The following is a 47,222-nucleotide window of genomic DNA, read 5'->3' on the forward strand; positions in this document are numbered from 1 at the left end:
GGCCGCCGGCGGCGGGCTCACCGTCCCGGTGGAGGTGACCGACGCCGTGCGCCCCGGAGTGGTCAGCCTGCCGCACGGCTGGGGCCACGACCGCCCCGGCACGCGCCTGGCCGTCGCCGCCGAGAATCCCGGGGCCAATGTGAACCAGCTCCTGGACGGCACCCTCCTCGACCCGCTCTCCGGGACGTCCGTACTGAACGGCTTCCCGGTGTCCCTCAAGCCACTCGTTCCGGCGGCGACTCCGGCAGCAACTCGTTGACCTGGAGTTTTGCGCTTATTGCTCACACGTCAACATCTTGTTAACGCTGGAGAACGGGTCCTAACGTCAACCGGACCGCCAGACCTGGTGGGAGTTCGATGGTGAACGTTAGGTAGCCCCCATGCTGACAATCCTCGGATTCGTCATGATCGCCACCTTCCTGGTGCTGATCATGATGAAGAAGATGTCGCCGATCGCGGCACTGGTGCTGATTCCCGCGCTCTTCTGCGTGTTCGTAGGAAAGGGAGCCCATCTCGGGGACTACGTCCTCGAAGGCGTCGGGAATCTGGCGCCCACGGCGGCCATGCTCATGTTCGCCATCGTGTACTTCGGCGTCATGATCGACGTCGGCCTCTTCGACCCGATCGTCCGGGGCATCCTGCGCTTCTGCAAGGCGGACCCGGTGCGCATCGTGGTGGGCACCGCCCTGCTCGCCGCGATCGTCTCGCTCGACGGCGACGGCTCGACGACCTTCATGATCACGGTCTCGGCGATGTATCCGCTCTACAAGCGCCTCAAGATGAGCCTCGTCGTCATGACGGGCGTCGCGGCCACCGCCAACGGCGTCATGAACACCCTGCCCTGGGGAGGCCCGACGGCCCGCGCCGCGACCGCGCTCAAGGTCGACGCGGCCGACATCTTCGTCCCCATGATCCCGGCGCTCGCCATGGGCCTCGTGGCGGTCTTCCTGCTCTCCTACGCACTGGGCCTTCGGGAGCGCAAGCGGCTCGGCATGCTCTCCCTGGACGAGGTCCTGGAGAAGGAGACGGCGAGCGAGACGGTTCTGGTGGGTGCCGCCGGCGGCGGCACCGGCGGGCGCATGTCGCTCACGAAGAAGACCACCGGGGGAGCCGGGTCGGGCACGGACGCCGCTGACAGCGTCGACGCTTCTGGTGAGGCCGCCGAAGAGGACGATGGCTTCCAGGGGCTCGACCCCAACCGCTCCACCCTGCGACCCAAGCTCTACTGGTTCAACGCCGGTCTGACCGTGGTCCTGCTCACCGCCATGATCATGGAGTGGCTGCCGATCCCGGTCCTCTTCCTGCTCGGCGCCGCGCTCGCCCTGACGGTCAACTTCCCGCACATGCCCGACCAGAAGGCGCGCATCGGCGCCCACGCGGAGAACGTCCTCAACGTCACCGGCATGGTCTTCGCCGCCGCCGTCTTCACCGGCGTCCTCCAGGGCACCGGCATGGTCGACAGCATGGCCAAATGGCTCGTCGACGCGATCCCGGAGGGCATGGGCCCGCAGATGGGCCTGGTGACCGGCCTCCTGTCGCTGCCGCTCACGTACTTCATGTCGAACGACGGCTTCTACTTCGGCGTCCTGCCGGTCCTCGCCGAGGCGGGCCAGGCGCACGGCGTCGGCACCCTGGAGATCGCCCGCGCCTCGATCGCGGGCCAGGCCCTGCACATGTCGAGCCCGCTGGTGCCCGCCGTGTACGTCCTCGTCGGCATGGCCAAGGTCGAGTTCGGCGACCACACCAAGTTCACCGTCAAATGGGCCGTGCTCACCTCGCTCGTGGTACTCGGCTCCGGAATCCTCTTCGGCATCATCTGATGCCATCGACACCGGGCCGAGCCTGGTTGCTGCGCCTCGTCATCGCCTTCAGCTTCGCGCAGGGGGCGGTGTCGATGGCGCGTCCGGCCGTCTCCTACCGGGCACTCTCGCTGGGCGCAGACGAGATGGCGATCGGCGTCATCGCCGGTGTGTACGCCCTGCTCCCGCTCTTCGCGGCCGTGCCGCTCGGCCGCAGAACGGACCACGGCCGGTGTGCGCCGCTGCTTCCGGTCGGCGTGGTCCTGATCTCCGGAGGGTGCGCGCTCAGCGGCACGGCCGGGTCGCTCGGGGCGCTCGCCGCCTGGAGCGGCGTGATGGGCCTTGGCCACCTCTGCTTCGTGATCGGCGCCCAGTCGATCGTCGCGCGGCAGTCAGCCCCCGCCGAACAGGACCGCAACTTCGGGCACTTCACGATCGGCGCCTCGCTGGGGCAGCTGATCGGGCCGATCGCCGCGGGTTCCCTCATCGGCGGGGACATGGGGCGCACGAGTGCGTTCGCCCTGCTTGTCTCGGGGGCGGTCGCCGCGGTCTCCTTCACCTCGCTGTGGCGCATCGAGCACGTCCGACCGGCCGCGGGACCGTCGAAGCGGGGCGACAAGATCCCGGTGCTCGGCATCCTGCGCACCCGGGGCGTCCCCGCGGGGATCTTCATCAGCCTCGCGGTGCTCTCCGCGACGGACATCCTCACGGCCTACCTGCCGGTGGTCGGCGAGCACCGCGGCATCGCGCCCGCGACGGTCGGCGTGCTGCTCTCGCTGCGGGCCGCGGCGACGATCGCCTGCCGGCTCGTGATGACGCCGCTGATCAATCTGCTCGGCCGTACGGTGCTGATCGTCGTCACGTGTCTGCTGGCCGCCGTGCTGTGCGCGGGGGTCGCGCTGCCCGTGCCGGTGTGGGGGCTCGGGGTGATGCTGGTGCTGCTGGGGTTCTGTCTGGGGGTCGGGCAGCCGTTGTCCATGACGACGGTGGTGCAGGCGGCTCCGGAGGGGGCGCGGTCAACCGCGCTCGCGCTGCGGCTGACGGGGAACCGGCTGGGGCAGGTTGCCGCGCCTGCCGGGGCGGGGCTGATCGCCGGGGTGGCGGGGGTTGCGGCGCCGTTCGTGATGCTCGGGGGGCTGCTGTTGGTGGCCGCCGGGTTGGGGTTGAGGCGGAGCCCTGCGGGGCTTTCCCCAACCCCACCCCTTCCCGGCTGTGACATCAGCGGCTCCGCCGCGGAGGGGGCTCCGCCCCAGACCCCGCTCCTCAAACGCCGGAGAGGCTGAGACAGTCCGGACCGGCGGAGTATCCAGCCCGTCCGGCGATTGAGGACGAACTCGGCGGAGCCGGTGATCGACGGTCACCGCGCGGCAGGGCCACTCACTTCACCCGCATCTCACAGCGCAGCCGCCGCTCATGGCCCACGATCCGCTCAGGCCCCGTCAGGGTCAGCCGCACCCGGTGGCGTACCGCCGTGCTGGACGCGGCCACGCGGAGTTCCAGCGCGCCTGGTTCCACGATCCGGTGACCCTCAGGGCCCGTGTACGACGCCAGGTCGGCGTGGAACGTGGCGTGGACCTCCGCGGACTCGCCGGGGGACAGCGGCACGCGGGCGTAGCCGACCAGGCGGGCCACGGGGAGCGCCACCCGGGCCACGGGGTCGTGGAGGTAGAGCTGGACGACCTCGGTTCCGTGGCGCTCACCCGTGTTGGTGACCGTGACGCGCACGGTCGTCTCGCCGTCCGTGGGCAGCTCGGCGGGGACGTCGGACACGTCCCACGCGAACGTCGTGTACGAGAGGCCGTGCCCGAAGGGAAAGAGCGGCGTCGGATCGAGGTTGCTCGCCTCGCCGCGGTGGCCGAGCGGGGGAGCCAGATAGGTCCAGGGCTGGCCCGTCGGCTCGCGGGGCACGCTGACGGGCAGCCGCCCCGACGGATTGACCCGGCCCGAAAGGACGCCCGCGACCGCACCGCCGCCCTCCTCGCCCGGGAAGAACGCCTGCACCACCCCGGCAAGGCGGTCGGCCCAGCGCCCGAGCGCGTAAGGGCGGCCGGTGAGCAGGACCAGGATCGTGGGGGTTCCGGAGGCGATGGCCCGGTCGATCAACTCGCCTTGCCCGTCCGGTAGTTCGAGGTCCGCGGCGTCGCATCCCTCGCCCGACGTGCCCCGCCCGAAGAGCCCGGACCGGTCCCCGGCCACGACCACGCAGACATCAGCGTCCCCCGGGTCCGCCGGGTCCGCCGGGTCCGCCACGAACATCGCCTCCGGGAACTCCGCACGCAACGCCTGGAGCAGCGTCGGAACGGCTACCCCCATCGGCAACCGCGGGTGCTCGACGCCCACATGGCGCGGAAAGGTGTAGCAGCCGAGCATCGCCGCCGGGTCGTCGGCGAGCGGGCCCACCACGGCGATCCGTGTGCCGGGCGCCAGGGGGAGGGCCCCGGCCGCGTTGGCGAGCAGGACCACCGACTCCTCGGCCAACTCGCGGGCCAGCAGCCGCATATGCGGCGGATCGAGGTCGACGTCCGCAGGTGGTGTGGGCGGGGCCGCCGTCCAGTCCGGGTCCAGAAGGCCCAGCTCGCACTTCTGGGTCAGTACGCGCAGGGCGGCACGGTCCACCGCGTCCTGCGGCGGGGTTCCCGCCCCGAAGCACCGCACCGCCGGGAACTCGATGTCCACGCCCGCCGCAAGGGCCAGCGCGGCGGCCCCCGCCCTGGAGTCCGTGACCCCGTGGGCCGACTCCAGGAAGGACACCCCGAAGTAGTCCGATACGACGGTCCCGGTGAACCCCCAGTCCTCGCGCAGGAGTTGGGTGAGCAGCGCGTGGTGGGCGTGGGCCGGGAGGCCGTCCAGGTCGTTGTACGCGGGCATCACCGAGCGGGCGCCCCCGTCCCGTACCGCCATCTCGAAGGGCGGCAGGATCACGTCCGCAAGCTCGCGCGGGCCGATGGACACGGGGGCGTGATTGCGGGCCCCGCGCGAGGCCGAGTAGCCCGCGAAGTGCTTGAGCGTGGCGACGATTCCCGCCGACTGCAGGCCCTGGACGTAGGCCGTTCCGATGGTCGCCACCAGGTACGGGTCCTCGCCGATCGACTCCTCCGTGCGGCCCCAGCGCGGGTCGCGTACGACGTCCAGGACCGGGGCGAGCCCCTGGTGGACGCCGACCGATCGCATCGACGCGCCGATGGCTTCGGCCGTCCTGCCCACCAGTTCGGGGTCGAAGGAGGCGCCCCAGGCGAGCGGCGTGGGGAAGACTGCCGCCTGCCAGGCGGTGAACCCGGTGAGGCACTCCTCGTGCGCGACGGCGGGCAGGTCGAAGCGGTTCGCGGCGCGGATGCGTTCCTGGAGGGCGGCGAGCCGGGCCGCGCCATCGGCCGGTTCCACCGGGGCCGTGCCGAACGGGCGTGTCACCTGGCCGAGTCCATGGGGGAGCAGCTCATCCAGGTCGACGCGTTCCGCCACCTCGTGCTGGAGCGGCGCCACTTCGCCGCTCTCCTGGGCGTCCGAGCCGGGCCAGACGCTGCAGAGCTGGGCGAGCTTCTCCTGTGCGGTCATCCGGTCGAGCAGGTCGGCGGCCCGCTCGGGCGCGGGCAGCGTGGTGTCCTGCCAGGGGTGGACCATGGAACTCCTCAAGTCAGCGGCCGCCCGCGCCCATCAGACCGTCGACCAGCTGACGGCGGGCGAAGAGGTACACGGCGAAGATGGGCACGATGGACAGGACCACGGCGGCGAGCAGCGCCGGCACGTCGACGCGGAACTCGCCGACGTAGTCGTAGAGGCCGAGGGTGAGCACCCGGGACTCGGGGGACTGGGTGAGGATCAGCGGGAAGAGGAAGCCGTTCCAGGCCTGCAGGGCGGTGTACACGGCGGCCGTGGAGATTCCTGAGCGCGACATCGGCACGACCAGGCGCAGCAGGATGCGGGTCGGTCCCGCGCCGTCGAGGGCCATGGACTCGTACAGCTCCTCGTCGATGTCCCGCATCGAACCGGCCAGGATCAGCACGCTCACGGGCAGCGCGAACGCGGCCGTCGGCAGGATCACGGCGAGCAGCGAGTCGTACAGCTGCAACTTCGTGATCAGCAGGAAGACCGGGATGATCACCGCCTGCGCGGGGATCGCGAGGCCGAGCAGGAACATCTGGAAGATGCGCTGGGCGCCCCGGCCCCGCGCACGCACCACCGCGTAGCCGACGCACACCCCGAGCACCAGGACGATCGCGACACAGGCGACCGTCACCACCGCGGTGTTCAGGAGATAGGTGAAGAAGCTGCTGTCCAGGACGCGGCGGTAGTTGTCGAGGGTCGGATCGGTGGGGACGGAGAGCGGGCCGCGGTCGAAGTAGGCGTCGCGCGACTGGAGGGTCGTGGCGAGCAGGACGTACAGCGGCAGCGCGATGATCACCAGCCAGAGGAGCGAGGCGGCTCCGGCGGGGAGGTTGGGGCGGGTGCGTCGTCGGCGGAGCGTCTTGTGCGGCGGTCGCGCGGGACTGCGGGTGCCCGGCCGCTGCTCCGGGGTGCCGGTCACAGGCCCTCCCGGGTCGAGCGCATCGCCGCGAAGCCGGTGAGCCTCACGAGCAGCAGCGAGATGCCCGTCGCGACCACGACGAGCGCCGTGGCGATCGCGCTCGCGTAGCCCATGTCGCGGGAGACGAACCCGGTCTCGTACATCCAGTAGGGGACGATCGTGGTGTCCGTGCCCGGACCGCCCTCGGTGAGGATCAGGACGGTGTCGAAGAACGTCAGCGCACCGACCACCATCAGGACGGACGAGGTGATGACGGTGTTGCGCAGCTGCGGCAGCGTGATGTGGAAGAACTGCCGCACCGTGCCCGCCCCGTCGATCGACGCCGCGTCGTAGAGGGAGCGCGGGATCTGCCGGGCGCCGCCCTGGTAGAGCAGCGTGTGGAACGGGATGAACTGCCAGGCCGCCACGAAGAGCACCGCCCCGAACGCGCCGCGCGAGGAGCCGAGCACATCGCCGTCCTCGAAGCCGATCCACGGCCCGATGTCGGCGATCAGACCGAAGTTGGGGTCGAGCAGGGTCTTCCAGAGCAGTGCGAGCGCCACGGACGAGGCGAGCAGCGGCAGGAAGAAGACGGCGCTCAGCACGGCGCGGTTCTTCTGCCGACCGGCCGCCCAGACGCCGAGAAGCAGCGCGATCGGGGTCTGCACGAGCCAGGTCAGCGCGGTGAGCAGCAGGCTCAGGACCACCGCGCCCCGCATCGTGGAGTCCTCCCACAGGCGGCGCCAGTTGCCGGTGCCGCTGAAGGAGGGGAGGCCGCCGAGGCCGTCCCACTCGGTGAAGGAGAGATAGCCGACGAGCAGGAGCGGGCCGAGCGCGAAGCAGAGGAAGAACAGGGCGCCGGGCGCGGCCCACAGGAGGCCGGGGCGCCCGGGGCCCCTGCGCGCGGGGGACGGACTCACTTCACGTCCCGCATCGCATCGGCGAAGCCCTTCGGGCTCAGGTCGCCGTTGAAGAGCTTCTGCAGGTTGTTGGTGAGCGGGGCGGTGAACCTGGCGGGCAGCGCCTGGTCCCAGGAGAGCGTGAAGGACGGGGCCTGGCTCACCATGTCGTACTGGTACGTGGCGTACTCGGGGTTCTCGTGCGCGGTGAGCTGTTCCTTCGCGTCCGAGGTCGCCGGCACGTCCCCGTTGGCGACCAGGTCCTTGGCGTAGCTCTGCTGCGAGGCGAACTTCAGGAACTCCACTGCCGCGTCCCGGCGTTCGCCCTTCTTCACCCGGGTGGCGTTGACGGACCAGTAGTTGGTGGGGTTGCCGACGACGTCCTTGGGGTCGCCCTTGCCGCCGGGCACCGCGGGGAACGAGGTCCAGCCGAGGCCCGACTTGGCGAACTCCTTCTGGTTGGCCTTCTGGTTGGCGTACTCCCAGCTGCCCATCAGGTGCATGGCGGCCTTGCCGCGGGCGAAGAGGGTGGAGGCGCCGTCCGCCGTGTAGTTGACGGACTTGTAGTTCTTGCCGAACGCCCCGCGGTCGACCAGATCGCGGATCGTCTCGCCCGCCTTGATCATGGCGGGGTCGTTCCACGCGGACTTGTCGCCGTCCACGATCTTCTGGAAGACCCCGGGACCGCCGAACCTGTCGAGGAGGTACTCCAGCCACATCAGCTCGGTCCACGGATCGGCGCCCGCGAGCGCGAACGGCGTGACGCCCTTCTCCTTGAAGGTGTCGATCAGGTCGAGCATGTCGTCCCAGGAGGCGGGGGGTTCGGCGCCCGCCTCACGGAAGACCTTCTTGTTGTAGAAGAGGATCACCGGCTGCATGCCGCGCATCGGAACGCCGTAGTACGTCCCGTCGATGCGGCCCGCGTCGAGGATCGAGGGGATGAACGCCTTCTTCAGGGCGGGGTCCTTCTTCATGTACGGGCCGAGGTCGACCAGCATGTCCTTGGCCGCGAAGTCGCTGATGGAGCCGCCGCCCCAGTTGAAGAAGATGTCGGGGGCGTTGGCGGTGCCCATGGAGGTGCGCATCTTGTCCTGGTAGCCCTCGCCGGGGATCTCGACGAGTTTCACCTTGACGTCCGAGGTCTTGTTGAAGCGGTCGACGACCTTGCGCTGCACGGCGGCCGACGGGTCGCCGTAGACCCAGGCCTCGAGCGCGGCGCCACCACCGCCCGCGCTGTCCTGCGGTCCGCCGCTGCCACAGGCGGAAAGGCCGGTGGCGGCGAGCGTCAGGGCCGCGGTGGCCAGGGCCGTACGTATGCGTCGGCGCAGGGGAGGGGTAGGCATCGCAGCGCACCTTCCGGAAGAGTTCCGAAAATTATCGGTCGATGCGCACGGAAGTTACGGGCGGCGCCCGGACGTGTCAACGCTCCTGACAGGAAAGGGAGTTCGGGGGGCGATGAGGGGAGGGGCGTGGAGCGGCGTGGAGGAGACCTCAGACCCGCGGCGCGGTACTCGCCCGCACCACGAGCTCCGTGGCCAGCTCGATCCGGGGCGACGCGGGCTCCTCGCCGAGCGCGAGCCGCAGTACCGTACGGGCCGCCAGTTTCCCCATGTCGGATAGGGGCTGGCGCACGGTCGTCAGCGGCGGCGCGGACCAGCTGACCTCCGGCAGATCGTCGAAGCCCACCACGCTGAGGTCCTCGGGGACGCGAAGACCGCGTCGCCGCAGGGCCTCGATCGCGCCGAGGGCCATCTGGTCACTGGCCGCGAAGAGCGCGGTCGGCGGCTCGGCGAGGCCGAGCAGTTCGCCCGCTCCGGCGAACCCGGACGCGTGGTAGAAGTCGCCCGGCACGATCAGCGCGTCGTCGACGGGCACACCCGCGCTCTCCAGCGCCGCCCGGTAGCCGTCGAGCCTGGCCCGGGAGCACAGCAGCCTCGGCGGACCCGCGATGAAGCCGATCCTGCGGTGGCCCAGGGAGAGCAGATGCTCCGTCGCGGCCATCCCGCCCGCCCAGTTGGTGGCGCCCACGGTCGGTGCGTCCAGGGCGGGTGATCCGGCCGGGTCGATCACGACGAGCGGCACGCCGAGCCGCCGCAGCTCGTCGTGGAGCATCGGCTCCAGGACGGAGGTCACCAGGATCACGCCGTCCGACGCGCGGGCCCGCAGGTTCTTCATCCACTGCCGGGCCGAGCCGGACGCGCCGTGGATCGCGGAGACGACCGTGCCCGCACCTGCCGCGTGCGCCACTTCCTCGACGCCACGGATGATCTCCACGGCCCAGGGGCTGTCGAGGTCGTTGAAGACCAGGTCGACGAGGGCGGCGCGGCTGCCGGGCGCGGTCGCCCGCCGCTCGTAGCCGTGCTCGCGCAGCAGGTCCTCGATGCGCGCGCGGGTCTCCTCCGAGACGTCGGACCGGCCGTTGACCACCCGCGACACCGTCGGCACCGAGACGCCCGCCTGCCGGGCTATCTCCGTGATGGTCACCTTGCTCCTGGACCGGCTCACTTCCCCACCTCCATCGAAACCTTGCAGAAGTCTTCCGGAACACCGGAGTTGAGGGGAAGCCTAAAGGAGAGGGTGGTCGGACGAGCGGACACACGGATGTTCCCCGGAGGCGCCGGCTGCCTCCGGGGAACGGGGTGCTGCGTGGAAACTACCCGGGGACTACCCGGGGACTACGGGACGATCTTCAGCAGCCTGTTCGGCGAACCGGTGCCCGGGCTCGTGACCTTGCCCGAGGTGGCTCCGTTCACCAGCGCCGATGAGACCTGCGCGGGCGTCGCCGATGAGTGGCCCGCGAGGTAGACCGCCGCGGCGCCCGCGACATGCGGAGTGGCCATCGACGTACCGGAGATGGTGTTGGTGGCCGTGTCGCCGGTGTGCCAGCCCGCCTTGATCGAGACGCCCGGCGCGAAGATGTCCAGGACCGAGCCGTAGTTGGACCAGCTGGCCTTGGCGTCCGTGTTGCTTGTGGCGCCCACCGTGATGGCCGCGGGGACCCGGGCCGGGGACGACGAGGAGGCGTTGACGCCCTCGTTGCCCGCGGCGACCGCGTAGCTGACGCCGTCGGCGATGGAGTTCTTCACCGCGTTGTCCAGCGAGGTGGAGGCGCCGCCGCCGAGCGACATGTTGGCCACGGCGGGGGCGCCCGCCGCGTGGTTGCTCGTCACCCAGTCGATGCCCGCGATGACACCGGCGGTCGTGCCGGAGCCGTTGTTGTCGAGCACGCGGACGGCCACGATCTTGGCCTTCTTGGCGACGCCGTACGTCTTGCCCGCGATGGTGGTGGCCACGTGCGTGCCGTGGCCGTTGCCGTCCTGGGCGGTGTTGTCGCGGTCCACGGCGTCGTAGCCGTTGACCGCGCGCCCGCTGATCTCGGAGTGCGAGATGCGTACGCCGGTGTCGATCACGTACGCCGTGACGCCCGAACCCGCGGTGTCCGGGTAGGTGTAGGTGCCGGACAGCGGCAGGCTCGTCTGGTCGATGCGGTCGAGGCCCCAGGGGGCGTTGGTCTGGGTCGCGTCCGCACGGACCGTCCGGTTCTGCTCGACGGAGGCGACCGCGGGGTCGGCGGCGAGACGTCTCGCCTCCGCCGCGCTGAGGTCGACGGTGTATCCGTCGAGCGCGGACTTGAAGGTCTTCTTCACCGACCCGCCGTACTCGGATATCAGGCCCTTGCCTTGGGTCGAGGCGGCCTTGAAGCCCGAGTTCTTCTTCAGCGTGACGATGTAGCTGCCCTTGACGGCGTCGGCGGATCCTGCCCCGATCACGGTGCCCTCGGTGGGGGCGGCCTGGGCCGGAAGGGCGGTGACCGCACCGAACAGAGTGGCGGCGGTTGCGGTCGAGATCGCCGCGGCGATCACAGTCTTCTTGCTGCGCAGCATTGCCATTACGAGGGAGTCCTCCTCATAGGCGGCGCGCGCCCTGGGTCGGGCGGCGCAACTGTGGGGGCGTGTGCGTGATCGCACACACAGCCGGGAGCGGTGCGTTCCGCTCCCGGCGCGCTCAGCAGAATGTCGGCTCTACGGGCGTAGATCAAGGGAGTTGGCGCCTTGACATGTGTCTGTCACATGCACGAAATCGAATTTCGGAGGAACGCGTGGGGGTAGGTGACGAGCCGGGGTGAATGTCCCCGGTCCCGACGCCCCTGGTGCCGAAAAACTATCAGCGCTAGTTTGGGGTGCGGACGACTACCTGAGGAGTGCGATGAAGGCCCACGACGGCATGTACATCGGCGGCGCCTGGCGGCCCGCCGTCGGTACGGACACGATCACGGTCCTGAACCCGGCCGACGAGCAGCCGATCGGTCAGGTCCCCGCCGGCACGGCACAGGACATCGACGCGGCGGTGCGCGCCGCCCGCGAGGCTTTCCCCGGCTGGGCGGCGACCCCGCCCGCGGAGCGTGGCGCGCTCATCGGGGCGCTCCGTGACCAGCTGGTCGCCCGCAAGGACGAGATCGCCGAGACGGTGACGGCGGAGCTCGGCTCCCCGCTCCCGTTCTCGCAGATGGTGCACGCGGGCGTGCCGATCCTGGTCTCCGGTTCGTATGCCGAGCTCGCGGCGACGTACGCCTTCGAGGAGAAGATCGGAAACTCCACCGTCTACATGGAGCCGGTCGGTGTGGTCGGCGCGATCACGCCCTGGAACTACCCCCTCCACCAGATCGTCAACAAGGTGGCCCCGGCGCTCGCCGCTGGCTGCACGGTGGTCCTGAAGCCCGCCGAGGACACCCCGCTCACCGCCCAGCTCTTCGCCGAGGCCGCGCACGAGGCGGGCATCCCCGCCGGTGTCTTCAACCTGGTCACCGGCCTGGGCCCGGTCGCGGGCCAGGCGCTCGCCGAGCACGACGACGTCGACCTGGTCTCCTTCACCGGCTCGACGGCGGTCGGCAAGCAGATCGGCGCGACCGCGGGCGCGGCAGTCAAGCGGGTCGCCCTGGAGCTCGGCGGCAAGTCCGCCAACGTCATCCTGCCAAGCGCCGACCTGGCCAAGGCGGTCAACGTCGGCGTCGCCAACGTCATGTCCAACTCGGGCCAGACGTGCAGCGCGTGGACCCGCATGCTGGTGGACTCCGCGCGGTACGACGAGGCGGTCTCGCTCGCGGCGGACGCGGCGGCCAAGTACGGCTCCCGCATCGGCCCCGTCGTCAACGCCAAGCAGCAGGCGCGCGTGCGGGGTTACATCGACAAGGGCGTCGAGGAGGGCGCCCGCGTGGTGGCCGGCGGCTCCGAAGTGCCGCGCGAGCAGGGCTACTTCGTCCAGCCGACGGTCTTCGCCGACGTCACCCCCGAGATGACGATCGCCCAGGAGGAGATCTTCGGCCCGGTCGTCTCGATCATCAGGTACGAGGACGAGGACGAGGCCCTGCGGATCGCGAACGGCACCGTGTACGGCCTCGCGGGCGCGGTCTGGGCGGCCGACGACGCGGAGGCCATCGCCTTCGCCCGCCGCATGGACACCGGGCAGGTCGACATCAACGGCGGCAGCTTCAACCCCCTTGCCCCGTTCGGCGGTTACAAGCAGTCGGGGGTGGGCCGGGAACTGGGCCCGCACGGGCTCGCGGAGTACCTCCAGACGAAGTCGCTCCAGTTCTGAACCCCTGTTCCGCACCTTCACAAGGAGTACGTCACCGTGGTCCGCGCCGCTGTTCTGCCCGCCGTCGGCTCTCCTCTGGAGATCACCGAGATCGACCTGCCCGAGCCGGGCCCCGGCCAGGTGCGGGTGCGCCTCGCCGCCGCCGGGGTCTGCCACTCCGACCTGTCCCTGACCAACGGCACGATGCGGGTGCCCGTGCCCGCCGTGCTCGGGCACGAGGGCGCGGGGACGGTCGTTTCCGTGGGCGAGGGGGTCACGCATGTCGCGCCGGGCGACGGTGTGGTCCTCAACTGGGCGCCTTCTTGCGGCAGTTGCCACGCCTGCACGCTCGGGGAGGTGTGGCTGTGCGTGAACGCGCTTGCCGGTGCGGCCGACGTGTACGCCCGCCGGGCATCGGACGGCGCCGACCTCCACCCCGGCCTGAACGTCGCCGCGTTCGCCGAGGAGACGGTGGTCGCGGGCAACTGCGTGCTCCCGGCCCCGGACGGCGTCCCGCTGACGGACGCGGCACTCCTCGGCTGCGCCGTGCTCACCGGATACGGCGCGGTGAACCACTCCGCGAAGGTCCGCGAGGGCGAGACGGTGGCGGTCTTCGGTGTCGGGGGAGTGGGCCTCGCGACGCTCCAGGCGGCACGGATCGCGGGTGCCTCGCAGATCATCGCGGTCGATGTCTCCCCGGAGAAGGAGGAGTTGGCGCGGTCGGCAGGGGCGACGGAGTACGTGGTCGCCTCCGAGAAGACGGCGAAGGACATCCGCGGGCTGACCGGCGGCCAGGGCGTGGACGTGGCGGTGGAGTGCGTGGGGCGTGCGGTGACGATCCGTACGGCCTGGGAGTCCACGCGGCGCGGCGGGCGTACGACGGTGGTCGGCATCGGCGGCAAGGATCAGCAGGTCACCTTCAACGCCCTGGAGATCTTCCACTGGGGGCGGACGCTTTCGGGGTGCGTGTACGGGAACTCGGACCCGGCGGTGGACTTGCCGGTCCTCGCTGACCACATCCGTGCGGGGCGTTTTGACCTGGGGGTCCTGGTGACGGATCGGATCGGGCTGGAAGGGATTCCCGCGGCCTTCGAGAACATGGTTGCGGGCAAGGGTGGGCGGGCGCTGGTGGTGTTCTAGGCCCAGGTCAGAGCGTTTTTCTTTCCCCAATCCCGCCCCTTCCCGAAACCATGGGGCTCCGCCCCCTGGACCCCCGACAAGATGGCCTCAAACGCCGGCCGGGCTGAATTTCGGCCCGTCCGGCGTTTGAGGACGAACTCGGCGGAGCCGGTGATGACGGCAGTCAAAGCCCCCGAAAGGCCCCTGCGCCGAGCGGGTTTTTGGGAAGGGGCGGGGTTGGGGAAAAACCTCCCTGCGTGAACCGTTGACCACATACCCACTGGTCGGTACGGTCCCTGCAATCACACGCCCACCCCCCGTCCCGTCCCCGGACCCACCGGAGTGTGCACCGCATGGACCCCGCACCGTCCGCTCCCTCAGCGGCCCCCCACCCCGACTCCGCTCAGTCGCAGAACCAGAACCCGGCGGATCCCCACCGCCGCAAGGTGGCCACGGCGGCCGCTCTCGCCTCGGCCGTCGAGTGGTACGACTACTTCGTCTTCGGCATCGCCGCCGCCCTCGTCCTCGGCGACCTCTACTTCCCCTCCGGCAGCTCATCCGCCGGAGTGCTCGCCGCGTTCGCCACCTTCGCCGTCGGCTTCCTGGCCCGCCCCATCGGCGGCATCATCGCGGGCCACCTCGGCGACAAGCGCGGCCGCAAGCCCATGCTCGTCCTCGCGCTGACCCTGATGGGTCTGTCCACCACGGGCATCGGCCTGCTCCCCACGTACGAGACGGTCGGCATCGCCGCGCCGATCCTCCTCGTCACCCTCCGCGTGTTCCAGGGCATCGCGGTCGGCGCGCAGTGGGGCGGCGCGATGCTGATGGCCACGGAGTACGCCCCCGAGGGCAAGCGCGGCCTCTACGGCAGCCTGGTCCAACTGGGCGTCCCCATCGGTGTGGTGACCGCCAATACGGTCTTCCTGGTCGCCGGGGCCGTCACCAGTGAGAGCACCTTCGAGGCGTGGGGATGGAGGGTGCCCTTCATGGTCGGGATCCTCGTGCTCGTACTCGCCTGGTACATCCACACGCGCGTCGAGGAGACCCCCGAGTTCCGCGAGGCGGAGCGGGCGCTCGCCGAGAAGGAGAAGAACCAGAAGGGCGCGGGCGGCGAAGGCGGCAACTCGCCCCTGCGCACCATCCTCCGCCACCACCTCGGCACCGTCTTCCTCGCGGGCGGCTCCTTCGCGGTGAACACGGCGACCTTCTACATCATCATCACCGGTGTCCTCGACTACACCACCCGTGAACTCGACATGAAGCGCAGCGCGGTCCTCACCGTCTCGCTCTGCGTCAGCCTCACCCAACTCGCCCTGATACCGGCATCCGCCGCGCTCTCCGACCGCATCGGACGGCTGAGGATCTACGCCCTGGGCGCCGCGGGCCTCGCGGTCTGGGCCGTGCCGATGTTCCTGCTCATCGACACCGGCTCACTGCTGTGGCTGGCCGTCGGCACCTTCGTCACCAGCTGCTTCCTCAGCATCATGTACGGGCCGCAGGCCGCGCTGTTCGCGGAGTTGTTCACGGCCGAGATGCGCTACACGGGAGCCTCGCTCGGTTACCAGATCGCGGCCGTGTTCGGCGGCGGGCTCGCGCCGTTCGTGATGGTGCTGCTCCTGGAGGCGACGGGCACCTCGATGGCCGTCTCCGCGTACATCATCGGCCTCGCGGTGATCGCCCTGATCTCCATCAAGGTGCTTGCGGGGCGGGCGAGTTCCCGCTGACGACGCCGCCGGTCGACGGCACATCCGGCTCCGGCTCCGGCACCGTCACGTCCGACGGCGCCGGAGCCGTCGTACGCAGCCGTGAGAAGGACCTGGCCGCCGCCAGGAACGCGAGCGTCGTCAGGACGAACGGCCAGGTGAACGTGTGCCCGCCGGACGGTGCGAGGAGCGCCGACATCGCCGAGCTGACGGCCGTCGCGGTGGCGGCGCCCACGAGTGCGTACGCGAGCGTGGCGCCCCGCGCCGGAAGGAAGACGCCGCACAGCGCGAGCGCGACGAGCACCGAGTTGTATCCCATCGTGCCGTCCGCGATCTGCGCGGCAGGTGCCCCGAGCGCCCACGCCGAACCGATCCCGACCGCGCTGCCGAGGCATGCCACGGCCCCCGCGCGACGGCTCGCGACAAAGAGGCCCACGAGCAGCACCGCACCGACGTACCACTGCGGCATGAAGAAGATCTGCGCGAAGTCGGCGAAGAACGCCCGTGCCAGATCGGGGAGGTGGAGCGAGGTCGGGCCCGTCGCCGCGCGCGTCAGTGCGGCCAGGGCGTCCCCGTGGTGCCAGACCCGCTCGAAGCCGGGGGCGGCGATAGTCATCGCGCTCGCGAGCAGGCAGTACGGCAGCGTGAGCGAGGGCAGGTCCCAGACGGCGAGGAGGTTGACGGCCGCAGCCGTCACGACCGTGACCACCACGCAGCCCGCGAGGGCGAGCACCGCCGTGGACAGATGCCCGGCGCCGAGGAACACCGCGAAACACAGGGCGGTGAGGCACGCGTTGAAGCCGTCGAGGCCGGTCGACACGCGGTCGTGCGCCGCCCCGAGGAGCCGCGCCGTGGCCGTGCCGACGGCCGTTCCCGCCAGGCCGTAGAGGCCGTACTCCCAGCCCGCGGCGAAGAGCGCGACGCAGAAGACGCCGCCCGCCGCCGCGCTGGGCAGGAAGGTGACCTGCGCCTGGCCGCGCAGGACGTGAGTGGCGAAGGGCAGGATCCCAAGTGGCGGACGCCTGGCATCCGTTGAGTGCCGCACGGTTCACTCCCGTGTTACGTCCATGTTTCACCCGACAAGACAGATGCACCTTACATCTACCTATCGGGGCGCGACGATGCCGAGGTGCGCATCCAGGGCCAGCGCCCCCGCCGGAGTCACCTTGACCGCCCGCTCCGTACCGATCCGCACGCACCACCCGGCGTCCAGCGCATGGCGGCACAGCGCCGCGCCCGCGACACCCGCCAGGTGCGGCCTGCGTTCCGTCCAGTCGAGGCAGGCGCGGGCCAGCGGGCGCCTGCCGGTGCGTTCCAGGCCGATGCCCAACTCCCCGAACCAGCCGATCCCTTCGTCGGTCAGGGCGAATCCCGCGTCCTGCCGCAGCAGCCCGCGCTCCGTCATCGCGCGGGTGATCGTGATCCCCAAGTGGCCCGCCAGATGGTCGTAACAGGTGCGCCCCCGCGCCATGGCCCCGCTCGCACTGGACTCCCGCAGCGTGCGCGGCGCCCTGACCGCGGCCCCGCCGGGCCGCACGTACGCGGTCAGGTCCTCGACCAGCTGCGCCACCCGCGCGTCGGCGAGACGGACGTAGCGGTGTCGCCCCTGCCGCTCCTCGGTAAGCAGCCCGCCCGCGACCAGCTTCCCCAGGTGCTCGCTCAGCGTGGACGCGGCGACCCCGGCGTGCCGCGCCAGCTCACCCGCGGTCCAGGCGCGGCCGTCGAGCAGCGCGAGCAGACAGGCGGCGCGCGTCTCGTCGGCGATGAGCCCGGTGAGCGCGGCGAGGCGGGGGGTGGCGGGATCCGTCATGGTTCAAGAATGCGCCGGGAACCGTTCGGCGCGCGCCGAACGATCGTCCGCCCGATGCCGAACCGTCACCCGGTGGGCGCCGCCACCTGCGCGTACTGGAGCGCGAGGCCGTCGAGCAGCGCCCGCAGGCCCGTCTCGAAGGCCCGCTCGTCGATCTCCTGCTGGCGCTCGGCCAGGAGGTGTGCCTGGCCCAGGTGCGGATAGTCGGCCGGGTCGTACGCGGTCTCGTCGTCCACGAAGCCGCCGGCGAAGGAGCCGAGCGCCGAGCCCATGATGAAGTACCGCATCAGCGCGCCGATCGACGTGGCCTGCGCGGCGGGCCAGCCCGCGTCGACCATCGCCCCGAACACCGCGTCCGCGAGCCGCAGTCCGGCCGGGCGGCGTCCGGGCCCCGAGGCGAGCACCGGGACGATGTTGGGGTGCAGGGTGAGCGCCGCGCGATAGGAGACGGCCCAGTCGTGCAGCGCCGTGCGCCAATCGCGCTCGTCGGCGGCCTCAAACATCGACAGGTCGACCTTCGCGCTCACCGAGTCCGCGACCGCCTCCAGGATCTCGTCCTTCGTGCGGAAGTGGTTGTAGAGCGAAGGCCCGCTGACCCCGAGCTCGGCGGCGAGGCGGCGCGTCGAGACGGCGGCGAGGCCCTCGGCGTCCACGAGAGCGCGCGCCGTCGCGACGATGCGTTCTCTGCTGAGGAGGGGCTTGCGCGGTCGGGCCATGCGGCACATAGTAGGGCTGCCGTAAGAAACTAGCAGTGCTAATTTAAATCTGGTCCAAAGATCCAAGAGTCGACCCGAAGAGGTGCCCGCGATGAATCTGGAGCTCAGCGAGGAGCAGACCGCCGTCCGGCAGCTGGCCAAGGACTTCGTGGCCCGCGAGATCGCCCCGCACGTCATCGAGTGGGACCGCGCCGAGAGCGTGGACCGGTCGATCGTGAAGAAGCTCGGCGAGGTCGGCTTCCTCGGGCTCACCATCGATGAGGAGTACGGCGGCTCGGGCGGCGACCACCTCGCCTACTGCCTGGTGACCGAGGAGCTGGGGCGCGGCGACTCGTCCGTGCGCGGCATCGTGTCGGTCTCGCTTGGCCTTGTCGCCAAGACCATCGCGTACTGGGGGAGCGAGGAGCAGAAGCGGCAGTGGCTGCCGGGGCTCACCTCGGGGGAGCTTGTCGGCTGCTTCGGGCTCACCGAGCCGGGCACCGGATCCGACGCGGGGAACCTCTCGACGAAGGCCGTGCGCGAGGGTGATTCCTACGTCGTCAACGGCTCCAAGATGTTCATCACGAACGGCACCTGGGCCGATGTCGTGCTGCTCTTCGCGCGGACGAACGACGCCCCCGGACACAAGGGCGTCTCCGCCTTCCTCGTGCCCACCGACACCCCCGGCCTGAGCCGCCGCACCATTCACGGCAAGCTCGGCCTGCGCGGCCAGGCCACCGCCGAGCTGGTCCTCGAGGACGTCCGTGTCCCGGCGTCGGCCATGATGGCGCCCGAGGGCAAGGGCTTCTCGGTCGCCATGTCGGCGCTCGCCAAGGGGCGGATGTCGGTCGCCGCCGGGTGTGTGGGCATCGCCCAGGCCGCCCTCGACGCGGCGGTGACGTACGCGACCGAGCGCGAGCAGTTCGGCAAGGCCATCGCGGGGCACCAGCTGGTGCAGGAGCTGATCAGCGACATCGCGGTGGACGTGGACGCCGCGCGCCTGCTGACCTGGCGGGTCGCCGACCTCATCGACCGAGGGCAGCCCTTCACCACGGAGTCCTCCAAGGCCAAGCTGTTCGCATCGGAGGCCGCGGTGCGCGCCGCCAACAACGCGCTGCAGGTCTTCGGCGGCTACGGCTACATCGACGAGTACCCGGCGGGCAAACTGCTGCGCGACGCACGCGTGATGACGCTCTACGAAGGCACGAGCCAGATCCAGAAGCTGGTCATCGGGCGGGCGCTGACCGGGGTCTCGGCGTTCTGAGCGCGTGGTCCCCGAGTGCGGGCTGAGTACGTGAGCTGAGTACGGGAGCGGATGTGGCGCCGCCCCTCGCGGGCGAAGCTCTGACCATGAGTGAGACACCGGCACCGGTCAAGCAGCAGAGCACCACCGCCTACTACGGTCAGGCCATCGCGTCGTTCGCCGTGGCGATCGCCGCCGTGGCGATCGGCGTCTACAGCCTCGACGTCAGCGGCTGGATCCGCGCCTTCCTCGCCATCTCCGTCCTGTACCTGACGACCTCGGCGTTCACCCTCGCCAAGGTGATCAGGGACCGGCAGGAGGCGGACCAGCTCGTCAGCCGCGTGGACCAGGCCCGTCTGGAGAAGATTCTCGCCGAACACGACCCGTTCAAGCCGGTGGCCTGACCGGCGTCCTAAGCGCTTGCTCACCGTCAGGGGTATGGTGTCCCTCCCGACCGGCGGAAGGAGTGGGCGATGAGCACGGCGGAGCAGACCGAGGGCGATGACCTGCCATGGGGCGAGGTCACGCCTGATGCGGCACGGCGGCTGCTTGTCGCCGCCGTCGAGGCCTTCGCCGAGCGTGGGTACCACGCGACGACGACCCGGGACATCGCAGGCCGCGCCGGCATGAGCCCGGCGGCGCTCTACATCCACTACAAGACCAAGGAAGAGCTGCTCCACCGCATCAGCAGGATCGGCCACGACAAGGCCCTGCGGGTCCTGCGCACCGCGGCCGACGGTCCGGGCAGCGCGGCGGAGCGCCTCGCCGACGCCGTACGCTCCTTCGTCCGCTGGCACGCCGATCACCACACCACCGCACGCGTGGTCCAGTACGAGCTTGACGCGCTCGGCGATGAGCACCGCACGGAGATCGTCGCGCTGCGCCGCCAGTCGGACGCCGCCGTGCGGGACATGATCAACGACGGGGTGCGGAACGGGGAGTTCGACGTCCCCGACGTGCCGGGCACCACGCTCGCCGTGCTCTCGCTCTGCATCGACGTGGCCCGCTGGTTCAACGTCGCGGGCACCCGGACGCCCGACGAGGTCGGCGCGCTCTACGCCGACCTCGTGCTGCGGATGGTGGGGGCCCGGCCGCAGGCTTCCTGAGGCCCGCGCCCCAGGAGTGCCCGCGCCTCAGAAGTGCCCGCGCCTCAGAAGTAGTAGCGGGACACCGACTCCGCGACGCACGCGGGCTTCTCGCCGCCCTCGCGCTCGACGGTGACCACGGCGGTCACCTGGACGCCGCCGTCCTTGGTCTGCTCGACCTCCTTGAGTACGGCGGTCGCCCGTACCCGGGACCCCGAGGGGACCGGCGAGGGGAAGCGGACCTTGTTGGTGCCGTAGTTGACGCCCATCTTCATGCCCTCGACCCGCATGACCTGCGGCACCAGGCTCGGCAGCAGCGACAGGGTCAGATAGCCGTGCGCGATGGTCGTCTTGAAGGGGCCCTGCGCCGCCTTCTCCGCGTCCACGTGGATCCACTGGTGGTCGCCCGTGGCGTCGGCGAACAGGTCGATCCGCTTCTGGTCGACCTCCAGCCATTCGCTGTGCCCGAGTTGCTCGCCGACTCCGGCACGCAGGTCGTCGGCCGACGCGAAGATCCTCGGCTCTGCCATGTCCCTGGCCTCCTCAAAGTAATCGAACTAAGCGCTTGCTCAGCATGCGGTGTGCGTCGACGTGTGTCAACGGACCAGTCATCAGGGTTGACGGGCCAGCCATTAGAGTGTGAGGGGTGCCCCAGATCCCAGAGAAGATCCATGAGCTCACGGTCGGCCAGCTCTCGGCGCGCAGCGGCGCGGCCGTGTCCGCCCTGCACTTCTACGAGTCCAAGGGCCTGATCACCAGCCGCCGTACGTCGGGCAACCAGCGCCGCTACCACCGTGACGCGCTGCGCCGCGTCGCCTTCGTCCGCGCCGCCCAGCGCGTCGGCATCCCGCTCGCCACGATCCGCGAAGCGCTCGACTCGCTCCCCGAGGAGCGCACCCCCACCCGCGAGGACTGGGCTCGCCTTTCGGAGGCCTGGCGCTCGGAACTGGACGAGCGCATCAATCAGTTGGGCCGTCTGCGCGATCACCTCACGGACTGCATCGGCTGCGGCTGTCTGTCCCTGGAGACGTGTGTGCTCTCCAACCCGGACGACGTCTTCGGCGAACGCCTCACCGGCTCCCGTCTGTTGGTGGAGCGCCGGCCTCGGGCGTCGTGACGTCGCGCGTCGTGACCTCGGGTGCCGTGACCTCGGACGCCGTGGCCTCGGGCCGTTCGCGCGGGCCCAGGTGGCGGAAGGCCACGCTCAGGATCACCGCGGCGAGCGCCCCCGCTGCCACTCCGCTGCCGAGGATCGTGTGCGCCCAGGGCGGCAGCGGCGCGTACAGGCCGGGGGTCATCACCGGCAGCAGCCCCGCGACCAGGGCGAGGGCGACCACCACGCTGTCGGTGCCGTGCGTGAGGTCGACCCGGGAGAGCATGCTGAAGCCGAGGACGGCGATCACCGCGTAGATCACCAGGCCTGCGGCGCCGACCACCGGCTCGGGGATGGCGGCGAGCAGCCGGGTCAGCGGCGTCAGCAGGCCGCAGACGACGAGCAGCACGCCCGCGCCCGCCGTGACGAACCGGCTGCGTACGCGCGTGAGTTGGACGATGCCGATGTTCTCCGCGCTGGTCACCATCAGCGACGTACCGAAGACGCCGGCGCCCAGCGAGACGAGGGCGTCGGCGCGGGCGATGCGCGGCACGTCACGGCCCGCGTCCGGGGTGCGGCCGACCGCCTCGCTGTTGAGCACCGTCTGGCCGGTGGCCTCGGCGAGCGAGGCGAGCGCGAAGACGAGCAGGGGGATCGCGGCGAGCAGGTCGAAGTGCGGGGCGCCGTAGGGGAAGGGGTCCGGCAGGGCGAGCGCGGCCCCGGACGCGAGATGGATGTCCGTGCCGAGCAGGAGCGCGATGGCGGTGCCGCCCGCGAGACCGAAGAGCACGGCCATCTGCCGCCATACGCCCCGCAGGACGAGGAAGAGGACCGCGATGACCCCGAGCGTCGCGAAGCCGGGGCTGGGACCCGACGCCACCATCGGCGCGGTCACCTTGATCATGTTGATGCCGATCAGGACGACCGTCGTTCCCATCACCAGGGGTGGGAAAAGCCGCACGACCCGTCCGTAGAAAGGCAGTACGCAGATGAGGAACGCGGCGGCGATGAGCACGGAGCCGGACGCCGTCGCGGCCCCGTACTCCTTCCCGATCTGCAGGAAGATCGCCACCGCGGCCCCGCCCGGCAACATCAGGAACGGCAGCCGGGCGCCGACGCGCAGCGCCCGCACCCCGAGTGACTGGAACAGCGCCCCGATGCCGCACAGCACCAGTGTGGCGCTGAGCAGCGAGGCCGTCTGACCGGCGGTCAGGCGCAGCGTCGTGCCGATCAGGATCACCGAGGAGACCGGTGCCGCGATCCCGGCGAGCAGATGCTGGAGGGCGAGCGGCGCGAGGCGCGGCAGGGGCAGGCGCTCGTCGACGGCGGCCACCACGGGCTCAGCCCTTCGCTGGTACGGAAGCCGGGGTGAGCCAGGGCAGTTCGGACGCGGCGTAGCGGTAGGCGCGGAAGACGGCGTTGGGTTCGGAGGGGAAGAGCTTGCGGACTTCCTCCTCCTCGTAGCCGCCGAAGAACGGGACGACGTACTCCCAGCACAGATAGCCGTCCGCGGTGACCTCGAAGAGTCGGCCCGCGGGGGAGTCGGTGACCAGGGTGTTGCCGTTCGGAAGGCGCTGGGCGCTGCCCATGAAGGGCGCGAAGAACGACTCGCGGGCCGGGTCGTGGTACTCCCAGACGACCTTGCCGCTCGCCCGCTCGATCTCGACGACCCGGCTGAACGGCACGTCCCAGTGCGGCCGGAAGACGCCGTTGTCGAAGACGAGGAAGTTGCCGTTCGGCAGCTCGGTGGGGCAGTGCTGCTGGGAGACGACGCCGGGCTCGGAGCGCCAGATGATGTCGCCCGTCTCGCGGGATATGACGACGACGGCGGAGACCGAGCGGAAGCTGGCGAGGATGTTGCCGTCGCTCGTCGGCAAGACGCTGTTGATCAGCGGGTAGTGCTCGCGGGCGTAGTCCGGGTGGAGCGGGAAGTCCGCGCGGCCGAGGTGTTCGGAGACCTTCCACTCCCAGGTGGTGTTCCCCCTGGCGTCCACCTCGACGATGGTGTCCGCCCAGATGGTGCCGCCGTCGGCCTCGGATCCGGGTACGCCGCCGCGGACGGCCGCGGCCTTCGCGCCGGTCAGGGGTTCGAGCGCGGTGTAGAGAAGCCGTCCGTCGCCGTAGTGGTGCGCGTCGTGGTGCTGGAAGCGGTCGCGGTGCTCGCGCAGGACCGTGCCGTCCGGGGCGATCTCCTGCATGATTCCGCCGCGGTACTTGTGCCACATGGGGAAGAGCGCGGGCTCGTCGGGCAGTACGCCGTTGTAGGCGAGGTTCCCGTTCGGGAGGATCCGCGCGTGGCGTCCCGGGCGGTGCGGGAGGTTCCACTGGTGGGCGATCTCGCCGTGGGCGTCGATGAGGTAGACCTCGCCGGTGCCGGTGAGCGGTGCGAAGAGGGTGTAGCCGCCGTAACTGGCGTCCTCGTCCAGGGCCATCAGGCCGGTGCCGCGGCGGCGGCGCTGATTCTGGTCTACGGGGGGCAGGGGTGTCATGGGGGCGTCCTCTCGTCGTCTGCTTAAGTTTCTTAAGCGGTGCGGAAGACGTTAACCCAGGGGATAGCATTCGCGATATGGGTACGAGTGAGTCGAGTGATGCGGGCACCCCGCAGATCGGTCCCGGGATCCGCAGGCTTCGCCGCGCCCTCGATCTGACGCTGGCCGATGTGGCGGCGCGGGCGGGGGTCTCTGCGCCCTTCCTCAGCCAGGTGGAGAACGGCCGCTCCCGGCCCAGCATGGGGTCCCTGCAGCGCATCGCCGACGCCCTGGACACGACGGCCGTCCAGCTCCTGGCCTCGGCGGAACCGCCGCGGCCGGTGGATGTGGTGCGGGGCGGGTCGGGCGGCGAGGGTGGGCAGGAGGCCCGGATGCGTCCGCTGGTCCGCGGGCATCAGCGGCTGCACGCCCTGGAGTTCACGGGTGACCACGACTGGGGCCGCGAGTACCGCCACCGCAACGACGAGCTCCTGTACGTGGTCGACGGCTCGGCCGAGGTGGAGGCGGACGGTTCCGTGTACCGCCTGGATCGAGGGGACACGCTGTACTGCGCGGCAGAACTGCCGCACCGGTGGCGGCCGTTGGAGGAGGGGACGCGGGTGCTGGTGGTGGGGATCGCTGATGGGGTGCGGGTGGTTGACGACAGGGGGTGCTGAGGCTGGGCGGTGGTGGTCCGTCTGTGGGTGCGGTGCCGCGCCGGTATGTCCGTCCTCGCTATCGTCCGGTGGCCGCGGGGCTGCTTCGGCCCCGGAGCGCCAGGAACCGTGCTCCGGGCAGACATACCGCCACGTCCCCTCACGAGCACTGCCGACTGCAGGCGCGTGCGTGCGGCGGCGCGGTCCGCCTGTGGGTACGGTGCCGCGCCGGTATGTCCGTCCTCGCTATCGTCCGGTGGCCGCGGGGCTACTTCGGCCCCGGAGCGCCGCGAACCGTGCTCCGGGCGGACATACCGCCACGTCCCCTCGCGTCTCGATGCCGACTGCGGATGAGTCGTAGACCTGCTTCTGTGGCTGGCGGAACATCGCAACCGGCCGACGTGCACCGCCCCACCCACCCCACACCACCTACGCGCTGCCCACCCACCCCACACCACCTACGCGCTGCCCACCCACCCCACACCACCTACGCGCTGCCCACCCACCCCACACCACCTACGCACTCCCCACCCACCCCAGACCTGAACGCCCCTCCCCCCCCACCCCACGACGCAGATGACCCACCCACCCCTATTCCCTTACGCGCCCCCTGGCACCGCGGGGCAATCGGGCGGGTGGGCGGGAAAGGCTCGTTCGTCCAGGGTCGGATGCGGGGTAAACGGGCGGGTGGGCGGGAGAGCCTGTTCGGTAGGGCCGCTGCCGGGGTGTGATGAGCGAGGCGCCCCCCCGGCAGCGGGGTACACCGGTTAGAGGGGCAGCGTGCTCAGGACGGACAGGGCCACCGAGACCAACTGGGCGTTGGACATGGCCCGCTCACCGTCCGGCAGGACCAACGTGTCCTCGTAGCCGATGCGCGTCGCCAGACCCAGGCGCCCCGCGAGGCGCAGTACCGGCCAGGTGCCGCCCTCCTCGCCGTGCAGCAGGACGGGGCGGCCGTGTGCCTGCCCGACCACGGTGAGCAGAGCGCGGGCCGAGTCGCGTGCCGTGGCGGGGTCGGGGTCCGTCACCTCCGCGAGGACCCGCAGGACGCGCGGGCCGAGCGCGGACGCCGTGAAGCGTTCCGCGCCGTCCGTGCCTGACCAGATCCCCGCCTCCACGCCGACGCCCCGGTCCAGGAGCGCCTCGGCCACCGCTTCCGCGCCCGGCTCGTGCCAGTTGACCGACGCGTGGTCGGGCAGCACCGTCCACGCGCGGATGTGCGCCACCCGCTGCGCCGGGTCCGGCTCGGCCCAGGCGCCCGTGGTGACCCCAACGGGAACGGTGGTCACGGAGCGGACCGATTCCATTGTGGCCGCAACCGCACGGGGCGCCAAAGTGTCTTGCCCACAAGGTGACTTGGGGTGTACATGGACATCCCGAGCACCGGCCGCGACGGCTTCCATCACAGACTCGGCCATCGCCCCGGGCGACAACGGGATCAACGCACCATCGCCCGCGCCGCGGGCGCCGTTCACACATACCTGCATCACCGCAGGACCCTACCGACGACAACACACAGGGGGAAAGGCCGATGGGAATCGCCATCTGCTCGTTGCTGTGGAGCGCCGCGCACTCGGGGCCGCAGAAGATCAGGTACGACAGCGACGGCTACCACCTCGTGCGGTTTCCGTACGCGGGCACCGAGGAGTCGTACGACCCGTGGCACATGCACGACCCGGGCAAGGGGAGCACCAGCCCGTCGCAGTTCCCTGACGCCAGGTCCGGGCTCATCTGGCCGAGCCACGACGGCTGGGGCACCCTGTCGGCGATGATCTTCTGGGAGCCGGACGACCGGCCCACCGAGTACCGCGCGCGCTATGTGCGCGATCCGCTCGGCGGCTCCACCGGGTACGACTCGACGGCCACCACCGACTGGGCGCCCACCAGGGGCGGGCAGTACCGGACGCACATGTGGGAGATGTTCGTCCACCCGCGGACACCGGTCGGACTGAAGATATCGGCGCGCGGCCCGGGCGACGTGAAGATCGCCGCGCCGCTCATGTTCGCCGAGTTCAAGCTGGCCATCCAGACAGACGTGGCGACGCCCTAGCCGCCGTACGCCCGGAGCTGACGGCATGACCGGACATCATGCCGAGACCAGCGGCCGTATCCGCCGTGCCCGCGCCCGCGCCATCGCGGCGGGCGTGAGCACCGGGTCCGGCACCACGATTCCGCAGCCCGCGCAGACGGCACCCGCAGAGGGCTCGTGCGCCAGGCCGTTCGTCCAGACGAGATCGGACCGAGCGCACACCGGGCAGTACGCGCCCGGCTCCCGCTCCAGCGCCGCGATCAGCCGGCGCAGCACCTCGGCGAGCGGTTCACAGGGGTGGACCCCGGGGTCGTCGCACCAGGCGACCCCGCACCCTCCCCAGGTGCACCGGTGCCAGTCGTCCACGCTGCCCGGACTGCGGAGCCCGTCGTGCTTCTCCTTGCGGCGGCGCTCCGCGAAGCCCTCCTCGTAGGCGAGCCAGACCGCCCGCGCCGCTTCCAGCTCATCGAGCGCGGCCACGAGCCGCGCCGGGTCGGGCGACCGGTCCTCGGGCCCGAAGCCCGCCCGGGAGCACAGATGGTCCCAGGTCGCCCGGTGGCCGTAGGGGGCGAACCTCTCCAGGCACTTGCGCAGTGAGTACCGTCGCAGTGCCAAATCGCTCAGCGGATCACGCACCTGTCTCGCGAGACTCCGGAATCCGGCCATCGCCCTGCACCTCCGTCGCACGTTCTCGGACGTTGCCGAGTAGACGTATCGACACGCGATTCGGCTCCCTCGACGTCCATCCGATTTTCGATGGATGACATAAGGGGGCGGTGAGCTGGAGCTATGTGGCGGTTCTGAAAAGGCGAAGCATGCTCATCTTCCGGGTTCGGCAACCCGCCAGTAACCTCCGCTCCAACTCCCTCCCACAGGAGCACAAGCGGAGCCCAGAGGAGCACACATGCGACCACGCATCGTCCGGCTCAGAACCCTCACCGCCACCGCGGCGCTCGCGCTCGCCGCGGGCCTCCTCGCGCCGCAGCCGGGGAGCGCCGCCGCCGACGAGCCACCGCAGGACACCGACTACTGCGGGGCGCAGTGCGCGGACGTGCTGCCGCCCGGCGCGAACGGCAACGCGACACTCGCCGAGATACTCAGCCACCGGGTATTCGGCACCCAACCAGCACACGCGAACGACCAGTTGGGGCCGTACGACGCACTCTCCTCGGGCTATCCGTCCCTCACCGACGACAAGCTGACGGAGTTCTTCAACGACGCCTCCTTCGGCGTCCGCGACGGGCAGGTCGCCTCCGTCACCAGGCCGCGCGACGACGTGACGATCACCCGGGACAAGAAGTACGGCATCCCGCACATCAAGGGCAGCACGCGCTACGGCACCGAGTTCGGCGCGGGCTTCGCGGCCGGGCAGGACCGGCTCTGGCTCATCGACCTGTTCCGGCACATCGGCCGCGGCGAGCTGACCTCGTTCGCGGGCGGCGCGCCCGCCAACCAGGGCCTTGAGCAGCAGTTCTGGCCACAGGCCCCGTATACGGAGAAGGACCTGGAGAAGCAGGTCGAGTACATCAAGTCCACGCAGGGCGAACGTGGCAAGCAGGCGATGGAGGACGCCCAGGCCTATGTCGACGGCCTCAACTCCTACCGCGTGAAGTCGAAGAACGGCCGCTACTTCCCCGGGGAGTACGTCCTGACCGGCAAGATCGACGCGATCACCAACATCGGCGAGATCGAGCCCTTCAAGGTCACCGACATGATCGCGCTCGCGTCCGTCGTCGGCGGTCTCTTCGGCAACGGCGGCGGCGGAGAGGTCGAATCGGCCCTCTCCCTCCTCAAGTCCCAGGAGAAGTACGGCGTCGAGAAGGGCACGAAGGTCTGGGAGTCCTTCCGCGCCCGCAACGACCCCGAGGCCGTCCAGACCATCCACGACGGCACGAGCTTCCCGTACGCGGGCAAGCCCGAGGACGCGCGCGGCACCGCGATGCCGGACGAGGGATCGGTCGAGCGTGAACAGCTCGTCTTCGACCGGGAAGGCGGCGCCAAGGCGGCGGTCAAGGACCCGGTGAAGGCGCCCAAGAAGCTCAAGCCGCTCCAGGGGATGTACGACGACGGGGTGCTACCCGCCGACCTGTTCAAGGAGGACGGCCACAAGAAGGGCATGTCGAACGCCCTCCTCGTCTCCGGGAAGCACACGGCGAGCGGAAACCCGGTCGCCGTCTTCGGCCCGCAGACCGGCTACTTCGCCCCTCAGCTCCTCATGCAGCAGGAGCTGCAGGGCCCCGGCATCAGCGCGCGCGGCGTCTCCTTCGCGGGCGTCGGCATGTACGTCCAGCTGGGGCGCGGCCAGGACTATGCCTGGTCGGCCACGTCCGCCGGGCAGGACATCACGGACACGTACGCCGTCGAGCTCTGCGAACCGGGTGGCGGCGCCCCCACGAAGCAGTCCACCCACTACCTCCACCACGGCACCTGCACCCCCATGGAGAAGCTGGAGCGCAAGAACGCCTGGAAGCCGACCCTCGCCGACTCCACGGCCGCGGGCTCCTACCGCATGCAGGTGTTCCGCACGAAGTACGGCGTAGTGACGCACCGCGCGAGCGTCGAGGGCAAGCCCGTCGCGTACGTCTCGCTGCGCTCCACCTACCGCCACGAGGCCGACTCGATCATCGGCTTCCAGATGCTCAACGACCCGTCGTACGTCAAGGACGCCTCGTCCTTCATGAAGGCCGCCCAGAACATCAGCTACGCCTTCAACTGGTTCTACGCCGACTCGCGCGACACCGCGTACTACAACAGCGGCGCCAACCCGCAGCGCGCCAAGGACATCGACCCCGCCCTGCCGGTCAAGGCCCAACAGGACTACGAATGGCGGGACTTCGACCCGGAGAGCAACACCTCGGCACAGACGCCGCCGAACGAACACCCGCAGTCCGTCAACCAGGACTACTACATCTCCTGGAACAACAAGCAGGCCAAGGACTTCAGCACGGCGGGCTTCGGCGTCAGCGCCGTGCACCGCGGTGACCTGCTCGACGGGCGGGTGAAGAAGCTCACCGAGGAGGGCGGCGTCACGCGGGCCTCGCTGACCCGGGCCATGTCCGAGGCGGCGGTGACCGACCTGCGCGGCGAACAGGTGCTTCCCGAACTGCTCAAGGTGGTGCGGAGCGAGCCGATCACCGATCCCCAACAGGCCAAGGCCGTACAGCAGTTGGATGCCTGGCGCAAGGCCGGGGCGCAGCGCAACCAGACGGCGGCGGGCTCCAAGACGTACGCCCACCCCGACGCCGTACGCGTCATGGACGCCTGGTGGCCCCTGCTGATCGAGGCCGAGTTCAAGCCGGGCATGGGCAAGGAGCTGTACGACGCGCTCACGGCGCAGCTCGGCACCGACGAGTCACCGTCCGCCGGGCACGGCCCGACCGGGGCGCACGCCGGATCGGCCTTCCAGTACGGCTGGTGGGGCTATGCGGACAAGGATCTGCGGGCGGTGCTCGGGCAGCCGGTGAAGGGCGAGCTGGGCGAGGCGTACTGCGGAGAGGGGAAGCTGGACGCCTGCCGTGACGTGCTCCTGGCCACTCTGACGCAGGCCGTCGCCAAGCCCGCGACCGAGGTCTATCCCGGCGACGACAGCTGCAAGCCCGGCGAGCAGTGGTGCGCGGACTCGATCATCCACCGGGCGCTCGGCGGCATCACGCACGGGCCGATCCAGTGGCAGAACCGGCCCACGTACCAGCAGGTCGTCGAGTTCCCGAAGCACCGCTAGAAACACGTGAGCACCGCTAGAAGCACGTAAGAAGCAAAGGAGTCACGCCAGAGCGATCCGCCCTGCGGCGAACACGACACGCGCCAGCTCCTCGTGGCAGATGTCGCTGTGTGCGCCGGAGGGCGGACCGCCGCGCCGCACCACCGCCGACGCGTCCACACTCACGCACCCGTCGGCGGGGATCGCACGGCCCAGCTTGACGCGCTTGGCGCCGTCCACCGCCCGGATGCCGTCGTACCCGATGGCGCCCCAGCGCTCCCAGATGCCGAGGAAGGTCGAGGAGTCCCCGGCGATCTTCGACGCCAGGGGGTAGATCTTGCCGAGGGCGTCGTCGTGGCGGGAGTGGCAGGACACCAGGGGGCCGTCGATCCGCCGCTGCATCCCGTGCAGCGCGCCGCCGCGCAGGCGGTCGTGCGGCAGGCGCCTGGAGAACGCGTAGTGCGAGAAGGCCCCTTGGAGCAGCGTCGTGGACTTCACGGTGCGCACCGGCGCGGGCATCCCGCGCAGCGCGTACGACACGAGCCGCGCGCCGAAGCTGTGCCCGATCAGATGCACCCGCACGTCCGGCGCCTCGCGGGCCAGCAGCCCGATCGCGGGGCCGAGGCCCAACTGGCCCACGGAGCCCGCCCGGCGTTTCATGGCGTAGTAGCTGGCCTGGCGCAGGAGTTCGTGCGCGCCGTTCCAGAGCCGCTTGCGCAGGCTGCCGAAGAGTTCCTGCTGCCCGGTGCCCTCCATCGCCGCGGCGAACACCTGGCACACCTCGACCGCGTCGTCGGTCAGCATGGCGGGCTCGCCCGTCCAGATGTCGTTGGCGAAGCGCTGGGCGGCGCTGGTCTGATGCACGGCCACGAGGTTGCGTACGAGGCGTCCGTACTCGTAGAGGCGCGACGGCACCTCTGAGCCTTCCGCCAACAGGGCGCCGATCCGCCGGAGTTCGGCGTCGTGGTCGGGGAACGTGCGCGCCAGGAGGAGCCGGGTCGGTTCGTCGAGCAGGGGCCCCGCGCCCGGTGCCGGGCCTGCCCCCGTGACCGTGACCGAGGGCTCGAAGTCCGGGATCGGCTCGTCGGGGAAGCGGATGGCGGGCCAGAGCAAGCCCACGTATCCCAGGCGTACCCGCGGGCCCGCGAGGTCCTGGCACGGTGCGAAGAACCGGCGGTAGAGGTCGGTGGCCATGTCTTGGTCGTTGTTCCAGCCGTGCGCGAGGACGAGGAGATCGGTGACGCGCTCGCCGGCCACCTCCGCGAGGAGGCGGTCGCGCTGCGTGGTGTCGACATCCCCGTCGGCGTCGAAGGTCAGTTCCCAGTAGGGCTCCACGCGGTCATCGTCCTGCGGCCCCGGTGTACTGACCAGATGTCCCGCAGTACGCGTTGGGGCGGGCAGAAGTACGCGTTGGGGCAGACGCCCACCCCCGGCGGCACCTGCCCCAACGCGGTCGAGTCGCCGTCGGTCAGCCGACGGCCTTCCGTTCCCGCGCGAAGCGGTTCACGGGCGGCAGCCAGCACAGCACGATCGCGGCGATGGCGGTGAAGAGCGAGACGAAGCTCAGGATGAAGACCGAGTCGGGTTCGTAGTCCCCGAGGATCAGGAAGTGCGGGAACAGGGCGACGACGGCCGAGACGGTGATGAGCACCCGGGCCCAGACCGCGGCGCCCCTGCGGGCGGCGAGGGCGAATATCAGCAGGCAGAGCGCGGTGAACGCCGCGAACCCGGCCCGAGCGGCGAGCGTGCCCGCCCGGTCGCTGATCAACTCGTCCCAGATGGGCCCGGACAGCGCCTTGATGTCCGCCGCCGAGGTCCCCGAGGGGAGGCCGACGACGTCCGGGTGGTCCTGGATGACGTCGTTGATGTTGTCCTCGGCCATGTCGTCGCCGCCGGCGAAGACGAGGACCGCGCCGACGAGTGCGGCGACCGCGGAGAGGACCGATGTCCACACCAGGGCGGTGAGGGCGCCGGGTCGCCTGGCCGCGCGGCGGGTGGGGCCCGTGGGATGAGGGCCCGCGTGCGCGGGTGCGGCCTGGTAATGGCTCACGAGCGTAAGTCTCCTTGCAGAGATGGTGCGTCGACGCGGAGATGGCGGGTCGACGCGGAGATGGTCGGTCGATCGGGATTGGCTCGACCATTCCACGGGTACCGGGAACGCATCCAGGTTTTTCTGGAAGAAATCGCCAGATAATTTGCGCTGTTCTCCGGATCAGTTTCTGCGGCAGTTTCCGCGGCGGCTATGCTCCATTGCCGTAAAAGCAAAGGGAGTCGGAGAGCGAGTAGCCGAACATGGCCTTATCCGGTCCGCAGCAGTACCCCACGGAGCTGCTGGACACCACGATGGATCAATTGCGTACGCTGCTCTCGGTGCACGAGACGGGCACGGCGCTCGCCGCTGCCCGCCAACTGGGGCGTGAGCAGTCCAGCGTGCAGAAGCAACTGGACACGATGAACCGCACCTTCGGCGCACTGTGCGGAGAAGCCCTCGTCCTCAAGCGGGGGCGCGGCAAGGACGTCCTGTTCACCCCCACCGGCGAGGCCCTAGTCGACCTGGCGCGGCGCACGCTCGGCCAGTGGAAGGACGGTCTGCACGACGCGCGTCGCCGCCTCGGCCGCACCCTGTCCGTCGGCTCGACCCGCTACACGCTGGGGTTTCTCCTGGACGCGGTGGAGCGCGTGAGCGATGCCTACGAACGCCGTGGCGTCGACCTGAAGGTCACCCATGTCCGCACCGGAGACCTCTTCGCCAAGCTGCGGTCCAAGGAACTCGACCTGGTCTGCGGCAGTGTCGTGGTCACCGAGGGCGAGGAGGCGGAACTCGATCCGTACGAGGTCATCGAGTGGCGCCGCAGCGGGCTCTCGCTGCTCACGAACCTGACCGGCGACCGGCTCCCCGGACCGTCCGTGGGTGCGAGCGCACTGCCCGAACTGCCCCTCGTGGTGTCGGCGGGCGGCCTCATCGGCCGCTTCCTGACCTCCTGGTACGGCCCCGACTACCGCCAACAGCTGTCCATCGCCGCGGAGATAGAGGCCGCGCACTACGGCTTCGAGCTGCTTCGCTCGGGCGTGGTGAGCGGGGCGATGCTCGTCACCAGGGGTATCGCCGAGGCCGCCGAGAGCGGCAGCCTCCCGGAGGCCGGAGGGCTGCGGCGGCTCGATGTCGTCGGCGATGTCGGCCCGCGGACCGAGGTGCTCGTGGGGGTCTTCACACGGCGGGGCGACCGCGATTCCTGTGATTCCGGACACCCGTTGAACCTGCTCTGGGACGCATTGGCGAAGGACAATGAGCGATGGTGGCTCAGTAGGTGAATTGGCCATTCCGGATATGGTCGGAGTATGTGGTCTAGACGTGTGAAGAATTCACTCCGAACGCACACCGTATTACCTTTATTGAGTTCACGTCAGTTCCCGCTCGCGGGTTTCCGGCAGCGCGAGAACACACACCAGGGACACGATCGCCATCGCGCTCACGTACCAGCCCACGGACGAGGATCCGAACGCGGACTGCAGCCGCGTAGCCACCAGAGGGGAGACCGCGCCACCGAGCACGCCGCCCAGGTTGTAGGCGAGCGAGGCGCCCGAATAGCGCACGTTCGTCCCGAACAGCTCCGGCAGATACGCGCCCATCGGCCCGTACACCACACCCATGCAGAACAGCGCGCCGCCGAGCGCCAGCGCCATGAGTACCGGCTGCTCGGTGTCCAGGAGCGGGAAGAGCACCAGGCCCCACACCACCGCGAGCCCGGCGCCCGCGAGGATCAGCTTGCGGCGTCCCGCGGCGTCCGAGCGGGTCGCGGCGAGCCACGTACCGGCCGCGAGGAAGAGACAGGCGACCAGCGAGAGGCCCAGCATGGTGTCGCGGGAGACGCCCAGGGTGCCGGTGGCGTAGGCGAGGCAGTACGTCGTCGCCGTGTAGAAGAGTCCGTACGCGACGATCATCCCACCCGCGCCGAGCAGCAGTTCGCGCGGATAGCGTCGCAGCACGTCGAGCGTGGGGACCTTGCTGGCCTCCTGCGCGTCCATGACCTTCGCGAAGACGGGCGTCTCGCTGATGCGCAGGCGTACGAAGAGTCCGACGCCGACAAGCAGGAAGGAGAGCAGGAACGGCACCCGCCAGCCCCAGGACCTGAACGCGTCGTCGGAGAGGACGGCGGACAGCAGCCAGAAGACGCCGGTCGCCGCGAAGAACCCGACGGACGGGCCGAGTTGGGGGAAGGCGGCATAGAGCCCGCGCTTCTTCTTCGGAGCGTGCTCCACCGCGAGCAGCGCGGCCCCGCCCCACTCACCGCCGAGCCCGATGCCCTGCAGGAAGCGGAGCAGGATCAGCAGGACCGGCGCCCAGATGCCCAACGTGCCGTATCCGGGGAGGAGTCCGACGAGCGCCGTCGAGAGCCCCATGAGCAGCAGCGAGGCCACGAGCACCGACTTGCGCCCGACCCGGTCGCCGAAGTGCCCGAAGACCACGGAGCCGATGGGCCGCGCCGCGAACGCCACCGCGTAGGTGGAGAAGGAGGCCAGGGTGGCGTTGACCGGGTCCAGGGTCGGGAAGAACGCCTCGTTCAGGACGAGCGCGGCCGCCGTGCCGTAGATGTAGAAGTCGTAGAACTCGATGGCCGTCCCGATGAACGACGCCACGGCTACCCGGCGCATGCTCTCGGGGCTCGCGTCCGGCTGGGGCCCGACGTCTGGCTGAGGTTCGGCTTCGGGCTGGGGTCCGGCGTCCGGCTGGGTCTTCTCTGGTGAGATTTCGCTGTGCACGAGCGGCACTCTCACGTTGGATGTATGGGCCAGTCAATAGCCGGGGCGGCTCGTCTCGGTCATTGAGACTGCCGATGAGCTGCGGTGACGCGGTTCAGATGGATGAGGATGTCGTGCGAGGGGGCGAGCCGGATCTTGTGCGGGCCGTCCGGGAACGCCGTCCCGATGCTCTGGGTCAACCGGCCCTTGCCGAGCCACTTCCGGGCGGCGGCCGGAGCGGTCCTCATGTCGAGGAAGTAGTCGTCGTGGCGCACCTTGTCGAGCGTGTACTCGTTCATGCCGCGCGTGGCCGCCCCCACTGAACGCGGCTTCCACGCCTCGGATTCCGCGCTCTGCGCCATGAACGACCCCTGGTCGAAGGTGAACCCGATGCTGACGTACCGCTCGCCGAGCCGGTCCCGCAGGAAGGCGCCCTGCATCTTCGGGTAGCGCGGGTCGTAACTCTCGTACCCGACATGGGCGTTGTGGGCCGACAGGAGCACCTTCTCGCCGGTGTGCCGCTGCCACCAGGCGGTGTTCTCCGCCATGAGGCGGTCGCGGTACAGCATGCCGTCCTTGACCCCCTCGGGAGTGTCAAAAGGGAAGGCGTAGATCGTGGCGGTCTGCGAGATGGACCGGGCGTGGTGCAGCGCAATGGTGAACTCCCGACTGCCCGACGCGGGTTGGAGCCCGTTCAGCAGATCGCGTGCCTCCCGCGCTTTCCCTGCCAGTTTCTTCCGCTCCTCCAGGGGCCTGCCCATGTACGTATCCCCGTCCGCGAGGCGGCGGATCGGCGCGTACAGCTCGGTGATCCTGGGCAGCAGGTCGGGCTCGTGCGCACGGACGTAGTCCTCCACGCCGTCGAACAACTCACCACCGATCTCGGGGTAGTTGAGGTCGTTGCCCATGAAGCGCACCTGGCGGTCCGGATGCTTGTCGTTGTACGCGCGCATCCACGTCAGGAGCTCGACGTACTCCTGGGTGTCCCAGGGCGTCTTGGCCAGCTCCTTGTGGACGAGCTCGCGCACGTCTCCCTCGCCCCCGCGCACGTACGCGTCGAAACGCAGCCCCGTCGTCCAGCTGACCTCCTGGGAGAAGGTGGTGAATCCCTTCTCCTCCACGAGATAGCGGAAAACGCGGTCCTTCATCGTGAAGAACTCGTGCGAGCCGTGTGTGGCCTCGCCCAGGCCCACCACCGAAGCGTCACCCACCATCCGGCCAAGCGGCCGCAGGTCCTTCGTGGAGCCGCCAGGACCGGTCGAGCGCAAAGGGTGGGCCGCGCGTTCGATCGCGGGCAGCGGATCGGCGGTGCCCGGCTGGGCCTGGGCGGTTTGGGGAGCGATGAGTACTCCCAGGCCGAGCGTCCCGGCCAGTGCGAGCGGAACCGTGCGGAGTGCTGTGGGGTGTGCTGTGCGGTGTGCTGTGCGGTGTGCTGTGCGGTGTGCTGTGCGAACCATGCGGATCTCCTCAACTCGGGTGTACAGAGCTGAAGATCACGATCCCGGTTCGCCAGGGGTGCCTGCCATCCGACAGGCACCCCTTTCGCCGGTGGGGAGTTCCCTACCTACCGGTAGTGCAGGTACTGCCTCCGCACCGCACGGAAGCGCGCCAGATCCTCCTGCCAGCCGCCCACCACCTCGTCCGTGTCCGCGCCCGCGTGGATCATGGTGCGGACCCGCGTGGAGCCCGTCAGCTTGTCGATCCAGTTGTCGGAGCGCCAGGCGAAGCCGCTCCACACCTTCTTGGCGGTCACCAGGAGTGCGATACCGGTGCGCACCGGGTCGTACGCATCGCGGTCGTGCACATGGAGCTGGACGCCGCCGATCGTCTTGCCCTGGAACTTGGAGAACGTCGGCGCGAAGTAGGCCTCCCGGAAGTCCACGCCCCGCAGGCCGACGTCGTTGGCGGCGGCCGCCCACTTCCGGTCGATGCCCTCCGCGCCGAGCAGCTCGAAGGGGCGGGTCGTGCCGCGTCCCTCGGAGAGGTTCGTGCCTTCGAAGAGGCAGGTTCCGCTGTAGACCAGGGCGGTGTCGGGCGTGGGCATGTTCGGGCTCGGCGGCACCCAGGGCAGCCTGGAGGCGTCGTAGAAATCCGAGCGCTTCCACCCCGTCATGCGGACGGTCTCAAGATCGGCCGGGCGCTCCAGGAACTCGCCGTTGAACAGCAGCGCCAGCTCCGTCACCGTCATCCCGTGCGCCTGCGAGACCGGCTGCCGCCCGACGAACGTCGCGAACTCCTTGTGCAGGACGGGCCCGTACGCGCCGCGCCCCGTCACCGGATTCGGCCGGTCAAGGACGACGAAACGTTTACCCGCGAGCTCGGCCGACTCCATGCAGTCGAAGAGCGTCCAGATGTACGTGTAGAAGCGCGCCCCCACGTCCTGGATGTCGAAGACGATCGTGTCGACGCGGGCGGCCGTGAAGATGTCGGCCAGCGCCTTGCCGCTCTTCTGGTACGTGTCGTAGACGGGAAGCCCGGTGGCCGGATCGTCGTAGCGACCCTCGGAGCCGCCCGCCTGGGCCGTCCCCCGGAAGCCGTGCTCGGGGCCGAAGACCGCGACCAGGTCCACGCGCTCGTCGGCGTGCATGACGTCGACGATGTGGCGAACGTCCCGGGTGACGCCGGTGGGGTTGGTGACGATGCCGACCCGTTCCCCGTCCAGGAGCGCGTAGCCGTCGGCGGCCAGGCGCTCGAAGCCGGTGCGCAGTCGCCGTCCGCCGCCCGATCCGCCCCCGCCCCCCGCGGCGGCGGCAGGAGCCGCCGATGTGAGGGTCGCGGCGGTGGTGGCGGCCAGCAGGCCGCGTCTGGACAGGCTGCGTCGGGACAGGTTCATGCAGAGACCTCCGTGAGCGCGGTGGCTGTCATGGCCACGCACGCTAGCGCGCGGACCCCCGGCGGGGAACGAACCTGGCGGCCCGACCCCCTTCCATCCGAACATACCGACTGGTTAGTCTGCGATCACAGCGGAGCCGCAGTCGAAGGAGACTGATCGTGGAGACCCTGCAGGACAAGGGAGTTGTCGTCACCGGTGCCGGAGGCGGGATCGGGGCCGCACTGGCCCGCCGGTTCGCCGCCGCCGGGGCGCGCGTCGTGGTGAACGACCTGGATGCCACCAAGGCGAAGGCGGTCGCCGACGAGATCGGTGCGATCGCCGTGCCGGGCGACGCGTCCACGGTCGTGCCGGAGGCCAGAGAAGCCCTGAGCGGCACCGTCGACGTGTACTGCGCCAACGCGGGCCTCGGCTCGGGCGGCTCGGAGGCAGCGCCGGAGGAGGTCTGGGCCACGGCCTGGGACGTCAACGTCATGGCCCACGTCCGCGCGGCCCACGCGCTGCTCCCCGACTGGCTGGAGCGCGGCAGCGGCCGCTTCGTCTCCACCGTCTCGGCGGCAGGACTGCTCACCATGATCGGCGCCGCGCCCTACAGCGTCACCAAGCACGGCGCGTACGCCTTCGCCGAGTGGCTCTCGCTCACCTACCGCCACCGGGGGATCGACGTCCACGCGATCTGCCCCCAGGGCGTGCGCACCGACATGCTCGCCGCCACCGGCACCGCGGGCGACATCGTGCTCACACCCACCGCGATCGAGCCGGAGGCCGTCGCGGACGCGCTCTTCGCCGGGATGGAGGAGAACCGCTTCCTGATCCTGCCGCACCCCGAGGTCGCCGAGTACTACCGCATCCGCGCCGCCGAGCCCGACAAATGGCTCACCGGCATGAACCACATCCAGCAGAAGTGGGAGGCGACGGAGCGGTGAGCCAGGCGACCCCGACCGCGTCCATATACGCCGCCAAGCCCTGGCTCGACCGCCTCACCGTGGCCCAGCGCGGCCCGGTCGAACCCGCCGAGTCCGTCGTGCACGCCTTCCGGGCCTCGGTGCTCAAGGCCCCCGAGCACACGGCCCTGGCCTACTTCGACGGGCGCCTGAGCTACCGCGAGGTGGACGCCCTCACCGACTCCGTCGCCGGACACCTGGCCGCGCGCGGGCTCGCGCGCGGCGACCGGGTCGCGATCCTCCTGCAGAACACCCCGCACTTCGTGATCGCGCTGCTCGGCGCGTGGAAGGCGGGCGCCACGGTCGTGCCGGTGAACCCCATGTACAAGTCGGCGGAGGTCGGGCACGTCCTTGCGGACGCCGACGTGACCGCGCTGATCTGCTCGGACCGCGCCTGGGAGACGTACCTGCGCGAGACGGCGGCGGCCTCTCTCGTACGCGTCGTGCTCACCGCCTGCCAGCTCGACCTGCAGACCCGGGGCGACACCCGCGTCCTCGACTTCGAACGCCTCCCGCAGGCCGCGGACGCCGAGGACCTGGTGACCGTCGCCCGGCAGGGGCTCCCGGCTCCCGGGGGCCGCGGGCTCGGTCCTTCCGACATCGCGCTGATCAGCTACACGTCAGGCACGAGCGGCGCCCCCAAGGGCGCCATGAACACCCACGGCAACATCACCTACAACGCAGAACGGCAGCGCACGGGCTCCGGCATCCCCGAAGGCGCCTGCTACTTCGCGATGGCGCCGCTCTTCCACATCACGGGCATGGTCGCGCAGGTGGTGGGGTGTCTGACCAACGCGGGCACCCTCGCGCTCGCGTACCGCTTCGAGGCCGGGGTCGTCCTCGACGCCTTCGCCGAGCACCGGCCCGCGTACACCGTGGGCCCGTCCACGGCCTTCATGGCACTCGCCGCCCACCCCTCCGTCACGCGGGAGCACTTCGACTCCTTCGCGATGATCTCCTCGGGCGGTGCGCCGCTGCCGCCCGCCCTGGTGGACAAGTTCCGCGCGAGCTTCGGCCCCTATATCCACAACGGGTACGGCCTCACCGAGTGCACCGCGCCCTGCGCCTCCGTGCCGCCGGGCCAGGAGGCGCCGGTCGACCCCGTGTCCGGCACGCTTGCCGTCGGCGTCCCCGGCCCCGAGACGGTCGTCAGGATCGTCGACGACCACGGCGCGGACGTCCCCTTCGGGGAGCAGGGCGAGATCACCGTGCGCGGCCCGCAGGTCGTGCCGGGCTACTGGAAGCGCCCCGACGCCACGGACGAGGCGTTCCCCGACGGGGAGCTGCGCACCGGCGACATCGGCTTCATGGACGCCCAGGGCTGGCTCTACGTGGTCGACCGCAAGAAGGACATGATCAACGCGTCCGGTTTCAAGGTCTGGCCGCGCGAGGTGGAGGACGTCCTCTACAGTCACCCGGCCGTCCGCGAGGCGGCGGTCATCGGTGTCCCGGACAGCTACCGCGGCGAGACGGTCAAGGCGTTCGTCAGCCTGCGACCAGGGGCCGCGGCGGCACCGGACGATCTTGCCGCGTACTGCAAGGAGCGGCTCGCGGCGTACAAGTATCCGCGCGAGGTCGTGATCCTGCCGGAGCTGCCGAAGACGACAAGTGGGAAGATCCTCCGGCGGGAACTGCGTTCCCGTACAACCAACAGCTAGCGGTATTCGAAAGGCAGGTGGCGGCAGTGGCCAGGACGACGGACGGTGACGGCACGCCCGTCCCTCAGCGGCTGCTCGCCGCCGCCACGCGGCTCTTCGCCGACCGCGGCTACGACCGCACATCGGTGCAGGAGATCGTGGAGTCGGCAGGCGTCACCAAGGGCGCGCTCTACCACTACTTCGGATCGAAGGACGATCTCCTGCACGAGGTGTACGCGCGTGTCCTGCGCGTGCAGCAGGAGCGTCTGGACGCCTTCGCGGACGCCGACGCCCCCATCGAGCAGCGGGTGCGGGACGCGGCGGCGGACGTGGTCGTCACGACGATCGACAACCTCGACGACGCCTCGATCTTCTTCCGCTCCATGCACCACCTGAGCCCGGAGAAGAACAAGCAGGTGCGCTCGGAGCGCCGCCGCTACCACGAGCGGTTCCGCGCGCTGATCGAGGAGGGCCAGGAGGCCGGCGTCTTCTCCAAGGCGACCCCCGCGGACCTGGTGGTGGACTACCACTTCGGCTCGGTCCACCACCTGTCCACCTGGTACCGCCCCAACGGCCCGCTCACCCCGCAGCAGGTCGCCGACCACCTGGCGGATCTCTTGCTGAGGGCGCTACGACCGTGAAGTAGCTGCCCCGAGGGAGGCGCCCCGAAGGGGCGCGGGGCTGTGACATTTGCGGCTCCGCCGCGCGGGCGCGACCAGCCACGACGGACTCGCAGCGACGCACAGTCCCCCGGAAGGGCCCTTACAGGTACTTCTTCAACTCCCGCCGCGCCAGCGACCGCTGGTGCACCTCATCAGGCCCGTCAGCCAAGCGCAGCGTCCGCGCTGCAGCCCACAGCTCGGCCAGCGGGAAGTCCTGGCTGACGCCCCCCGCACCGTGCAGCTGGACCGCCTGGTCCAGAATGCCGACCACCGTGCGAGGCGTGGCGATCTTGATGGACTGGATCTCCGTGTGCGCGCCCTTGTTGCCGACGGTGTCCATCAGCCACGCGGTCTTCAGGACCAGCAGCCGCAGCTGCTCCACCGCGACCCGGGCGTCCGCGATCCACTCCTGGACGACGCCCTGCTGGGCGAGCGGCTTGCCGAAGGCCGTACGCGCCACCGCCCGCTGACACATCAGCTCGATGGCACGCTCGGCCATGCCGATGAGGCGCATGCAGTGGTGGATGCGGCCGGGGCCGAGGCGGGCCTGGGCGATGGCGAAGCCGCCGCCCTCCTCGCCGATCAGGTTGCTCACGGGGACCCGGACCCGGTCGAAGACGACCTCGGCGTGCCCTCCGTGGGAGTGGTCCTCGTAGCCGTACACCTGCATCGCGCGCCGTACCTCGACACCGGGGGTGTCGCGCGGGACGAGCACCATGGACTGCTGGCGGCGCGGGTCGGCGCCCTCGGGGTCCGTCTTGCCCATCAGGATGAAGATCTGGCAGTCCGGGTTCATCGCCCCGGAGATGTACCACTTGCGGCCGGTAATCACGTACTCGTCAGTGCCCTCGGAGGCCCGCTCGATGCGCGTGGTGATGTTCGTGGCGTCGGACGAGGCCACCTCCGGCTCGGTCATCGCGAACGCCGAGCGGATCTCACCGGCGAGCAGGGGTTCGAGCCACTGCTTCTTCTGCTCGTCGTTCCCGAACTGGGCGAGGACCTCCATGTTGCCGGTGTCCGGGGCGGCGCAGTTCAGCGCGGTGGGCGCCAGGTGCGGGGAACGGCCGGTGATCTCGGCGAGCGGGGCGTACTGGAGGTTGGTGAGTCCGGCGCCGTGCTCGGCGTCCGGCAGGAAGAGGTTCCACAGGCCCTGCTTGCGAGCCTCGGCCTTCAGCGCGCCGACGATCGCCGGGGTGTCCCAGGGCGAGGCGAGCTGGGCGCGCTGCTCCTCGGCGACCTCCTCCGCCGGGTAGACGTGCTCGTCCATGAAGGTGAGGAGCCTGTCGCGCAGCTCTTCGGTACGGGCGTCGAATGCGAAGTCCATGGCTGTCTCAGCCTTCCTGTCGTCCTTGGAGGGTGGTGAGGCCGTGCTCGATGAAGACGGGGACCAGCTCCCCGATGCGGTCGAAGCCCGCGCCGACCGTCTGGCCGAGCGTGTACCGGTAGTGGATGCCCTCCAGGATCACGGCGAGCTTGAACCACGCGAACGCCGTGTACCAGGCGACCGCGGAGACGTCGCGCCCCGAGCGCGCGGCGTACCGCTCGATCAGCTCGGCGGCGTCCGGGTGACCGGCCGCGCCCGCCGTGGTGCTGATGGGGGAGTCCGGAAGCTGGAGCTTGGTGCTGTACATGACGAGCAGGCCCAGGTCGGTGAGCGGATCGCCGAGCGTGGACATCTCCCAGTCGAGGATCGCCTTGATCCGGTCGTCGTCGCCGATCAGGACGTTGTCGAGGCGGTAGTCGCCGTGCACGACGGTGGGTGCGGGGGAGACGGGCAGCTGCCGCCCCAGGGCGGCGTGCAGCTCGTCGATCCCCGCCAGGTCGCGGTTGCGCGAGGCGTCCAGCTGCTTGCCCCAGCGGCGCAGCTGCCGGTCGAGGAAGCCGTCGGGCCGCCCGAAGTCGCCGAGGCCGACCGCTTGCGGGTCCACGGAGTGCAGGTCGACGAGGGTGTCCACGAGGCCGATGACCGCCGCGCGGGTGCGCTCGGCGCCCAGCGGGGCCAGCTCCTCGGCGGTGCGGTACGGCGTTCCCTCCACGAAGTCCATGACGTAGAAGGGAGCCCCGAGCACGTCGACGTCCTCACAGAGCAGCACCGGCGCGGGCACCGGAACCTCGGTCCCTCGGTGCAGTGCGCTGATCACCCGGTGCTCGCGCTTCATGTCGTGCGCGGTCGCGAGCACGTGCCCCAGCGGTGGCCGCCGTACGACCCACCGCGTCGCGCCGTCCGTCACGGCGTACGTGAGGTTCGACCTGCCGCCCTCGATCAGCCGGGCGGTGAGCGGTCCGCCCACGAGGCCCGGCCGCTCGCGGTCCAGGTGGCCGCGCAACTGGTCGAGATCGAGGCCTGGTGGATGGTCTGAGCTCATCTTCGCTCCTGGTCGGACGGTCGTCGTCGAAATACCGCGCTGCGTCGCGCTGACGTTCATGATGCCGACCAGTCGGTATGTAGTCCAGAGCGCAGGAGGAACGTGATCAGGATCGCGGTGGCGCCGAGCGCCCTGAACATGCCGATCCCCCGCCACAGACTGCCAGTTGGCGCCCGCGCGGGGGAAGTCGGCCGAGCAGCTGGGCCCTGGTGGGCCTCAGTGATCGTCCCAGTGGCCGTCGTGCGCCGCGTGCCGGTGGCCGTCGTGGACGTAGTCGACGTGGTCGCCGTGCAGTACGGAGCTGTGCCCGCAGCCCTCGCCGTGCCGGTGGTCGTGCCCCTCGTGGACGGAGTGCTCGTCGGGCTCGCACTCGTCCCAGTGGCCCGAGTGCAGGCGGTGCATGTGACCGTCGTGCGCGTAGTCGACGTGGTCGCCGTGCGGCACCTCCGGGTGGCCGCAGGCCGGGCCGTGGATGTGCTCGTGGACGGGGTGTTCGTGGTGGAGCGTGCTCATGGCGCGTGCACCTCTGTGGGAGCTAGGGGAGGGGAGTGACCCTCTCAGGCTAGTACTCGATGCCCCTTTGATGGGGATATGGAAGCCTTGTTGATGTTTCCACCACCGCGCCACTGCCCCACACGGGCGATCCCACGAAGGCACTCCCATGAAGCCGACCCCATGAAGGCGATCAGCTACCGCCAGTACGGCGGCCCCGAAGTCCTCGAGTACGGCGATGTGCGCGACCCGAAGGTCGGCCCCGACTCCGTTCTGGTGAAAGTCCGCGCGGCGTCGGTGAACCCCGTCGACTGGAAGTGCCTTGGAGGGCATCTCGACGGCGTCCTCGACCCCGTCTTCCCGGTGATCCCCGGCTGGGACGTCGCGGGCGTCGTGGTGCAGCCGGGCGCCTCCGTCCCGGAGTTCGTCGTGGGGGACGAGGTCGTCGGCTATGTACGCGAGGACTTCCTCTCGCGCGGCACCTTCGCCGAGTACGTCGCGGCCCCCGTGCGCACCCTCGCCCGCAAGCCGCGCAACCTCACCTTCGAGGAGGCATCGGGCCTGCCGCTCGCCGGGCTCACCGCCTACCAGGTGATCACCAAGACGCTCGAGGTGACGGAGGGCGACGTCGTCCTCGTGCACGCGGCGGCCGGCGGCGTCGGCTCGATCGCCGTCCAGCTCGCGCGGCACGCGGGCGCCCGCGTCATCGGCACAGCGAGCGAGCGCAACCACGACTTCCTGCGCGAACTGGGTGCGGAACCGGTCGCCCACGGCGACGGTCTGGCCGATCGCGTGCGGGCGCTCGCGCCGGACGGTGTGGACGCCGCCTTCGACACGATCGGCGGCGAGACCCTCAAGGTGTCCGCCGAACTCCTCGCGCCCGGCGGTCGCCTCGCGTCGGTCGCGGACGGCCGCGTGATCGGCCTCGGCGGCCACTACTGCTTCGTACGCCCGGACGCCGGCGACCTCCGGCACCTGACGCAGCTCGTGGAGCAGGACGTCGTCACGGTCCACGTCTCCGAGACGTTCCCGCTGGAGCGGGCGGCGGACGCCTACCGCCTCAGCGCGGAGGGCCGCACACGGGGCAAGATCGTCGTCACGGTGGACTGGACGTCGGAGGACGGGCCGTCAAGGCACTGAGTCAAGGCACTGAGGGCGCGCCTTTCCCGAGCGTTCAGAACACCATGGCCGTCGCGCACGCCGCGAGCGCCATCGTGCACAGCGCGGCCGTCGCCGCGGCCCGCGCCGGAAGCCGCGGTGGCCTGTGGGTGGCGGCGAGCTCGGTCATCCTGCGGTGCGCCACGCCCAGGAAGCCGAGCCACAGCAGCAGGCACAGCGCGCAGGCGATGACAGCCACCGCGGTGGTCCCCTCCTGGAGGGCGGCCCGCGCCGCGAGGACCGCCGCGACGGTGCAGGACAGGGTCGTACGCCGCCACGCGAGCCTCGTACGCTCCGGCTGCAGCCCCGGATCGCGTTCCGGAGCCTGGCCCTGGTCCTGGTCCGTCACCCCTCCCACCCGAAGAGCACGACGACGACCATGGCGAGCGCCACGACCGCGACGGCCAGGCTCAGGACGGTCGGGAAGCGCGACACGGGCAGATCCTCGCCGCGCCGCATGGCCCGTTCGCAGCGCACCCAGTGGTTGACCGCGCGCAACGAGCTGAGCACGCCCGCGGCGAGCAGGGCGAGCGCGAGCCCGATGCGCCAGCCCCAGCGCAGGTCAGGCAGGAACTGGTCCACCGCGAAACCGCCGCCGATGAGGGCGAGCGCGGTGCGCAGCCAGGCGAGGAAGGTGCGTTCGTTGGCGAGCGAGAAGCGGTAGTCGGGGGTGTCGCCCTCGTCGCGGATCCGCTCGGGCGCGAACCACAGGCGCAGACTCTGTACGAAGTTGCTCACTCGCCGCACCCTAGCCCGCCCTAACCCGCACGGAACTCCCGCAGCCGCTCGTACGCGGCGAGCCCGTCCGGCACCCACTCCCACTCGCCGAGCCGCTGAGCCAGCTCATCCTCGGTGAGGAAGGAATGCCAGGCGACCTCCTCGACCTGCGGGTTCACGGGCAGGTCGCAGCGCACCTCGTAGAGGTACGACCACCAGCTGTGCCCGGCGCCGTCGTCGTACAGGAACTTGAACAGCGGCGTGGGGCGCGGGAGTCCATCGATCCCGAGCTCCTCCTCCGCCTCGCGCAGGGCGGCGTCGTCGTAGGACTCGCCGGCCCCGACGACACCCCCGACGAACATGTCGTACATCGAGGGGAAGACCAGCTTGGTCGGTGTGCGCCGGTGTACGAAGACGCGGCCCTCGGCGTCGCGCGCCTGGATGAACACGCAGCGATGCCGCAGGCCACGCGCGTACGCCTCACCGCGCGGGGCCTCGCCGACGACCTCGTCGTTCTCGTCGACGATGGCCAGGATCTCTTCACGCGGGTCGGGCGCGGGCGCGCTGTTCGTCGTCATGCCGACCATCCAACATCACTGCCCCATGACGTACTTCACGGTGGGTCCCGCGGTCCAGCCGCCGTCGACGGCGAGCTCGGCGCCGGTCACGTACGACGCGGCGTCCGAGAGCAGGAAGACCATGGCGCCCGCGATCTCGTGCGGCTCGCCGACCCGGCCCATCGGGGTGTTGGGGTACTTGCCCTCGCCCTTCTCGATGCCCACCTGCGCGGTCATCGGGGTGTACGTCATGCCCGGGTGGACGGAGTTGACGCGGATGCGGGCGGTGCCGAGCTCGACGGCGCCGATCTTGGTGAGGCCGCGGACGCCCCACTTGGACGCGCCGTAACCGGCGGTGAGCGCGAGGCCCATGAGACCGGCCGCGGAGGAGATGTTCACGATGGATCCGCCACCGGCCTCCTTCATGGCCGGGATGACGCTCTTCATGCCGATGAAGACGCCGGTGAGGTTGATGTCGATGACCTTGCGGAAGTGCTCGACCGACTCCGACTCCAGGAACTGGCCCGTGGATATACCGGCGTTGTTGACCAGGCCGTGGATCCCCCCGAACTCGGCGACCGCGAGGCCGACGACGCGCTGCCAGTCCTCCTCCGAGGTCACGTCGTGGTGCGCGAAGCGGGCGCGCTCGCCGAGCTCGGCGGCCGTGGCCTTGCCCTCCGCGTCGAGCACGTCGGTGAGGACGACGTTCGCACCGGCGGCGACCGCCTGGCGGGCGGCCTCGGCG

General features: G+C 70.4%; 43 protein-coding genes and 1 pseudogene. 18 read left to right on the forward strand and 26 right to left on the reverse strand.

Annotation, left to right across the window (positions count from 1 at the left end):
* The 3 genes and pseudogenes from ABD378_RS03730 to ABD378_RS03740 all read left to right on the forward strand — a co-directional run.
* A pseudogene (locus tag ABD378_RS03730) lies at positions 1-259 on the forward strand (molybdopterin dinucleotide binding domain-containing protein); the annotation flags it as partial.
* A 121-nt stretch (positions 260-380) separates the two neighbouring features.
* Positions 381-1,820, forward strand: coding sequence for a CitMHS family transporter (locus tag ABD378_RS03735; RefSeq protein ID WP_344518882.1), 1,440 nt, complete (start codon positions 381-383; stop codon positions 1,818-1,820).
* Positions 1,820-3,082, forward strand: coding sequence for an MFS transporter (locus tag ABD378_RS03740; RefSeq protein WP_344518883.1), 1,263 nt, complete (start codon positions 1,820-1,822; stop codon positions 3,080-3,082). The genes ABD378_RS03735 and ABD378_RS03740 overlap by 1 nt, the downstream gene beginning before the upstream one ends.
* 94 nt (positions 3,083-3,176) lie before the next feature.
* Here the strand turns inward: ABD378_RS03740 and ABD378_RS03745 are convergent, their stop codons facing one another.
* The 6 genes from ABD378_RS03745 to ABD378_RS03770 form a co-directional block, all read right to left on the reverse strand.
* Positions 3,177-5,417: a beta-xylosidase/alpha-l-arabinosidase gene (locus ABD378_RS03745; RefSeq protein ID WP_344518884.1), complete on the reverse strand. Its 2,241-nt coding sequence runs from the start codon at positions 5,415-5,417 to the stop codon at positions 3,177-3,179.
* A gap of 13 nt (positions 5,418-5,430) precedes the next feature.
* Positions 5,431-6,321, reverse strand: a complete 891-nt coding sequence (locus tag ABD378_RS03750; RefSeq protein ID WP_344518885.1) for a carbohydrate ABC transporter permease — start codon at positions 6,319-6,321, stop codon at positions 5,431-5,433.
* Entirely contained in the window at positions 6,318-7,220 is a 903-nt protein-coding gene (locus ABD378_RS03755; RefSeq protein WP_344518886.1) for a carbohydrate ABC transporter permease, read from the reverse strand. Before ABD378_RS03755 ends, ABD378_RS03750 begins: the two co-directional genes overlap by 4 nt.
* Positions 7,217-8,542, reverse strand: coding sequence for an ABC transporter substrate-binding protein (locus ABD378_RS03760; RefSeq protein WP_344518887.1), 1,326 nt, complete (start codon positions 8,540-8,542; stop codon positions 7,217-7,219). Before ABD378_RS03760 ends, ABD378_RS03755 begins: the two co-directional genes overlap by 4 nt.
* Positions 8,543-8,690: 148 nt before the next feature.
* Positions 8,691-9,704, reverse strand: a complete 1,014-nt coding sequence (locus ABD378_RS03765; RefSeq protein ID WP_344518888.1) for a LacI family DNA-binding transcriptional regulator — start codon at positions 9,702-9,704, stop codon at positions 8,691-8,693.
* A gap of 170 nt (positions 9,705-9,874) precedes the next feature.
* Positions 9,875-11,089 (reverse strand): S8 family peptidase, encoded by a 1,215-nt coding sequence (locus ABD378_RS03770; RefSeq protein WP_344518889.1) that lies wholly within the window; start codon positions 11,087-11,089, stop codon positions 9,875-9,877.
* A gap of 316 nt (positions 11,090-11,405) precedes the next feature.
* Between ABD378_RS03770 and ABD378_RS03775 the strand changes: the two genes are divergently transcribed.
* The 3 genes from ABD378_RS03775 (at position 11,406) to ABD378_RS03785 (ending at position 15,616) form a co-directional block, all read left to right on the forward strand.
* Positions 11,406-12,794, forward strand: a complete 1,389-nt coding sequence (locus ABD378_RS03775) for an aldehyde dehydrogenase family protein (RefSeq protein WP_344518890.1) — start codon at positions 11,406-11,408, stop codon at positions 12,792-12,794.
* Between the two features lie 36 nt (positions 12,795-12,830).
* A complete protein-coding gene (locus tag ABD378_RS03780) occupies positions 12,831-13,913 on the forward strand; it encodes a Zn-dependent alcohol dehydrogenase (RefSeq protein WP_344518892.1) in 1,083 nt (360 codons plus the stop codon).
* 332 nt (positions 13,914-14,245) lie between these two features.
* Positions 14,246-15,616, forward strand: a complete 1,371-nt coding sequence (locus ABD378_RS03785) for an MFS transporter (RefSeq protein ID WP_344518893.1) — start codon at positions 14,246-14,248, stop codon at positions 15,614-15,616.
* Here the strand turns inward: ABD378_RS03785 and ABD378_RS03790 are convergent.
* The 3 genes from ABD378_RS03790 to ABD378_RS03800 form a co-directional block, all read right to left on the reverse strand.
* Positions 15,582-16,640, reverse strand: coding sequence for an urea transporter (locus ABD378_RS03790; RefSeq protein WP_344518894.1), 1,059 nt, complete (start codon positions 16,638-16,640; stop codon positions 15,582-15,584). The genes ABD378_RS03785 and ABD378_RS03790 overlap by 35 nt on opposite strands.
* 60 nt (positions 16,641-16,700) lie before the next feature.
* Positions 16,701-17,405 carry an ArsR/SmtB family transcription factor gene (locus ABD378_RS03795; RefSeq protein ID WP_344518896.1) on the reverse strand — a complete coding sequence of 235 codons (705 nt, stop codon included), beginning with the start codon at positions 17,403-17,405 and terminating at the stop codon, positions 16,701-16,703.
* A 65-nt stretch (positions 17,406-17,470) separates the two neighbouring features.
* Entirely contained in the window at positions 17,471-18,121 is a 651-nt protein-coding gene (locus tag ABD378_RS03800) for a TetR/AcrR family transcriptional regulator (protein ID WP_344518897.1), read from the reverse strand.
* Between the two features lie 91 nt (positions 18,122-18,212).
* On the opposite strand from ABD378_RS03800, the gene ABD378_RS03805 reads away from it, so the two are divergent.
* From ABD378_RS03805 to ABD378_RS03815, 3 genes are all read left to right on the forward strand, one after another.
* On the forward strand, positions 18,213-19,364 hold the full coding sequence (locus ABD378_RS03805; protein ID WP_344518898.1) for an acyl-CoA dehydrogenase family protein: 1,152 nt from the start codon (positions 18,213-18,215) through the stop codon (positions 19,362-19,364).
* An 86-nt stretch (positions 19,365-19,450) separates the two neighbouring features.
* A complete protein-coding gene (locus tag ABD378_RS03810; protein WP_344518899.1) occupies positions 19,451-19,747 on the forward strand; it encodes a YiaA/YiaB family inner membrane protein in 297 nt (98 codons plus the stop codon).
* Between the two features lie 69 nt (positions 19,748-19,816).
* Entirely contained in the window at positions 19,817-20,449 is a 633-nt protein-coding gene (locus ABD378_RS03815) for a TetR/AcrR family transcriptional regulator (RefSeq protein ID WP_344518900.1), read from the forward strand.
* A gap of 44 nt (positions 20,450-20,493) precedes the next feature.
* Here the strand turns inward: ABD378_RS03815 and ABD378_RS03820 are convergent, their stop codons facing one another.
* A complete protein-coding gene (locus ABD378_RS03820; protein ID WP_344518902.1) occupies positions 20,494-20,958 on the reverse strand; it encodes a MaoC family dehydratase in 465 nt (154 codons plus the stop codon).
* A 116-nt stretch (positions 20,959-21,074) separates the two neighbouring features.
* On the opposite strand from ABD378_RS03820, the gene soxR reads away from it, so the two are divergent.
* Entirely contained in the window at positions 21,075-21,545 is a 471-nt protein-coding gene (gene soxR, locus ABD378_RS03825; protein WP_344518904.1) for a redox-sensitive transcriptional activator SoxR, read from the forward strand.
* On the opposite strand, the gene ABD378_RS03830 is transcribed toward soxR, so the two are convergent.
* On the reverse strand, positions 21,499-22,857 hold the full coding sequence (locus ABD378_RS03830) for a uracil-xanthine permease family protein (RefSeq protein WP_344518905.1): 1,359 nt from the start codon (positions 22,855-22,857) through the stop codon (positions 21,499-21,501). The two genes, soxR and ABD378_RS03830, sit on opposite strands and share 47 nt — an antisense overlap.
* 4 nt (positions 22,858-22,861) lie before the next feature.
* The gene (locus tag ABD378_RS03835) at positions 22,862-24,010 is read right to left on the reverse strand and encodes an aryl-sulfate sulfotransferase (RefSeq protein ID WP_344518906.1); all 1,149 of its coding nucleotides are present in this window, start codon (positions 24,008-24,010) and stop codon (positions 22,862-22,864) included.
* A gap of 77 nt (positions 24,011-24,087) precedes the next feature.
* Here ABD378_RS03835 and ABD378_RS03840 point away from each other — a divergent pair, with 77 nt between their 5' ends.
* On the forward strand, positions 24,088-24,666 hold the full coding sequence (locus tag ABD378_RS03840) for a helix-turn-helix domain-containing protein (protein ID WP_344518907.1): 579 nt from the start codon (positions 24,088-24,090) through the stop codon (positions 24,664-24,666).
* Positions 24,667-25,412: 746 nt separating this feature from the next.
* Here the strand turns inward: ABD378_RS03840 and ABD378_RS03845 are convergent.
* Positions 25,413-26,135 (reverse strand): 3-keto-5-aminohexanoate cleavage protein, encoded by a 723-nt coding sequence (locus tag ABD378_RS03845; protein ID WP_344518909.1) that lies wholly within the window; start codon positions 26,133-26,135, stop codon positions 25,413-25,415.
* Between the two features lie 41 nt (positions 26,136-26,176).
* On the opposite strand from ABD378_RS03845, the gene ABD378_RS03850 reads away from it, so the two are divergent.
* Positions 26,177-26,695, forward strand: coding sequence for a hypothetical protein (locus tag ABD378_RS03850; RefSeq protein WP_344518910.1), 519 nt, complete (start codon positions 26,177-26,179; stop codon positions 26,693-26,695).
* A gap of 36 nt (positions 26,696-26,731) precedes the next feature.
* Here the strand turns inward: ABD378_RS03850 and ABD378_RS03855 are convergent, their stop codons facing one another.
* Positions 26,732-27,340, reverse strand: coding sequence for a hypothetical protein (locus ABD378_RS03855; RefSeq protein ID WP_344518911.1), 609 nt, complete (start codon positions 27,338-27,340; stop codon positions 26,732-26,734).
* Positions 27,341-27,578: 238 nt separating this feature from the next.
* Between ABD378_RS03855 and ABD378_RS03860 the strand changes: the two genes are divergently transcribed.
* Positions 27,579-30,395: a penicillin acylase family protein gene (locus ABD378_RS03860; RefSeq protein ID WP_344518912.1), complete on the forward strand. Its 2,817-nt coding sequence runs from the start codon at positions 27,579-27,581 to the stop codon at positions 30,393-30,395.
* A gap of 42 nt (positions 30,396-30,437) precedes the next feature.
* On the opposite strand, the gene ABD378_RS03865 is transcribed toward ABD378_RS03860, so the two are convergent.
* Together ABD378_RS03865 and ABD378_RS03870 are read right to left on the reverse strand one after the other, a co-directional pair.
* Positions 30,438-31,709 carry a serine-threonine protein kinase gene (locus tag ABD378_RS03865; RefSeq protein ID WP_344518913.1) on the reverse strand — a complete coding sequence of 424 codons (1,272 nt, stop codon included), beginning with the start codon at positions 31,707-31,709 and terminating at the stop codon, positions 30,438-30,440.
* Positions 31,710-31,842: 133 nt separating this feature from the next.
* Positions 31,843-32,424, reverse strand: coding sequence for a hypothetical protein (locus ABD378_RS03870; RefSeq protein WP_344518914.1), 582 nt, complete (start codon positions 32,422-32,424; stop codon positions 31,843-31,845).
* A gap of 242 nt (positions 32,425-32,666) precedes the next feature.
* Between ABD378_RS03870 and ABD378_RS03875 the strand changes: the two genes are divergently transcribed.
* Positions 32,667-33,686, forward strand: a complete 1,020-nt coding sequence (locus ABD378_RS03875) for a LysR family transcriptional regulator (protein WP_344518915.1) — start codon at positions 32,667-32,669, stop codon at positions 33,684-33,686.
* Between the two features lie 87 nt (positions 33,687-33,773).
* Here ABD378_RS03875 and ABD378_RS03880 read toward each other — a convergent pair whose 3' ends face one another.
* The 3 genes from ABD378_RS03880 to ABD378_RS03890 form a co-directional block, all read right to left on the reverse strand.
* A complete protein-coding gene (locus ABD378_RS03880) occupies positions 33,774-35,027 on the reverse strand; it encodes an MFS transporter (protein ID WP_344518954.1) in 1,254 nt (417 codons plus the stop codon).
* A 167-nt stretch (positions 35,028-35,194) separates the two neighbouring features.
* Positions 35,195-36,571: an erythromycin esterase family protein gene (locus tag ABD378_RS03885; protein WP_344518916.1), complete on the reverse strand. Its 1,377-nt coding sequence runs from the start codon at positions 36,569-36,571 to the stop codon at positions 35,195-35,197.
* Between the two features lie 107 nt (positions 36,572-36,678).
* Positions 36,679-37,947: an exo-beta-N-acetylmuramidase NamZ family protein gene (locus ABD378_RS03890; RefSeq protein WP_344518917.1), complete on the reverse strand. Its 1,269-nt coding sequence runs from the start codon at positions 37,945-37,947 to the stop codon at positions 36,679-36,681.
* Positions 37,948-38,102: 155 nt separating this feature from the next.
* Between ABD378_RS03890 and ABD378_RS03895 the strand changes: the two genes are divergently transcribed.
* From ABD378_RS03895 to ABD378_RS03905, 3 genes are read left to right on the forward strand one after another with little or no spacing between them, the layout of a single operon-like run.
* Entirely contained in the window at positions 38,103-38,870 is a 768-nt protein-coding gene (locus ABD378_RS03895) for an SDR family oxidoreductase (protein ID WP_344518955.1), read from the forward strand.
* On the forward strand, positions 38,816-40,546 hold the full coding sequence (locus ABD378_RS03900; RefSeq protein ID WP_344518918.1) for a class I adenylate-forming enzyme family protein: 1,731 nt from the start codon (positions 38,816-38,818) through the stop codon (positions 40,544-40,546). The genes ABD378_RS03895 and ABD378_RS03900 overlap by 55 nt, the downstream gene beginning before the upstream one ends.
* A 26-nt stretch (positions 40,547-40,572) precedes the next feature.
* Complete coding sequence (locus ABD378_RS03905) at positions 40,573-41,166, forward strand: TetR/AcrR family transcriptional regulator (RefSeq protein WP_344518919.1); 594 nt, start codon at positions 40,573-40,575, stop codon at positions 41,164-41,166.
* A 121-nt stretch (positions 41,167-41,287) separates the two neighbouring features.
* Here the strand turns inward: ABD378_RS03905 and ABD378_RS03910 are convergent, their stop codons facing one another.
* The 3 genes from ABD378_RS03910 to ABD378_RS03920 all read right to left on the reverse strand — a co-directional run bounded on the left by ABD378_RS03910 (position 41,288) and on the right by ABD378_RS03920 (position 44,066).
* Complete coding sequence (locus ABD378_RS03910) at positions 41,288-42,511, reverse strand: acyl-CoA dehydrogenase family protein (RefSeq protein ID WP_344518920.1); 1,224 nt, start codon at positions 42,509-42,511, stop codon at positions 41,288-41,290.
* 7 nt (positions 42,512-42,518) lie between these two features.
* On the reverse strand, positions 42,519-43,553 hold the full coding sequence (locus tag ABD378_RS03915) for a phosphotransferase family protein (RefSeq protein WP_344518921.1): 1,035 nt from the start codon (positions 43,551-43,553) through the stop codon (positions 42,519-42,521).
* Between the two features lie 216 nt (positions 43,554-43,769).
* Positions 43,770-44,066 carry a hypothetical protein gene (locus ABD378_RS03920; RefSeq protein WP_249590910.1) on the reverse strand — a complete coding sequence of 99 codons (297 nt, stop codon included), beginning with the start codon at positions 44,064-44,066 and terminating at the stop codon, positions 43,770-43,772.
* Positions 44,067-44,228: 162 nt separating this feature from the next.
* On the opposite strand from ABD378_RS03920, the gene ABD378_RS03925 reads away from it, so the two are divergent.
* Entirely contained in the window at positions 44,229-45,185 is a 957-nt protein-coding gene (locus ABD378_RS03925; RefSeq protein WP_344518922.1) for an NADP-dependent oxidoreductase, read from the forward strand.
* 34 nt (positions 45,186-45,219) lie between these two features.
* On the opposite strand, the gene ABD378_RS03930 is transcribed toward ABD378_RS03925, so the two are convergent.
* From ABD378_RS03930 to ABD378_RS03945, 4 genes are all read right to left on the reverse strand, one after another.
* Positions 45,220-45,561 (reverse strand): DUF202 domain-containing protein, encoded by a 342-nt coding sequence (locus ABD378_RS03930; RefSeq protein WP_386545678.1) that lies wholly within the window; start codon positions 45,559-45,561, stop codon positions 45,220-45,222.
* Entirely contained in the window at positions 45,549-45,941 is a 393-nt protein-coding gene (locus ABD378_RS03935; RefSeq protein WP_190082673.1) for a YidH family protein, read from the reverse strand. Before ABD378_RS03935 ends, ABD378_RS03930 begins: the two co-directional genes overlap by 13 nt.
* A gap of 20 nt (positions 45,942-45,961) precedes the next feature.
* Positions 45,962-46,498: an NUDIX hydrolase gene (locus tag ABD378_RS03940; protein WP_344518926.1), complete on the reverse strand. Its 537-nt coding sequence runs from the start codon at positions 46,496-46,498 to the stop codon at positions 45,962-45,964.
* 15 nt (positions 46,499-46,513) lie between these two features.
* On the reverse strand, positions 46,514-47,222 hold a 709-nt coding region (locus ABD378_RS03945), incomplete at its 5' end, for an SDR family oxidoreductase (RefSeq protein WP_344518927.1).

The organism is Streptomyces rectiviolaceus (genome assembly GCF_039533825.1).
Classification (GTDB): domain Bacteria; phylum Actinomycetota; class Actinomycetes; order Streptomycetales; family Streptomycetaceae; genus Streptomyces; species Streptomyces rectiviolaceus.

Bases quoted from the DNA above. Each gene is read 5' to 3' on its own strand.
- ABD378_RS03735 (WP_344518882.1), top strand. From the start codon at position 381: ATGCTGACAATCCTCGGATTCGTCATGATCGCCACCTTCCTGGTGCTG.
- ABD378_RS03740 (WP_344518883.1), top strand. From the start codon at position 1,820: ATGCCATCGACACCGGGCCGAGCCTGGTTGCTGCGCCTCGTCATCGCC.
- ABD378_RS03745 (WP_344518884.1), bottom strand. From the start codon at position 5,417: ATGGTCCACCCCTGGCAGGACACCACGCTGCCCGCGCCCGAGCGGGCC.
- ABD378_RS03760 (WP_344518887.1), bottom strand. From the start codon at position 8,542: ATGCCTACCCCTCCCCTGCGCCGACGCATACGTACGGCCCTGGCCACC.
- ABD378_RS03770 (WP_344518889.1), bottom strand. From the start codon at position 11,089: ATGGCAATGCTGCGCAGCAAGAAGACTGTGATCGCCGCGGCGATCTCG.
- ABD378_RS03775 (WP_344518890.1), top strand. From the start codon at position 11,406: ATGAAGGCCCACGACGGCATGTACATCGGCGGCGCCTGGCGGCCCGCC.
- ABD378_RS03785 (WP_344518893.1), top strand. From the start codon at position 14,246: ATGGACCCCGCACCGTCCGCTCCCTCAGCGGCCCCCCACCCCGACTCC.
- ABD378_RS03795 (WP_344518896.1), bottom strand. From the start codon at position 17,405: ATGACGGATCCCGCCACCCCCCGCCTCGCCGCGCTCACCGGGCTCATC.
- ABD378_RS03800 (WP_344518897.1), bottom strand. From the start codon at position 18,121: ATGGCCCGACCGCGCAAGCCCCTCCTCAGCAGAGAACGCATCGTCGCG.
- ABD378_RS03805 (WP_344518898.1), top strand. From the start codon at position 18,213: ATGAATCTGGAGCTCAGCGAGGAGCAGACCGCCGTCCGGCAGCTGGCC.
- ABD378_RS03810 (WP_344518899.1), top strand. From the start codon at position 19,451: ATGAGTGAGACACCGGCACCGGTCAAGCAGCAGAGCACCACCGCCTAC.
- ABD378_RS03815 (WP_344518900.1), top strand. From the start codon at position 19,817: ATGAGCACGGCGGAGCAGACCGAGGGCGATGACCTGCCATGGGGCGAG.
- ABD378_RS03820 (WP_344518902.1), bottom strand. From the start codon at position 20,958: ATGGCAGAGCCGAGGATCTTCGCGTCGGCCGACGACCTGCGTGCCGGA.
- ABD378_RS03835 (WP_344518906.1), bottom strand. From the start codon at position 24,010: ATGACACCCCTGCCCCCCGTAGACCAGAATCAGCGCCGCCGCCGCGGC.
- ABD378_RS03840 (WP_344518907.1), top strand. From the start codon at position 24,088: ATGGGTACGAGTGAGTCGAGTGATGCGGGCACCCCGCAGATCGGTCCC.
- ABD378_RS03850 (WP_344518910.1), top strand. From the start codon at position 26,177: ATGGGAATCGCCATCTGCTCGTTGCTGTGGAGCGCCGCGCACTCGGGG.
- ABD378_RS03855 (WP_344518911.1), bottom strand. From the start codon at position 27,340: ATGGCCGGATTCCGGAGTCTCGCGAGACAGGTGCGTGATCCGCTGAGC.
- ABD378_RS03860 (WP_344518912.1), top strand. From the start codon at position 27,579: ATGCGACCACGCATCGTCCGGCTCAGAACCCTCACCGCCACCGCGGCG.
- ABD378_RS03875 (WP_344518915.1), top strand. From the start codon at position 32,667: ATGGCCTTATCCGGTCCGCAGCAGTACCCCACGGAGCTGCTGGACACC.
- ABD378_RS03880 (WP_344518954.1), bottom strand. From the start codon at position 35,027: ATGCGCCGGGTAGCCGTGGCGTCGTTCATCGGGACGGCCATCGAGTTC.
- ABD378_RS03885 (WP_344518916.1), bottom strand. From the start codon at position 36,571: ATGGTTCGCACAGCACACCGCACAGCACACCGCACAGCACACCGCACA.
- ABD378_RS03890 (WP_344518917.1), bottom strand. From the start codon at position 37,947: ATGAACCTGTCCCGACGCAGCCTGTCCAGACGCGGCCTGCTGGCCGCC.
- ABD378_RS03900 (WP_344518918.1), top strand. From the start codon at position 38,816: ATGGCTCACCGGCATGAACCACATCCAGCAGAAGTGGGAGGCGACGGA.
- ABD378_RS03910 (WP_344518920.1), bottom strand. From the start codon at position 42,511: ATGGACTTCGCATTCGACGCCCGTACCGAAGAGCTGCGCGACAGGCTC.
- ABD378_RS03915 (WP_344518921.1), bottom strand. From the start codon at position 43,553: ATGAGCTCAGACCATCCACCAGGCCTCGATCTCGACCAGTTGCGCGGC.
- ABD378_RS03920 (WP_249590910.1), bottom strand. From the start codon at position 44,066: ATGAGCACGCTCCACCACGAACACCCCGTCCACGAGCACATCCACGGC.
- ABD378_RS03925 (WP_344518922.1), top strand. From the start codon at position 44,229: ATGAAGGCGATCAGCTACCGCCAGTACGGCGGCCCCGAAGTCCTCGAG.
- ABD378_RS03940 (WP_344518926.1), bottom strand. From the start codon at position 46,498: ATGACGACGAACAGCGCGCCCGCGCCCGACCCGCGTGAAGAGATCCTG.